The following is a 57,671-nucleotide window of genomic DNA, read 5'->3' as shown; positions in this document are numbered from 1 at the left end:
TTTTGGTCTTGCCTCGGGAAAACGAAGCCTCGACAAATGGCGTGAATATACAGCAAATGTATCTCATGCAACCAGTGAGATCAATATTGCTGTTGTAGGTAAATATTCTGAACTCATTGATGCGTATAAATCTATCCATGAAGCCCTTGACCATAGTGGTGCTCAACATGGTGCGCGCATCCATATTCACAGCATAAAAGCTGAAGATATTGAAGCTGACGGCGCAGAACACTTCCTTGCATCCATGGACGGAATTCTTATCCCCGGCGGTTTTGGCAAACGCGGTCATGAAGGAAAGATAGAGGCGATTCGCTTTGCCCGTGAACAGTCAGTTCCTTTTTTCGGCATCTGCCTTGGCATGCAGATGGCTGTGGTTGAGTTTGCCCGTAATGTCATGGGCCTTGCTGAAGCCAATAGTACAGAACTGAATGAGTCAACAAAAGATGCCGTAATCGCCCTCATGGAAGAACAGCATGCCATTGAGCAGATGGGTGGAACAATGCGTCTTGGCTCCTACCCCTGCCAATTGACACGGGGAAGCCTCGCTCATACCCTGTACGGAGAAGATACGGTTCATGAACGACACCGCCACCGCTTCGAATTTAGCAATAGCTATTATTATATGTTTGAAGAAAAAGGCATGGTGTTTTCTGGTCACTACAAGGAGAAAAACCTTGTTGAAATTGTAGAGCTCACCAACCACCCCTTTTTCATGGGTGTCCAATTTCATCCGGAATTTAAATCCCGCCCTGTGGCACCACACCCTCTATTCTCAGGGTTTGTACACGCGGCAAAAACTTTTCATTCGTCGAAATAAACTTATCGAGGTAGTTGATAATGGTAGAAAGTTCTATTAAAGAAGAGTGTGGTGTATTTGGCATATTCAATCATGAAGATGCGGCAAATTTTACGTATTACGGATTATATGCCCTACAGCACCGTGGACAGGAAGCATCCGGAATTTGCTCATCTGACGGAAAACTACTTAAACGCTATGCAAACTCTGGGCTGGTAAAAGACGTATTTAACGATACTGCCATTATCGACTCACTTGCCGGAACCGCAGCCATTGGCCATAATCGCTACTCCACGACAGGAGGGTCGGGCCTTGAAAACGCACAACCCATGCTGATTGACTTTAAGGCAGGGCAGATCGCCTGTGCGCATAATGGAAATCTGATTAATGCCCAGGAATTACGGACTGAAATGGAAAATGCGGGGTCAATTTTTACCTCGACAAACGACACCGATGTGGTAATGCACCTTATGGCAAACTCGCGCCATAAAACTCTCGACAGCATGATCCTCGACTCCCTTTCAAATGCACTTGGCGCCTATTCCATGCTTTTTTTAACCAAGGACGCCCTGTATGCAGCTCGTGACCACTACGGCATCCGGCCGCTCAGTCTTGGGAAAATAGACGGTGCCTATACGGTTGCCTCTGAAACATGCGCCTTTGATCTCCTCGGCGCCCAAGAGATTCGAGAAATACAACCTGGCGAGATGATCAAGATTACCCGTGATGGGGTCCGATCCTTTGAAATACCAAAGTTTAAACCCGTAAAAACATATGCTCACTGTATTTTTGAGCATATCTATTTTTCCCGTCCTGATTCTCGCATTTTTGGTCAATCCGTAGATGCAGTCCGCCGAGAAATGGGACGACAACTTGCTACGGAAAATCCTGTTGCCGATGCTGACTTTGTAATGAGTGTTCCCGACTCTGCAACAGTGGCAACTCTCGGGTATGCAGAAGAGGCGCAAATACCCTTCCAACATGGCCTTATCAGAAATCATTATGTAGGGCGAACCTTTATCCAGCCAAAGCAGAGCGGCCGTAATTTTGGTGTTCGGGTTAAATTCAATCCTGTTAAATCTCTTATAAAAGGGAAAAAAATTATTGTCGTGGATGACTCCATTGTCCGGGGTACAACCATGCGGAAGATTGTTAAACTCCTCAGAACAGCTGAACCACGTGAAGTGCATTTACGCATTGCTTCGCCACCGGTTCTACACCCCTGCTTTTACGGTATTGATATGCCCCGTAAAGACCAATTTTTGGCGAACAACAAAAATGTGAAAGAGATCGAGTCTTATTTTGATGTTGATTCTCTTGCCTATCTTTCTATAGAAGGGATGCTTGCGGCACTTCCTGAAGATCAGCGCTGTAACTACTGCAAAGCCTGTTTCGACGGTCTCTATCCAGTGACAAAAAATTAATATTCTACACCTTACAGGCTCGCGTATTTTATATTATAACCGATTTCGTTAGTCCTGCTGGCTCAAATTACCGCGGCTACAGTAATTTAACAGCAGAATAATGAAGACATAGAGGAGAAAAGATGTCAAGAAACCTAAAACCAAAAGCAAAAATCGTTCGTCGATTTCGCAGCAATATTTTTGAGAATGAAAAATACTCGCGCATTCTCGACAAAAAACCGGCACCTCCAGGGCCAAAGAAAAAACGTCGTCCCAATGTAAGTGAGTATGGGAAACAACTCGGAGAAAAACAGAAGATTCGGTATAGTTACGGCTTAAGTGAGCGCCAGTTCCGTAATACCTTTAAAAAGGCAAAACAACTCAAGGGTGTTACCGATGGCAACATGATTACGCTCTTAGAGTCACGCCTTGATAATGTGGTATATCGTCTTGGCATGGCCTCTACCCGCTCTCAGGCGCGTCAACTGGTAAATCATAACCACATCCGTGTAAATGGTAAAAAAATGGACATCCCCTCATACACTGTATGTGAAAATGATGTTATTACTGTGCGCGATCGTAACAAAAGTAAAAAGTTAGTACAGGATTACATTGCTGAAAATGCAGGAAAAACAATTCCTGAATGGCTTGAATTCTCTAAGGTTGACGGTACTGGAAAAATACTCCGTAAGCCACAAAGAGAAGACGTGGTTCTTCCCGGAGATATCCAGCTTGTTGTTGAGTTTTACTCAAAATAATACGATATGCAAAGAACTTACCAAAGGCCCATCCAACTGGATGGGCCTTTTTTTATGATAGGTTCAAATCACGACACTCTTATAATAATTATTTTTCTGAAATTTTACGCATATACCATTGATTCATAGATGCTTCCAAAGCTTCATTACTGGAATACTCAAAACCAAAAACCTCTTTCCAAAGTGTTGCATCCTCCATACATAAATAAAAGAATACACTCTCTTTCCACCCAGGGGAGAAACAATTATATGCGTATGAAAACAGCTCTTTTTTAATCTCTCGGGGATATGAAAATCGCCCAGCGATCTCTTCGAAGGGCATTTGCAAGACTCGACTGGGCAGAGCGCGTTGACGAAGTTTTTTCAGAACCGGCTTGATAAATGTTAAGGCTCCAAAGGAAATTGACACAACTTCCGTGGGAGAAAATCGTTCTTGGAGAATCCTACAAATCGTACCATATCCTTCTTTCCACCCGTGATATCTCATCATGGGGTGAAAATGAAAGCCCACACGTATCCCGGCCCGTGCCACTTTCTCAGCAGCATCCAAGCGATCCTGTAAAGATGCAGTATGATGTTCTTCTGCGGAAATAACATCCTGTGGATTTAGTGACCAGGTACAGATTACATTTCGTGGTATTTCATGCTCCAACAACCAATCAACACGATTGGATTTTGTTTTAAGCTCAAGAATGACCTGCTCGTGCGTATCTGCAAAATGCATCAGATCTGCAAGATGATTATTCGTATTGCCCCACATGAGTGAATCGGAAGACTGCCCCGTACCAATATGGTAGATTCGATCTTTTTCCAGAGAAAGCTCCTTAAGGCGCTCAGAAAGACGCGAATCAAAAACCACCTCGCCTCCTGAATAAAAAGACTGAATAGAGCAGTAGGAGCACCCATACCCACACCCCTGTACAGCATCAAGGGTTTTTAAATTACAGCACCTCGTCTTTTCCGACGCCACCGGGCACTCTCCTAAAATTTTCCTACGACGATCTTCACGACGCACCCGTGGAGAAATATCACTGGGCGCAAATCCTTCACCTGAATAAAAAGGGCCCTCGTTTTTTTTCGACTTCCAAAAGGTGTGTATGCACGAAACTGCAGCTCTGGCATTCTGCTTACGTGTCGCCTTATCATTCCACTCTAGCATATTCTTGAGGGGTGTTATAGTACACCCCCACATTTGTAAATCAACGCTCCATATCAAAAGCTGCCGCTTCTGCTGAAAAGTAAATTCATAGGTGTCGGTAACAAACAAGCAAAACTGCCGTACCTCAGTATTAAGACTCTTCCACAAGGGAAGATTTTGGATATCTTCTAACATATAACGCTCCTTCGTACAAGCAAAATATATTACGCCAGATCCTTTTATCTGATACACTCGTGGAAGGAGCACACCTGTGCCCATGGATATCTTGTAAAAAGAGTTGACTTCCCTCAGAGGAGATTGTATTTATAGAGTCAGAAATGCTCTGTCGAAGAGTTACAGGTATTTGCCCTATACCAAAACAAAGGAGTTTTCCATGAAGAAAGTAGTAGGCTTACTAACAGCGGGAGCTGTAGCGATTGCAGCTATTATTATGATTCTTAACGCATCTGATGAGAAAAAACTATCACAGGATCAAGAGAAAGTAGAACGAGGTGCGCGAGGCGTATCCTAAAAACGACAAGAGCACATAGAGAAAAGAGGAGGTAACTCCTCTTTTTTTTCATATTCTTTAGACGCGACTAACACCAAGTTATATATTACATCCGCAATACCCTTTGTAAGGGATTGTTTTTTTTCTGCACATCCTTTGATAATGAACATTTTTTTAGACCATATATATTTTGATCACTTTCTGTTCATTTTTCAAAAGCCTCTTTCCAAGGCAGGTGTGGCGGAAAAGCACTCTACAGAGATGTAACAATTGCGTATATTAACGGGGAATCTTATATGCGAGGTAGTATGAAACTAATCCAGTGGTGTTGTACCGTATTTCTGCTTGTGCCCATCGGTATAGCTGCCAATTCTGAAGAGATGCAGCGACGTGAGATCATGCGCGAAATTGAACAGTACCGATCCCGTATTGATAATATTGATATGGAGATTGCCGATACGGAATCTCGTATTAAAGATGATTCCGCCTCTTTTATCTCCTATACAGCACGCATAGACTCTGTGAGAAACCTTCGTAGCACCCGTATTGACTCTCTAACAGAGGAGATTCAGAAAGAGAAGGTACGGAAAGACTCTCTCACCGCCCACACGGGAAGTCTTGCTCGACGCATTCGGTCGTATCGATATCGGGAACAACAGTTTTCAAGCCACCTCATGGCGAGTATGGAACGGTATCACGACAGCCTTTCTCTGCTGCCACCAAGTATTGCAGAATCTCCCATGCGTGACCTTACCATGCTCAAACAAGATGTTGACGATGGTTCTGCTGCGCCCGGTGAAGCAGTTGATCGTCTTTGGCTTATCTTAAACCGATTTTCCACAGGCCGGTTCAGTATTGATAGCTGGAGTGCCCCTTCGGCATATGAAGGAATAGACGGCTCTGCCCACTACCTTCGTGTAGGATACGCCTTTCTTGCCTGTGTAGACGCAGCAGGAAAACGCGGGGCCTACTGGAGTCCACGGAAAATGTCTTGGGTATCTTTTGAGGATGCAGGCTATGCTGAGACGATTCTTCGTGCTATCCAAATGCGTGAAGATCGAGATATACCCGACATAATTCCTCTTCCCATCCCCTATATATCGACCCTTGAAGAAGGAGTTTCCCATGAGTAAAAGATCCCTGTTACTGCTCCTTTTTCTTCTTATACCGATATTTAGTGAAGATACCCCCTTAGAAGATCTCTATTCAGAGCTTGAGTATCTCCGCGAACGCTACCATGATCGACAAAGCACCTTTGAACACCTCACGCGAACACGGTGGAATCAAAAGGAGGAACACACTCGTCTGCGAAAACGAAATAGAGATCACTTGGAAGAGCTACAGACAGAGAGTGAGGAGCTGCTCCGCTCACTTACATCAAAACGGGAAAATCAAAAAGTAATTCGTAGTGAAATTTCTAGCCAAGAAGAAGAGATACAACGGCTTCAGCATACATGGAAAGAGATTGTACGAGCAGTGGAGGAAAAGGATCGTCAATATAGCGACTACATCTCTCAGGATTTTCCCTTGCACAAGGACTCTCTCTTTGTTGCTCACCGGGCGCTTCAGGACGAACTCTCTCCTCAACAAAATCCCGGAACCTATTATACCACCCTTCTTGATTTAAAAGTATCTCGCTTCATGGAGAGCCGCTTCAGCCAGTGGTTTCGAACAAGGGTTGTGCTTCCTGAAGAGGAAATTCAAGACATGCGGGTTCTTCGTATTGGCCATGCCGTGGCATACGGGATTGTAGACACAAGTCAATACTACCTCAATTTCCTTGGAGAAGATCGTGCCAACCCTTTTGAATGGCAGCGGGTTGCCGATCAAAGCCATGGTCAAATGATTGATCAGATTTTCTCCAGTCACGTATCTCCAGAGGAGGGGCAACTCCTTTCCCTCCCCCTTGACCCCGTCCAAACCACCCAAACCCGAGATATGCTTGGGCGTGAGGAGATGACAACATGGGAGTATCTACAAGATTTTATTGAGAAGGGCGGATTTATGATGGCCCCGCTTGGGGTGATGATGCTGTGGGCCCTTGTGTTGGTTGTCAATCGTTTGATTGTATATCACGTGCGTCATAAACGCAGTTATACCTTTATTAACAAGGCTGTGCAGTTTTTGGAGAAGGGCGATATAGAGGGAGCGAAAACCTTGGCTGAAAAAAATTCTGGGGTGTTAGCACGAATCTTACAAAACTCTATTGAACATTCTGAGCGGAATCGAGCTTCTGCAGAAAAGGCCGTGAAGGAAATTCTCCTTACCGAAATACCCATCTTGGAAAAACATCTCGACACCCTTGCCGTTATTGCTGCATCGGCCCCACTTATGGGGCTCTTAGGAACCGTGACAGGGATGATTCGTATGTTTACTGATATTACCCGCTTCGGTACCGGGGACCCACAACTGCTTGCCGGAGGTATATCAGAGGCGCTGGTAACCACCGAGACAGGCTTAATTATTGCAATTCCTGTACTCTTGCTACATAATTTTCTCCGCAATAGACGAAACCGAATACAATCTGATATTGAGATGTATGCAATGCGAATATTAAACCGTCTATGGCCAGCAGAATAGGTGTACTAATGCGTTTCATTGAATTGTTTTACGACTATTACGTCCATACTGCTGGAGTGGTGAGCCTCCTCATCTTTTTTGTATCACTGGTAATCTTTTTTCTTTCCTTTGATACCCTATTCTACTACATGCATGTTGAAAAAAACCTCCCCACACCTGAAAAAATTAAGGAATACCTCCAAAGAAAAGAGCATGGAAGCGATACACAACTACCACCATGGTTTACCCTCTCCTTTATGGATATGGACTCCTATGAAAGAGATGCTCGATCATCCCGTCAATTTTTTATTAATCGGTATCGTGAAGTATTATTACGGGAGGTCCCCCTGCTTGAAAAAAACCTTGATATTATCGCTGCATGGGTAACCGTAGCCCCCTTACTAGGCTTATTAGGAACCGTTGTGGGAATGGTGCAAACATTCTCACTTATAACAGAACATGGTATCGGCAACCCCCACATCCTTTCAGGGGGTATATCTATTGCCTTACTTACGACACAAACAGGTCTTTTAATAGCCTTTCCCGGCATGTTAATACACAACTATCTCAAAGGACGAAAAGAGCGTATTGTCCATACGCTCATTCATGCAGGAGAAGCAATTATAACCATGGGAGAAGAACATGTTTGATGATTACGGCTTTATCCAAAAAGAGTCCAAGGCTGCTCATGTCGATATGGGCCCACTTCTCGATATGGTGTTTATTCTTCTTATCTTCTTTGTTATAACAACCAATTTTACCCGTGAGACAGGTATAGATGTTGACAAGCCCCAAGCGGCAAGCTCCGTGGCGCAAGGTAACGAAACAATCCTTGTCGGTGTTTCCCGTGAGGGTAGCATTCATATTCACGGCAGGCAAGTAGACACACAAGAACTGGAGCGGCTCCTCCGAAGCGAACGGGCGCGCATCCCCTCAGCCACCGTTATTATTGTTGGTGATCGCGGTTCTCCCTTGGGGCGTTCCGTTGAAATTATGGACATTGTGAACACTGCAGGGTTTGACCGGGTTTCCCTTGCGGCTGATAGAAATTAACCATGAGATATACTCAATACCTTATGAAGATAGCACAGCTCATAGCAAAATCTGCCTTGGCCCTGCTCGTTACATTTCTTCTTTTCATGATTATTCCCATTGCGCAAGACATGTCTCAAGATCGTCCCCCCAAGGAAGAGGACTCAATACAGGTTGAACAGACAATAGTCTTTGAAGAACCGCAGGAAGAAACACCGCCGCAACCACAAGAGGAAAGCCCTGATATGAACCCCTTAGCAACCTCCATGAGTCGCCCGGCCCGGGATCTTGATATGGATTTCTCCCCCGATCTGGGCGTTGGCGATGGGGGGAGTATTATTGGAGGTGGTCAAGGGGTACGTACCAGTGTGATGGAAGAGGGAGATGCAGACACGCCTCCTGCTCCAATTCGCCGAGAACCCGTTGCCTATCCCCGCGCGGCCCGCAGGCAAGGCATAGAAGGAACAGTGGTAGTGACCTTTGTAGTAGATATCAGCGGCGCAGTGAGCAACATCCAATTTGAAGAACTTCCCCATCCCCTGTTTGAGTCTCCCGTACGTGAAACTCTCCAGCGGTGGCGGTTCCGTCCCGGTGTGTTTGAGGGGATGCCCGTGGCGGTACGAGTACGGCAAAGTATCAATTTTAGCTTGGAGTGATATGAAACTGTTACTGCTGATCCTCTTTTGTACAGCCCCGCTTACGGCAAAATCTCTTCTTGACCAAGCTGCAGAGAAATATCAAGCCGGGGCCTATACAGAGGCAATTACCCTGTATAAGGAAGCCGTACGTACGGGCCTTCGCCCTGCCCTTGCCTATTTTAATATGGGAAATGCATACTACAGCCGTGGAGATATACCTCAGGCAATCGCAGCATACCGCTTTTCCATCCTTGAAGCACCGGGGTTTCTTCGGCCCTATCATAATTTGGCAGTGCTGCTTTTTTCACAGGAAGCATATGCGGAAACAATTGCCCTTCTTGAACGAGCAATGCGCCTTGAAACAGAACCAAATACAGAAATGATGGCTCTTCTGGGAAGTGCCTATTACAAACTAAGCCATTACGAAAAAGCGATTCCTCTCTTTGTGCAACTTGCCGAAATGGGCGAAGCACATGCTGATATATATTATCTACTCTACACAATGTACGAAGAGCTCAAAGACCGTGAGCAGTCTCGCTTTTGGTTACAAAACTATCCTGAAGATCGGGAACGGGATTTCTACGATAAATACACCCTTCTGTCAGACCACGCCTTCGATACGGAACAGTACGACCAGGCCCTTCTCTATATCGACTATCTTATCGAATCGGGAGTGGCAAAGCAATGGAATCTGTATCGATATATTGAAATTCTCGGCATTTCAAACCGTCCTTATGTAGCCGTCATGAAGGCGCACGAATTTTTAGAAAGCACGCCCGACTTTCCGCAACTCGCCCTCCTAGCCGGTAATATCGCCTTTGAAGAAGGCCTGTACAACGAAGCTGAAACATTTTTCCAAAAAGCCTATGTAGCCGGAGCCCCACAGTCAATTCAAGGGTTAGAAAATATTTATGCCGCATACGGGCGCATGGGGGTCTCCCACGAACAGAAGCGGATACAAGAACTCCTCAAGACCCTCTCTCAGTAAGGTCTATCTCAAAACAACTGGAAAAACTCTGCTTCTATTTCCTGTACAAATATGTATATTACTTGAGGAGATATTACCTTTACAGATGATGGTACCTATGGCAAATACACAGAGCGATATAATCATATATGATACGACCCTCCGAGATGGAAACCAAGCCATCGGCTTGGGCCTCTCGTTGCAAGACAAACTTGAAATTTCTGAAAAACTGGATGCCTTGGGACTTCACTATATTGAAGGCGGATGGCCCAACCCCACGAATGAGATTGATACGAAGTTTTACCGTGAAGTAAAGAAACTCAATCTATCTGCTAAGATAGCCGCTTTCGGCAGCACCAAGCGACCTCATACCGCAGTTGATAAGGACCCCTTTCTCGCGGATATTATTCAAGCAGATGCCCCCGTAGCAACAATCTACGGGAAATCATGGGATCTCCATGTCCATGATGTTATCAGGTGTACAGAAGAAGAAAATCTCACCATGATTTATGAATCGGTGTCCCACTTAAAACGATATAAAGATGAAGTCATTTTTGATGCTGAACATTTTTTTGACGGGTATCTAAACAACCCCGACTACGCCATCAAATCTTTACAGGCTGCTCAGGAAGCAGGCGCGCACTGCCTGGTACTTTGTGACACAAACGGTGGAACCCTTCCGGGTGATTTTACCAGAATTGTGCAAGCTGTACAGCAGGAAGTTTCTGCCCCCCTTGGGGTACATGTTCACAACGATACAGGTTGTGCTGAGGCCAACTCAATTATCGGCGCAGAGCTTGGAGCAACCCATATTCAGGGAACAATTAACGGGCTGGGAGAACGGTGCGGAAATGCCAATCTCTGCACAATAATTCCAGCACTACAAATTAAAAAAGGGTATGACCTTATTTCCGATGAACAGATGAGAAGCCTGCGTGAAACCTCTATCTATGTAGGAGAAATCGCAAATGCGGGATACAACTTTCGTGCACCCTTTGTAGGTGAAGCGGCATTCTCCCATAAAGCCGGGGCCCATGTTGATGGGGTGCGAAAAAATCGGAAGGCCTTTGAGCACATGTCTCCAGAGCTCGTGGGAAACAAACGCCACTTTGTGATATCAGACCAGGCCGGTAGCGGCACAATTATCGAGAAACTTACGGGTATTCGTCCCGATATCGATAAAAAAGACCCCTTAGTAAAACGGCTCTTGAACACCATTAAAGAGATGGAACAACAGGGATATCACTTTGAAGCTGCTGATGGAACATTCCAACTCTTAGTTCATAAAGAGCTGGGCGATTTTCAAGACCCCTTTATTGTTAAGGGGTTTCGTGTCATTGAGGATGTTCGCTGTGACGGTCACCCCTTATCTGAAGCAACAATAAAAATTGTTGAAAACATTAAAGGCTGTGAGAAAACGGTGCACACCGCTGCAGAGGGAAATGGCCCGGTTGACGCCTTAAACCACGCCCTGCGAAAAGCAATAACAGAGATATACCCCGAATTAACGCATATGCATCTTGAAGATTACAAGGTTCGTGTCCTTGCCGGCAGTGCCGGAACAGCAGCAAAGGTCCGGGTGCTCATTGAGTCTACCGACGGGAATGATCGTTGGGGAACAATTGGTGTTTCAGGCAATATTATAGAAGCATCTTGGATTGCCTTGGTTGACAGTATTAAGTACAAACTACTCAAAGACCGAAATATTATTCGATCATAAGGAAGTATCCATGACAGACAAAAAAATATCCCCTGGAGTGAACTCGGATTTTCCTATAGTGAAACAGATTCATTCTACCGACTCTCCTTTCGACAGGGTGAGTGGAAAGCTCCTGAGCGGGTTACCAATCCCATGATCTCCCTTCATGTTGCCGCAACTGCCCTGCACTACGGCCAGGAAGCCTTTGAAGGATTAAAAGTTTTCACCCAAAAAGATGGATCAGTAAGCGCCTTTCGCCCTGATCAAAATGCACAACGACTCAACTCCTCTGCGCGACGGCTCTTAATGGAAGAAGTCCCTCAGGATCTTTTTCTTGAGGCCCTCACCCTGCTGGCGCGGGATAATAGTACGTACATACCTCCCTACGGAACAGGAGCAAGCTTCTACGTGCGTCCTCTCCTCATAGGAACAACTCCGCGGATCGGTGTGCAACCCGCCGATGAGTATGATCTGTACATGCTCGGTATGCCCGTTGGCCCATATTATAAGGACGGATTTTACCCCGTACAGGCATGTATCCAAGACGAATTTGATCGAGCAGCTCCACACGGCGTAGGCAATGTTAAAGCCGGCGGCAACTACGCCGCAGGAATGATGGGTGACCTCTATGGAAAAAAGCGGGGCTATCCCATATCACTCTATCTTGATTCTGCCAGCCATCAATACATCGATGAATTTGGAACCTCAAATTTTATCGGCATTACCGATGACGCCACGTACGTAACCCCCAAATCTCCCTCGATATTACCAAGCATCACCAATGTATCCCTGCAAACCCTTGCACAGGATATGGGAATGCGTGTAGAGAAACGTCCGGTTCATTTGGACGAACTCACCAGATTTCGTGAAGTTGGTGCGTGTGGGACCGCTGCAGTCATAACCCCAGTGTACTCCATAGTATATGGCGATACCACCTACACCTATGGTACACCGGATACGGCAGGAGAAACCTTAACAAAACTCTACGAAGAACTACAAGGTATCCAGTATGGTGATCGGGAAGATCCTCATCAGTGGATGTACCGCCTGTAACCGTTCTCAGAGCCCTCACGTAAAAATTCTGCCCCCAGGGGTAGAATTTTTACTATATTACCCCTAATTAATACCTGTCCCATTGTCTTTAGAGGAGGCTGCATGGCTACGAAAAGATTGTCCGGTGTATATACGGCACTTTTCACCCCCCTGAAAAATGATTGTGAAAAACGACTGTACAACTCCATAGATTATGAGAAAACAAAACTGATTATTGATGATCTTATCTCCAGTGGAGTCAGTGGCATTGTTCCGGTGGGTACAACGGGACAAAGTGCAACCTTAAGCCATAAACAGCACCTCGATTTTATCCGATTTGTGGTTGATTATATCGGTGATCGATGTGAAGTAATTGCAGGAGCCGGTTCAAACTGCACCCGAGAATCAGTGAGTATTATTAATAAAATAATGGATATCAAACGTATCCCCGTTCTCTGCGTAACCGGATATTATAATAATCCTCCTCGGTACGGTGTAAAGAAACATTTTGAAACCCTTGCGGAGGAAACAGGCGCAGAAATTGTCCTGTACAATGTTCCGGGACGGACAAATAGTTACATCACAGCGGATACGGTAATAGATCTGGCGCAAAACCCGCAATTTATCGGGTTGAAACAAGCCGTTGACTTTACCATTGGGGGAGATCATCGCGAGGACACCTTAAATATTATCAAGGCAACTGAGGACATGCCCTTTTCGGTTGTTTCGGGAGAAGACGACTCCCTTGCACAGCTCATAAGAGACGGAGGAACCGGGATTATATCAGCCACGGCAAATATCCCCGAAGCCCTAACCATGATGAACACAATTATTACTGAAGCTCGTCAGGGAAATCATGAAAAGGCCTTTGAGCTACAGTTTCAGTTAACTCCTTTGATACAAGCCTGTTTTAGTCGTAAAAACCCAATACCCTTGGGTACATTTTTCAATAGCCCGCTGTATCAACCCCTCTGTAGCGTTCTTGAAACAGAGGATGGTGAGATACTCCGGGAATCACTCCTTGAGCTCATAAACAGTCAAGCACCGTCCCTGAAGAAATACCATCCCTAAGCTCAGGGATGGCACATGGGATGTACTCGTAGACCATCATATCATTAAATATGGCGGGGGAGAGAGCTCCGCCGCCACGTGCTTTCTTGGCAAAAACCACGAGGGAATCCTTTGACCTATCTGTATGGGGCGCCTGGAAATAAAAAGCTCCCGTTCTCTCATGGGGGCTCCTGGATACCACGCCAAAGGAGTATCCCCGGCTTCCTGCAGCAGAGGCGGCTGTGCGAATCAGCAAATGGAGATCCTCTACGGTCTCTCCACCGCCGTGGGGGTCTATACGAAGAAGATATTCACCGGGAGGAATCTCCTTATTTGAAATACTTCCCATAACAAAAATCGTATCAAAGGCTTCGATCCCCACACGCCGTCCGTAAGGATCGCGTAATTCTGTAAGGAGATCACTCTTTGCAGCGGGACTCAGCAATCTCCCGGCACTTACGCGGGTTCCCCAAAGAGTACCGCTCCAATAAAGGGTACGGCGCAGTTCCTTTTTAGAAACATGATCACTCAGATTCTCCACAGTGAGATTATAGATGGTATCTCCCGGAGAAAATTTTGCCTGTACCTCCCCTTCTTCCAAAGAAAGAGCAAGCTCATAGCCATGAGAGGCTACTGCCTGGATAATCTGGGTAAATAATGCATCAAGATTCTGCCCTCTCTTTATGGAGATTGTATCTTCTCGGGATACATAGGAGTGATCAAAGAAACGGATACGAAGAAGGTCTCCTGATGACAGACGAAGAGATGTTCCGGACGATGTGTAGAGAGTAAGAAGAGACGTTTCTTTCTGAGCTGGTGCAAAAAAGGGGGTCGTTGCAAAGAAGGAGTATTCCTGCTCTTTCTCATCATCATGGCCAGAAGAAGGCTCTAATATGCCGCACCCAAGAAAAAACAGAGGAACGACGAAAAGAATGAAAAGATTTCTACTCCACATACTTTCCCCTTTAAGAAACCCGTCCTGTATATTATTTTACAGTAAAAACCAACAGGGATGTATATACATATGAAAATTGCCTTGTGTCAACTCAATCCCATTGTCGGAGATATTGAGGGAAACCTTAAAAAAGCCGAAGCAATCATCGAAAATATAAATTATCGCAGGGCCGATCTCTTTGTGTTTCCCGAACTCTTTATCACCGGCTATCCTCCACGGGATCTCCTTGATCATACGTGGTTTATTCAGCAAGCAGGATACGCCCTGGATCGGCTGTGTATGCTCTCAAAAAGCATTCCGGAAAAAGCACTTATCACCGGAGCGATACTCCCCAATACCGGTCCATACGGACGAGCACTCTATAATTCAGCAGTGTGTATCATGAACGGCAAGATACTCTTTGCTCAGCACAAGAGCCTCCTCCCCAGCTATGATGTTTTTGATGAGCATCGATACTTTGAACCCGCCTCGGAACACGGCACCTTTGTTTTTAAGGATACACGCATCGGTATCACCATTTGTGAAGATATGTGGGCACGAAACACCCACTCCTTTACCTATGAGCAAAACCCCGTACACGAGCTTAAAAAATGTGGCGCAGAGCTCATCATCAATATCTCAGCATCTCCCTATTACCGTAACAAATCGCAGCAGCGTCTTCGCGTAATACAAGATCACGCCCGTTCTGAAAAGATCCCCTTTATCTTGGTAAATACAGTAGGCGCAAATGATGAACTGATCTTTGATGGCGGTTCCACTGCAGTTAACGCCCATGGTGTCTGCATGAGCCGTCTTCCCTTTTTTGAAGAAGCCCTTGAAATAGTTGATATGAATGATACAGACACGGTACCAATCCACACAAGTCGTACAGATGATTACGAAGAGCTTCGCCAAGCTCTTGTACTGGGTATTCAAGACTACTTCTCTAAAAGCGGCTTTACGCATGCCTTCATTGGCCTATCTGGAGGAATTGACTCTGCAGTCACAGCAGCCCTTGCTGTGCAAGCCTTAGGAAAAGAAAATGTGCGGGGCATTACCATGCCCTCAAAATACTCATCCCCCGGATCGATAGATGACTCACGCAGCCTTGCCTCTAATCTCGGTATCTCCATGGAAGAAATCAGTATTGGCCAGATTCATACCGCCTTTGAAGAGGAACTCGCTCCTCACTTCTCCGAATTTCCACCAAATACAGCAGAAGAAAATGTACAATCACGGATTCGAGGGGCCCTTCTTATGGCCTTTGCAAATAAGTTTGGGGCCCTTGTACTGAATACGGGAAACAAAAGCGAAATGGCCGTGGGATACTGTACGCTCTATGGCGATATGAACGGTGCTCTTTCCATATTGGCAGACTTGTACAAAACAGAAGTCTTTGCCCTTGCACACCACCTTAACACCATGGGAGAATGTATCCCGGAAAACACCCTTAGCAAGCCCCCTTCAGCAGAATTACGAGAAGAACAACTTGATCAGGACACCCTTCCTCCCTACGATCTTCTTGACGAAGTGCTCTTTGCCTTGCTGGAAGAAGATCAGTCAAGCGAAGATCTTATCAGTAAAGGCATAGACCCTCAAATTGTGCACTGGATAATTCGTTCGTTACAAATAAATGAATATAAACGTCGCCAAGCTCCGCCAGTATTAAAGGTAACCCCAAAAGCCTTTGGCATGGGACGACGATTTCCCATTGTCAGCAAATACGAATGGTAATTGTCTCCGTCATACTTCTGGGGATACTCTTCAATCCCCTTTGGGCCGGCCCCATGGAGTCCACGCAGGACTCCCTCTTATACGATTATCTACTGCAGCAAGAGTACGAACGTGCACGAAATATGGTTGCAGAAAAATCCTTGGGTACGAGCGATTCTCTGTACTATTTGGTAAGCATTGAAAATGCACGCATTATTGATTATGAATCGTTCATCCCGGAGTCAACCTTTTTCCATGGGCTCTGCAAAAAAGCCCGCACACACCTTGCGCATATTCCCGACCCAACCCAGGACGAACGCTTCTATAAAGCTTCCATTCTCTCCATGCAGGGACTTCACTATCTCAAACAGGGGCGTTCCCTACGGGGATTACAGGCAAGCCGCAGGGGAATCAACCTCATGCGTGAACTGGAAAAAGAAGGATTTACCCCACACCCCCTTGTTGAAGCGCGTGCACTCTATGAATATTACAGCGCCACTTCTCTTCGATGGGTACCCTTCACGGGAAATCCCAAGGTCCCCCTTGAGACGTTACACTCCTTGGGACGATCATCGTCAATCCATCATTTGTTTACCTTGCAAAATCTCTTTTGGATTTATTACGATCGACAGGAGTATACCACTGCATACACCCTGATACAACGGGCCCTGGAAACATACCCCCACAACACACTCATGCTTCGTGCAGCGGCAAATGCTGCGTATCATATGGGAAATTATACGGTAGCCCTTGAAAAGGGCTATAGACTTATTACGAAGGCGACCCATCGTGAACCCCGAAACTTAGCTGATATACTCTCTGCTGCTGTTATTATCTCCCGCAGTTATATGGCACAGGAAAACACAACACAAGCGGCAGAAACAATTCGTCAAGCACTCTCACACTCTCCCTCTGAGTATGAAGCGCGCATTGAATGGGTGCAAAAACATCGAGAAACCTTGAGGAACCTTCGTGAAAACCTATAGAATACTCGAAAACCATCTCCACGCGATACAGAATACACCACTACAACCATATCAGAGCATCAGTACACTCTCCCCAGCTCTCAGACATCATTTTACCAGGAAATTCCGCCATGACGGGTAAAACACCAACCCTCGTAAAACTCCTTATCACCATAACTCTCCTTGCAATACTTCTCGGACAAACAAGTTCAGAAGATATTATTTCACCACTTCGAGGAATCTCTTTTCTCCAACTCCTGTCACTCATCATGCTTGTGTTTCTCATGCAGTTTCTCCATGTAGTCAAGTGGTATGGCATATTACGAAAAACGGCCTTACGACAGGTGTCCTTTGCCCGTCTTTTCTGTATTCACTTCTCGGCATTTTTCTTTCAATCCATACTTCCTTCTGCAGCAAGCGGGGATATTATTAAGGGAGCACGTCTTGCCCAAAATGAAACAGCCAAAATTGACGCAGCAACGTCGGTACTATTTGCCCGAGCCATGGGATTTGTAATTCTTGCAGCCCTGGGAGCACTCTCATTGATACTTTCTCCCGATCTTCACCGAGACCTCCCCCCCATGGCACAACGCATATTTGTGCTCATCTATCCACTGCTGGGAGTATCTATCCTCTTTCTATTTTTTCCTTTGCATAAGAAGCTCCTTCCCGCCACGTGGGTTCGCCCGCAAAAGATTATCGCCACCATGCAAAAAAGCCTTCGCCACTACCTTTGCTGCCCTGGTATTCTTACATTAACCATTGTTTTAGGGTGCAGTATTTTTCTTCTCCTGGTTGGCATTAGCTTTTACATCTTTGCTCTCATTGGTGCCCCCATGGGCTTTCTCGACTTGCTCATGGTGCTCCCCATAATTACAGTGCTTACCTTTATTCCCTTCACCATAAACGGTGCCGGTGTACGAGAGTATACGTTCCTGCTGTTTTTTCCGCACCTCACGGTGTCGCAAGTTATGGCTTTTGCGGCCTTGTTTTATAGTGCGACCCTCTTTGTTGCTCTTGGGGGAGGAGCACTCTATCTTGGAGAGATTCTCCTGCAACGTTCTCAAAGAAAGATCTAAACAACTGGTAGCCACAGAGCACCTGCAATGACACAGCACGGGAAATAACCGCTTGGGGTGAAACAAGCTCTGTGTGAATAACCTCTCCTTCCATAGTATTTCCCATGTTCCGCTTGTCTAAAGCACGGCACTCACGACGGGAAAGTTCTTGGGTGACACCAAAAACCATACGGCCTCATCACTTCCTCCCGGACTGGTAAAAAGAGGCTTATGGTGCAATAAAAAGAGATCTGTTGCACCGATGCACATCCCTGTCTCCTCCTCCAACTCACGACAGGCAACACCACGGGGATTGTCCACCTCATCATCAAGCATTCCTGCAGGAAATTCACAATGAACTTCCCCATCAGCAATACGACGCTGGTTCACCATGAGAAAGAAAGACCTTCCCTCTTCTTTACAAATAATATGTGGTACAATAACCACCGCATCGCCCCGTAGAAAAAGAATGCCCGGAAGAGTTTGTCCCTGTGGCGAGAGCACATGTGATTCAACATATGCAAAAAGAAGTGAGCCATCGTTTTTTCTGTGCGAGGCACGCACATCAGCACCAACAAAACGACAGAGTGAGCGATCTATCTTCTTCTTCCATCGTGCTGCTTTTGCATACTGTGTAAAAAAATTCATCTGATTTTTTCCTTTTTGCAAAATGAACATAGTCGTAGTTATATTACAAAGAACATCTACTCATGAGGAGTACAACATGAAGATAACCCTTCTCTGTAATATACTCTTTGCCTGCACGGTCACGGCACACCTGATCTCCTTTGATGAGATACCAGAATGCCGTGGAAATACCTATCTTGTGACAGGAGAATTCTCCCGTGCAGACTCCTTATTCCGCTCCATTGAATATGAAGACTCCACGTATTTTTATCTTAAGATGGGAGAGCTTCGCCGAAGAGAAGGGGATATTGCAAAGGCCATGCAGTACCTTGATAAGGTTATACTCACAGACAGCCCCTACAAACCCTTTGCATTTCGTCGCATGGGGGATATCTATGTCGATCAAGAGGAGTGGAAACGGGCAATTCTTTACTATCGCGAAGCAGCACATTATACTGACATAGAGTCCTATCGCTTTTTTCTCTTCAGCAAAATAGACTCTCTTGCCCAAGCCCATGAACATCATATTGGGCGCATTAATTGGATACTGCATTGGCGTCGCCTTGTTCATGGCGAAGATGTACCAATCCCTGAAAAAACCAATTGGCCTGTCGTAATCAGAGAGACTGGTATTACCGGGGAAAACTACCACTCCAACCGTACAAAAGCGGTGGCTGAATCTTCCTTACGGTCATATCTCCAAGCCCTAGACACAACCAGGGTACAGGGGGAAATTACCCCTGACACGGCATTTCATATCTCAAAAGACCTCATGGAACAGGGGCTTCATCGCTCCGCAAGCCGCTGGCTTCACTACGCCCTGCGTCGTGATGACTTTTCTCGCCGCGTCACAGACAAGGAGTACTTGCACCATCGTACTCTTCTAAACTATCACTTAGAAAACTGGAGTAACACCCTGCGCTGGGGCCGGGAATATTATGAAAACCATGGGAATAACTCAGAGATTCTCTACCGTATGGCCCGGTCATATCGCAGTTTGGGCAATCAAGATGCGGCCAATGAGTGGTACAACAAACATGTTTCCTATTACCCCACCAGTGCACGAAGCCATAGCATCATCTGGTACATGGCGTGGCAAAAAGAGAATCGCGGTGATTTTGACGCGGCACGAGAGGCCTTTGCAGAAATTCGCAACACCACACCCGATCGCCGCTTTGGAGATGATGCTGCGTTCCGAGTGGGACTGCTTCATTTTCGCACGGGTAACTACGAAAAAGCCATAGAAGAGTATCAAACCTTCTGTCGTCAATTCCGCTCATCTCCGCTCTACCCTGGAGGCTACTACTGGATCGGACGATCATATGCCGCCCTTGAAGACAGGGCAAATGCCGAAAAATATTATGAGCGTGCCATCTCTACTGATCCCACTCATTACTATGCATGGATTGCGCGTAAAGAACTGGAAACTGAGGAACTCTCCTTTGATACCACCGATCGATGGAAACAAAGGTTGAATCGACAAGGACAAGGTTCTACAGCCCCTGAGGAAAATGCACGTTTTGAGCATGCCTTACGCTTAGGATCACTTGGTTTTTCCGACGAGACCTATTTTATCATTGAACCCCTCACTCTTCAATCAGGAACAAATCATGGAACACTCCTAAGCCTTTCCGATCTTTACATGCTTATGGAAGAGTATCATGAATCATACAGAATTATGAGGAACCTGTACTATCGGGTTCCCCTCTCCATTCGCCGAGATGCGCCCCGTGGTCTTCTTGAACGGTATTATCCACAGGTGTACCCCTTTGAAATAAGCCTCGCCAGTGCTCAGTTTTCCGTATCTCCCTATCTGATCCCCGCTATTATGCGTCAAGAAAGCACCTTTCATGAAACCATTGGTTCCCCCGTGGGTGCCTTGGGGCTTATGCAGATCATGCCTGCCACGGGGCAACAAATTGCTCGGGAGTTAGGACGCCCTTTTTCTCGAAACATGTTGTTTAATCCTGTTATCAATATCGACTTCGGTACCTATTACATAGCAAAACGCCTTGAACAGTGGGATGGAAGCAAAGTGAAAGCCTTAGCATCGTATAACGGAGGTGCCCACAACGTACAACGATGGGTTCGACGCAATGAGGCAATTCTTGATGATGAATATCTCTTTGTCGAATTTATCGCCTTTTCAGAAACACGGGATTATGTCAAGAAAGTATTAGGTAATTATTGGACCTATAGAGCCCTCTATGGAGAAAGAGACCCATCGTAGCTTTTACAATGAATTCCTGATCCCGTAAGATAGATCTCCATTCCTGTTGCCTCACAGGAAAAAACACGGCGTTCATTCTTCATACGAACAATGAGATCGGGAACTATTTTTTTCCGAATATAGATAGCAAGATGACTCTCATTGCTCAGCATTTCCTGTCGTGTTTGTTCAATTGCTTGCTCAGCCCGATTTTTTTTAGCAAGAAGGTCGCGAAGTTGCATTAACTTCTTTCGAATCTCCCCTGCCATTTGTGGCTTTAATACAATCATACGACGAATCATCTCTGTATCATGCAAATTAACAGGACAACTGTTTTGAACACGTAAGAGAAGAGTATCCAAGCGTTTCACAAGCTTCTGTAGTTGACGCTCCCGTATTTCCAAAGAAGGGTTATATCCGCAAAAAAGTGTTGTATCAGCGTTATATGAACCAACAGAAGCAAGGTCCATCCCCTTCATGGCAATCAACCGCCCCCCCACCACACTGGTATTACTCCCCTTCATACTCTTGCCCATCACCGTAATATACGCGCGGGAGAAAAGAGCACTCTGCCATACAAAATTACGAACCTGAATACTCCCCTCAACCATCATGGCACTATCCTGTACAAAACCAACCTCACAATTACCCTGCACAGAAATATCGCTATTTTCTCCAAAAAGACCATTTCCGATGTAGAGATTTCCCTTACAGCGAACAATACCTCCGTTTTCTATATTGCCTTGAATAGAGACATTCCCTCCGCTCTCCACTGAGTAACCACTGCAGAGGTTTCCCTTTATGATCACATCTTTTTCGTACCGAATATTGCCACTTTCAATACCCGCATCTCCCGTAATGACAAGCTCCTCAACAACAGAGACAGAACGAGTATCAGTAATGAGAATCCCTGTCTTCTCAGCACGATATATGATACGCCCCTGATCCTCTTCGGCTGCAATATTATCCAGTATTCGAAAGGCCATATCCTTACCCTGATATGCCCGAATACGCGTGCCATCAACATCGATACCATCTTCACCCGCAGAAGAGAGCACTTTTTTCTGCAACTATTTCTCCCTGTTTTACCATAAGATACGAACAAAACGACTTCATATCTACCCGTTCATGTGACGGTAAAACCTCCTTGGAATGCTCCTCCTCCACGGTAAAGCGAATCCCCCCGTCACATCCATCTTTTTTTGCCTTCCCCCGATACACTAACACCGTTTTCACCTGTTCTCCACGAACAATAGACTGAAACGCTTCAGAGGAAATAAAGGGCGGTGAGTCTACCTCATACTCTGCAACAAAAGAATCTCGCTGTTCCTGTAGATATTCATACAACTTCTCTGCCCCCAACGTATTGGGAAGAATAACACAGTAGCGTTTCAGTTTCTCCTCACGATCTTCAAATGGGAGCAACAGGCTTATGCGACCCTGTTCTTCCGCTGCAAGATATCCCGGAGTAACCGCGAAGAAGCGAAGACGATCCCCCTCTTCATGCATTTCTAGAGACCCATCTGTTGCAAAAAGCCGTTGCGGTGGCTCCGGCCACAAAGGCCTTCCGTAAAGGTCTGATTCTTCGGTGTAGAGCAGCACAGAAAAAACTTCTTCTCCCACTTGATAAAAACGGGGAGTATGAGACACATGGGGCACCTCCTTATGCAGTATGGAGGTACGAATACTCATGCAATAATGGAACATCTTATCTGCAGAAACCCCCTCCGTAGTATGAGGAAAAGAGACCGCCCTATCCCTATTTTCTGTTTCTGCAATAGGGTATGCGGTAAAGGGTTTTCCCATGAGAACCTGGGAGATGTTCTCATCGATAATGCCATGGACAATGTGCAAATCTTGTAAACGACGATACACGTCATCCACCATGGCATCGCCTGGGAAATCAACAAGATACGACCGTGTTGCATCTTTTGACACTTCTATACGAATCTGTGTGCTCAGGTTCATCGGTCAAGACGACTCTATAATAGAATCCAACTGCTGCAAGACCCGAGGAAGATCTGCCAGAGTTTTTTGTTGATACAAGTAAATAATAACTAAGTTTGCAAAGGTTTCAATAATGGGATATAGTTCGGAAATATCTTTCTTGTCAATATCTTTCAGCATAAGATATCCGAGATTTTTCCGGTTCTTCCGCAAACGAGAGACTACCGTACAGTCACCTTGCACAGAAAACCCAGCCTTATTAAACTCCCCTTCAGTTACCACCTGATCAACCTGTGCGTCCGCAGGATATATAAAGGTAGCCTCCAAATATGGTGAGTTTATTTGTACTACCCGTGCCTTCCCAAAAAACACAAGATTTTCTGCAACTGCACGAAAAACCGTCTCCAAGGGTTCATCATTAATAATGAGGTTCATAATGCGTGTTCGTTCTTCAAGAAGCTTTGTTCGCATGGCAACCATGGATTCAAGATTACGATTAATTTTCTCCAGCTCACTCTTTTTCTCCTCCAAGGCAAGAAATAGACGTTTGCTCTCCTTTTTCTTATCGAATAACTCAAGGGCGTTTTTCATGGTCATTAATAGTTTTTGCCGATCCCAGGGTTTATCAATATATCGCCAAATATCACCCCGATTAACGGCTTCTATGATATCCTGCATCTCCGCATTACCAGAAAGAGCAATACGAACAATATCTGGATCAATTTCCCGTACCGCATCAAGTACGGCAATCCCGGACATCTGTGGCATTTTTATATCCGAAACCACCACATGTATGCCTCCTTCACGAACACACTCAAGGGCATCCTCTGGATCATCCATAAAGAGCGGCTCATACTGAGATAATCCAAAGAAGACCCGCTTTAAAGAATTCAGGATACTTTTTTCGTCATCAACAAAAAGAATCTTACCCATGATACCCCTCGCTTTCATCACAGAGAAAATGTTCCACTATGGTTATGAGTTTTTCCTTGGAAACAGAAAAGAGTGAACAAAGAGGTAGCTCAGATGAAAAAAACTCATCCAGGGTACCTGCATGTATATGAGATGAAAGCTGATCAGCCACGTGAATCAGCCCTATGGCAACCGGGTCAGTGACATTTCTGTTTTCCGGTTCATGGTGATACAGGGCCGTTTCTATGAGTTCTTGTGGAAGATTCCACCAGTCCATGGCAAAGGCACCGAGTTCTTCGTGACCAATTCCAAAAAATTGGCGTTCACACTCCCGAGAAGCGCCAAAACTGGTTTCACCGCCATAGCAATACTCATATTTCTCAAAATCGATATTCATCATAATAATCTTCCCTAAATCATGGAGTAATCCTGCCACAGAGTAGGTTTCGGGGGGCTTTTCTCCCATAAGCTGAGAGTAAAGATATGAAAAGAGGCAGTTTACCTGATTTGAATGCTCCCAAATATCTGTCATATCCGAAGACAAACAATCTTCCGCAGTATAGGTATCAAAGAGTTTTATAGAAAGAAGAACGGTTTCAAGGGCATCGAGCCCAAGGTATGATACCGCCTTACGCACCGATGAAATAGAAAGACCAAAAAATGCCGTATTTACCAAGGAGAGAAGCTTTGAAGACAGTACTGGATCTTTTTCCACCTCCGCTGAAATATCTTCCATATCACGATCTTCCATAATCATGGAATGTATCTTGATATAACTGCGGGGCAATTCCATCAAGTCAAAATTGTCCGCAAGCACCTCTATGGCAACAGAGTGTTGCATATCGTCATACAGCTTAAAGAGATAATACACTTTCTGCCGAAGAAGGGTATTGTCCCACGGTTTTGGAATGTATAATTTTGCAAGGTTATCAGTGACACACTCTATGGCCGTATTTTCATCTGTATAGGCTGTTAAAACAATGACAAGGAGAGAGGGATACAGCATTTTTGTATCCGCAATAAATCGTCGTCCATGCATATGATCAATGGTGATATCGATAATAAGCATATCGGGAGAGAAACGATCTAAAACCTCTTCAGCATCAGAGAGTGTTTGAGCCGACTCCAGCTCATACTCCTCAGAACGAAAACAACGTTGTAAGGAGTGAATAATATTAATTTCACTATCGACAATGAGAATATTTTTTTTCATGAATCCCCCATAGGAAGGGCAATAAAAAAAGTTGTACCCACTCCAACCTCCGATTCAAACCACATATCGCCACCATGTTTTTGGACGATAATATCGTAGGAAATACTCAAGCCAAGACCGCTCCCCCCACGTGCTGTTTTCGTAGTGTAAAAAAGGTCAAAGACCCGACGTTCATCAGACTCAGCAATACCGGTCCCCGTATCGGTAATGGCACACACCACCGAAGAAGACTCGGCAAAGGTGCGAATGGTAATACTCCCACTCTCCCCGCCCTTCTCCTCTATAGACTGTACGGCGTTAATAAGGAGATTCAGAAGAACCTGATTAACCTCACCAGCCACAAGAGGAACAGAGGGAACCTCCTGTAGATCAAGACGGATATCGGCAATATATTTAATTCGATTTCGTGCTATAACAAGGGTGCTACGAATAAGATCACGCACATCATGGAGCTCCATAATTCGCTCTTTATCATACCGTGCAAAGTGCTTCATATTTTTGACAATATTCTCAATCCGCTCAATCCCCTCTCTATTTTCTCGCAAAAGCGTATCGGCATCAGCACGGACAAAATCAAGTTCTCTGGCATCTTCTACGGGTAACCCATTGCCGTTTCGAAGCGTTGCGATAAGCGCTTCAACCCAATCGCGATATTCAAAGAGGGTTTCGTGATTGCTTTTTATGAAACCGAGGGGGTTATTTATTTCATGAGCGATACCTGCGGCTAATTCTCCCAAGGAAGCCATTTTTTCCTGTTGGACCAATCGTGCCTGCGTCCGGGAGATTTCTGCATAGGACCGTCGGAGTTCTTCATTTTTTTCCTGCAACTCCTTTGTATGGATATCTACTTGCCGACGCAATTCAAAGGACCGCACTCCTGCAGATATTTTCGCCTCTGCCACGGCAAATTGAAACGGTTTTTGGAGAAAATCATCGGCCCCCGCATGCAGTGATTGTACTAATTTCTCATCGCTATCAAAGGCGCCGGTCATCATAATAACATAGGTGTGATATTTTCGGTCTAACCGGGACAACTCTTGCAGAAACTCTCCTCCGGAAAGTTTCGGCATATTAAAATCAAGTAAAATGAGAACGTAATCATGCAAAGAAAGGGTTTGCAGAAACGCAAGGCCTTCACGGGATGACGTAAAGGAATCTACGGAAAAGCCTTTTTCCTGTAATATACGCTGAAGATTCTCACATATGAGCAGATCATCATCTACAATAAGAAAACGCATGCATGCCTCACACAAACAACCCTACTAATAAAAATTATACCGTATCAGCAGGGAAGAGACAAGCAAAAAAAAGGAAGTGACTCACTTCCTTTTTTTTTGGGGGGGGTGACAGACCGTAGTATTACAATTCCTTACGATGACGCATTCCTTCAACCTTCATGGGAAGGCCAAAGCACCGAATAAACCCACCGGCATCCTTTTGATCATACAATTCAACATCGTCAAAGGAAGCAAGTTCATCGACATATAGAGAATTCTTCGACCACGCACCGGCCGGAACAATATTTCCCTTGTAAAGCTTCAGACGGACCTTCCCAGTAACACTCTCCTGCGTAGAATCAACAAAGGCATCAATAGCTTCCCGAAGTGGGGTAAACCATTTTCCATCATACACGAGGTCGGCATAGGTTAAGGCAAGCTTTTGCTTTTCATGAAAAGTATCTCGATCTAAGGTCAATTCTTCGAGATTCTGGTGTGCTGCATAGAGGATTGTCCCACCGGGAGTCTCATAGACACCACGAGACTTAATTCCGACCAAACGGTTTTCAACAATATCAATTTGCCCAATAGCGTGTTTTGCTCCAAGGTTGTTCAATTTTTCCACAAGAGCAAGGGCAGAACTCATCCGTTCACCATCGATACCAACAGGAACACCTTTTTCAAAGTCAATCTCCACATATTCTGGTGTATCAGGGGCTTCCTCCAAAAGAGTAGACTTTGTATAAACAGTATCGAGGGGTTCATTTCCCGGATCTTCGAGCTCGCCTCCTTCGTGGCTGATATGCCAGATATTTGCATCCTCGGAATAGATTTTCTCCTTTGATACCGTAAGGGGAATATTATGCGCTTCCGCATACTCAATACACTCTTCACGAGACGTGAGGGTCCATCGGTCATCTTTCCATGGAGAAATAATCGTGAGATCGGGAGCTAAGGCCATGAAGGTAAGCTCAAAACGAACCTGATCATTCCCTTTTCCCGTGGCTCCATGGGCTACCATGGTTGCGCCTTCTTTGCGGGCAATCTCCACCATACGCTTTGCAATAAGAGGGCGACCATGACTTGTTCCAAGAAGATACTTGTTTTCATATACTGCTCCTGCTTTTAAAACAGGGTATATGTAGTCGGTAATATATTCTTCCTGCAAATCCTCAATATATGCCTTCACCGCACCGGTTTTCAGGGCCTTTTCTTCGAGCCCTTCAAGCTCATCCTTTTGTCCCAGGTTACCGCACACGGCAATAACCTCACAATCAAAGGTGTCAATCAGCCACTGAATCATTACAGATGTATCCAACCCACCGGAGTAGGCGAGAACACATTTTTGCTTTGCCATAGGTGTCTCCTTTTTATCTATTTCAATTATTGAGCTGTAGTTATAAAAAAAGCGACCCCGCAAGATCGCTTGAAGCATTTCTGCATAGTTGTTCTATTCTATGGCAGCTGGAGCCATGGCCATGGAATGCAATCCATTATCAACATACATGGTTGTTCCGGTTATTGCCCCTGCCAAGGGGGAAAGAAGAAATGTCGCAGCTGTCCCCACATGATCGGCCGTAAAATCTTGTGTTAAGGGGGCGTTGGCCATGCTGTATTTTACTGCCTTGTCAATAAACCCAATGGCACGGGCTGCCCGACTGCGCAAAGGACCTGCAGAAATGGTATTCACCCGAATATTCCATTTTCGGCCCGCCTCAAAGGCAAGGGTTCGTGTATCACTTTGCAAAGCTGCCTTTGCCGCACCCATACCGCCACCATACCCTGGAACCGTTCCATCTGCAGCAAGATAGGTGAGAGAAACCACAGATCCCCCCTCATTCATGACGGGGCCAAATTTCTGAACTAAGGAAACCAAGGAATATGCTGAAGTGGAAAAGGCAGTCAAATACCCTTCTCTACTTGTTTCAAGAAGATCCTTGTGCACCTCCGGTCCATTGGCTAGAGCATGTACAAGAATATCAATTTTTCCATACTTCTTTTTCACCGCCTTCGCCGTTTCTTCCAAGGCAAAAACAGCATGTTGCGCATACCGCTTACTTTCACGAACTTCTCGCGGAACATCTTTCATCGTATCATACACGGCATCAAGGGGAAACACGTCAGCAATTTCAAGGGTGCCACCATCATCCAAAGCCGTATCCAGTTTTCCCCGTTCAAGGATTTTCTTAAACATATCATATACAGGAGGCCACGTACCCACTAATACCGTTGCACCCGCCTGATTAAGTCGCTTCGCGATGGCCCAACCGAACCCTTTATCATCGCCTACACCCGCTATAAAAGCGGTCTTTCCAGTAAGATCTACTTCAAGCATGTAAACACCCTCAGAAAGAAATTATTTCTATTATATTCTCTTCGATAAATATACACCTTTGCACCATTAATATACAGAAGATTTTGTATATATATATTTTTAGGGCTTGAATCTGTACTTTTTAGAGGAGAGTAGAAACATGAGTGGTAGAAAAGTGATGACCCAAGAAGGGTTTGATGATCTTTTCAACGAACTGGATCATTTAAAAAAGGTTGAGCTCCCGGATATCATCTCTCGTGTTGCAGAAGCCCGCGCCGAAGGCGATTTAAAAGAAAATGCAGAATACCATGCCGCGCGGGAAAAACAGGGCCACATTCAAGATCGTATCCACTATTTAGAAACCACACTCTCCGGTGCACAGGTCCTTGAAAAAAAGGAGGACAGTGACTCTGTTGTATTTGGATCGCAGGTGACCATTGTAGAACCGGAAGATATGGATGACCCTGACATGGTGGAGGAATACACCTTGGTAGGCGCTGATGAATCAGATCCAACGGCAGGTAAAATTTCCGTTACATCTCCCATTGGAAAAGCACTCTTGGGGCACGCCGTGGATGATATTGTAACGGCCCATACACCAAACGGCCCCATTGAATTCAAAATACTCAAGGTACAGTAATTTATTTCAGTAAGGACTTATGAAACAGATAGCAAATATTCGTAACTTTTCAATTATTGCCCATATTGACCACGGAAAATCAACCTTAGCAGACCGCTTTCTTCAGCTCACCGGGACAATCTCGGAACGCGAGATGCAGGAGCAGCTTCTTGATGATATGGACTTGGAAAAAGAACGGGGGATAACCATAAAATCCCACCCCATCCAGATGGTATATACAGCACAGGATGGGCAGGAATATTATATGAACCTCATTGATACTCCCGGACATGTTGATTTTTCCTATGAGGTATCCCGCTCCCTTGCAGCATGTGACGGCGCAATACTTGTTATTGACGCTGCACAGGGGATTGAAGCACAAACGCTTTCCAATATTTACCTCGCCATGGATAATGATCTCACCATACTCCCCGTGCTAAACAAGGTTGATCTTCCTTCTGCACGGCCGGAAGAAGTGGGAATGCAGGTTGCTGAACTCTTGGGAGTTGAGCCGGAAGAGATACTCCACTGCAGCGCTAAAACCGGCGAAGGAGTTGTGGAGATCTTGGAACAAATTGTTCACGACATACCGGGCCCTTCCTACAGCGGCAAAACAACAACAGAAGCCTTGGTCTTTGATTCCGTGTTCGATTCATACCGCGGAGCAATCGCGTATGTCCGTATCTTTGAGGGTGAACTTTCCAAGGGTGATAAAATTAAGTTTCTTCATACCAATCGCGAATATGAGATTGTTGAGTTGGGGCGGCTCGGATTAAAACGAACCTCGCTCACCACCTTAACCACAGGGCAGGTGGGATATGTCATCTGTAACATAAAAGAGCTTGACGATATAAAAATTGGTGATACTATCACCACCATAGCGGATCCTTCCGACACTCCCATTACAGGGTATAAAGAGGTAAAACCCATGGTATTTAGCGGGCTCTACCCAGTGGACAAGGGAGAGTATGAAAATCTTCGACAAGCCTTGGACAAACTCAAACTCAATGACTCATCCCTTACCTTTGAGCCTGAATCCTCTCAAGCCCTGGGGTTTGGCTTTCGCACGGGCTTTCTCGGACTGCTACACATGGAAATTACTCAAGAGCGACTTCGAAGAGAATTCAATGTTGAAATTATCACCACCGTTCCCAATGTGGTCTACCACATTATTCTCAAAAGCGGTGAAGAACGATTTGTAGAACGTCCCGGTGATCTCCCGGCCCCCGGCGATATAGAGACCATTCTTGAACCAATTGCAAAAGTACAGATTATTACGCCCACAGACTATACCGGTGCTATTATGAAACTCTGTGAAGAAAAACGGGGAAATCTCGATCATATGGAGTATTTGGAGACAACCCGGGTTAATCTCCACTATCATATCCCCATGGCGGAACTCATGCTTGACTTTTTCGACAAACTCAAGAGCGTCTCCAGTGGCTATGCCTCCATGGATTATGAATTTGACGGGTATTCCGCCGATGCCTTGGTGCGCCTTGATATCCTCATAAACAAGGAGCCCGTAGATGCCTTTTCCACCATTGTGCATCGTGATGATGCCTACCACATTGGGCAGCAATTGACAGTAAAACTCAAAGAGCTCATTCCCCGCCAAATGTTTCAGGTGGCCATTCAAGCGGCTATCGGCTCGAAGGTAATCGCCCGTTCAACGGTGAAAGCCTATCGGAAAGATGTGACGGCAAAATGTTACGGCGGTGATATCAGCCGTAAGAAAAAGCTCTTGCAAAAACAAAAAGAGGGGAAGAAAAAAATGAAAAGCATTGGGAAAATAGAATTGCCGCAAAAGGCCTTTCTCGCAGTGCTTGATCGCAATAGTTAAGCCATGGACCGCACAACCTACATACAGAATAAGCGGCGGTTTCCCGTACAAGTCATACGAGATAGTACCGCCGCCTTTGATGCAGGAGCAACGGTGCATTTTCTTGCTCGGTATCGTAAAGAAATGTGTGCTCCCCTCACGGAAGAAGATCTTTTTACACTCTTAGATGACTGTCATGAGTATACCGCGTTTATAGCACGGAAAAATGCCATAGAAAAAGAACTGAAGAAGCGAGATCTATTACACAAGGATGTAATACATGCTCTCGCCGCTGCAACGTGCAGAAGCGAGTTGGAGCAGATCTATCTTCCATTTAAACAGAGTCGTACAACGAAAGCAGAGTCAGCGCGTCGCGCAGGGCTTACCCCTGTGGCAGATCATATTTCGACATCACGAAAAGGTTCACAGCAGCCAAACTGGTCCGAATGGGTTGATATGTCCCGTGCTCGTCGCTTCGGCTATACCACAAAACAAGAAGTTCTTGCGGGGGCAGCAGAAATTATTCAAGACCGGCTTCGCAAGAACCGACGCCTTCGTTCATGGCTCACCGCACGGATTCGTAAAAAAAGCAGCATACGGGCCTCTAAGAAAAAAGAGGCACCAGCAGGCTCCTCTACTGCCGATACCTACGACGGTTTTTCATCTCCCCTTCACCAGGTAAAACCGCACGCCCTCTTAGCCCTGATGCGGGGACAAAAAGAAAAACTCCTAACCCTTCGCATAGAGTACCCGCGCGCCCAGGCAGAGGCGTACATTGAAAAAAACATTCTCCGTCCCCAGGGAACCTACGCCTCCCTCATTCGCCGCTGTATTACCACGGCTCTTTCCAAGGACCTTCTTCCCGCCATAAAGAAAGAGGTCCTCAGAGAAGCAGAGGAACACGCCCACCGCCACTCCATCGATATTTTTTCGCAAAATCTCAAAAAGACCCTCCTTGCTCCCCCCGCAGGGGCAGTACCTGTTTTAGCCATGGATCCCGGCTATGCCCACGGCTGTAAATGCGCACTTCTTTCCGCTGTTGGAGAGCCCCTCAAACTTACCACAGTCTACCTCACCTCACCTTCCAAACGGGCACAGGCAAAAAAAGAACTGCATCGTATCATTACAGCGTATCATCCCAAGCTCATTGGTTTGGGAAATGGTTGTGCCTCTCGAGAAACGCGAAAATTTCTTCAACGTGAGCTTCTGCCGGAGCTTTCAGACACTCCATCCCTTGTTATGGTGCAGGAAGCGGGGGCATCGGTATATTCTGCCTCTGTGCGAGGAAGAAAAGACTTTCCTCAGTATGATATTACCCTGCGCAGCGCCATATCGTTGGGACGCCGTCTACAAGACCCCTTAAGCGAACTTATCAAGATTCCTCCACACGCTTTGGGACTAGGACAGTACCAGCACGATGTTCCTGTAAAGGCCCTTCAACAGAACCTCCATCGTACGGTGGAACAAGTGGTTCATCGTATCGGTGCAGATCTCAATACCGCCTCAGAAGATATCCTCGCTACACTCTCGGGCCTCAATCGCACCGTGGCACAGAATATTATTTCCCATCGTAGCCAAAAAGGCCCCTTCAGCAGTCGCCACGAACTCCGTTCCGTTCTAGGAATCGGGCCACAGCGATACACCCAAGCAGTTGGGTTTGTCCGCGTAAAAAACGGAGATTCACCCTTGGAAAACACAGGGATTCACCCGGAACAATACCCCCTTGTTGAAGAAATCTGCCGCCATCTTGCTTGCACCATAGAAGAACTGTGTAGCACTCCGGCTCTTCTCGAGGACATTCAGCCCCATACTTTTACGTTTGGAAAGGTTCACAAAGAAACCCTCGAAGATATTTTTTTTGAGTTACGTAACCCCGGCCTGGATCCCCGTCAAGAATTCTCTCTTCCGGAGTTTAACCAAAGGGTGTTCTCCATGGATGATCTCCATACGGGGATGGAGATTTCAGGAGTTGTCGTAAATGTCACAGACTTCGGCGCCTTTGTAGACCTTGGAATTGGAGAGAAAGGGCTCATTCATATTTCACATCTCAGCGACCATTTTGTGGAGCATCCCTTGAACGTCATAGCTCCCGGGGAGTTCGTTAGGGTACGCATTCTCTCTCTGGACACGCAGAGGAAACGTATCGGTCTTTCCCTTATCGACGAAACATCCCCTTCATTTTCTCAACAAAGTAACGCATGAGCGAATCCTTGATAACATAATCAGTACGATCAATCTCGCCCATCTCACGGTGGGTTTCAACATGCATAAAAAAGGTTTTATTTTCCGATAAAACCTGACTTGGATACACACTCATATGCCCAACAATGAGATAGCTTACAATACATGCAATTGAGCCGTAGGAACCAACATCAACTCCAAAGAGTTCAATGGCAATGAGTATTGCCGCAAGGGGGGTATTTGTCGTCGCCGCAAGAAAGGCACACATCCCCACTGCAGAATACAGTGCAAGATTTCCTCCCACGAGTTGTGCCCAAATGTTTCCTGCCGTGGCACCAATAAAGAAAATAGGGGTTAGAATACCGCCACTGCCCCCCGATCCGAGGGTTATTGAGGTGGTAATCATTTTTAGTAACGATGATTCCGGTGCAACGGCATTTCCTGCCAAGGCATGGTCGATTACATGAGTTCCCAAACCAACATAATCAAGAGAGCCCGTGAAAAACACAACCAGGACAAGAAACAGCCCGCCCCAGAAAGCCTTTGTATACCCTCCGAGGGGTATTTTTTCGATAGTCCGCTCAATCCCGTACAATACATAGATAAAGAAAATAGCAACAATTCCAATGATAATACCAAGAAAGAGCATATTGAAGACCAAGGCTATTTCATTGGTAATGTCAAAATCAATCTGGTATATAAGATGGGTAACACCCATGTTTTTTGTAACGAAAAAACTAAAATATGATGCAATAAGAGCCGGCATGAGTTCCCGATATGAAAACTTCCCCACATAAATTACTTCACCCGCAAAGATTGCCCCCGCAATCGGCGTCCCAAAAACAGCGGAAAAGCCGGCACTAATCCCGCATAGGACAAACCGTTTTCGGTTAATTGGCCCCATTCGAAAAATACGAGCTGCGGTTGAAGCTACCCCTGCTCCAATTTGGGCACAGGGCCCTTCCTTTCCAGCAGAACCTCCCGCAATAAGAGTAATGAGGGTTGCGAACAATTTCACCGGAATCACCCGAGTATCAATCTCTCCATCTTTTTTGTGCAACGATTCTATTACTTTTTCCGTACCATGCCCCCGGGCATCGGGAGCAAACCGCCGAACAAGGTACAGGCTCACCATAAACGCCGCAGGTATTGCTAGATAATAGAGTGGTATCATACTTGCTTGTGAAATACCATAGTCAAGGGTTTTCAAGAAAACCCCCGAGACCCCTCCGACAAGAACACCAGCGATAATTGCAAGGAAAAACCACTTAAGAGTGCTCAATATAATAAAGGTATTGGCAAAGAGAATCCGCAATATGGTCGATTGCACGAGTTTCATTATTGGCCCCCAGAAGAGTACAATGCAATATATATCCTTCAATATCTGAATTGCGTATTTTTATTACGCGAACAGTACCAAGGATTCTACATCAAAACCTCTCACAGAAGAGGAGTTCATTCTCTGTAAAAGCATCTCTGTTTTCTCTTTTTCCACAACATATATTCAACCGGTATAGACTACGATATTCTGAAGAGGCTTTCATGGCACAGCTTCCACAGCCCCGCCTAAAAATCAACCTTGATGCCCTACACCAGAACCTGCAAACCCTCTGCTCTACTGCAGGAGTAGAGACAAGCGAGTGTATTCCGGTGATTAAAAACAGTGCTTACGGCCTTGGCAGTGGAATCATTGCGCATCGGTTAGAACAATGGGGGGTTACAACCTTTGCCGTGGCAACTCTGGCAGAAGCGCTTTTTTTACGACACAAAAAAAGTACCGCTGCCATACTTGTGCTTGGTCGAGTTACCCCGGAAGATTTCTCCGTAGCAGAACAGGCAAACCTCACCATTTCAGTTATCGATGCCACGCATCTGCGGGAGCTGCAAAACTACAACGGCTCCATCGCCCTAAACATAGATACGGGAATGCATAGATGCGGACTTCCCTGGGAGGACATCCCCACACTTCTGAAAGAACTCTCTCCCCTTGCTGGAAAGATACGTTCCCTCTACACCCACCTTCATTCTGCAGACAGCACAACCGCTCACGAAGAAACACGGCTCCAGCAAAGCCGATTCTCCCACTGCTGCAAAATACTCTGGCAAGCCGGTATACAGCCCCCCGCAATCCACTGTGCAAATAGTGCGGGGTCCCTTTTCTGGAAACATGACTGCTGCACGCACATACGCCCCGGAATAGCTCTATTTGGGTGCCACCCAGACCCTCACATACCAACCCCGCGCCTTGCCGATGTGGCCTCTATCCAAAGTACGGTCTGTTCTATACGAACGTTGAAAAAAGGAGAGGGCGTGAGCTACGGACATACGTGGCATGCCCCGAAAGACACCCGTATCGCCACCATTGCCTTAGGTTACTCCGATGGGCTTCCTCGAACGCTCTCTACGGAAAACCTCCTCATTCAAATCGGAGACACCCTCTACCCTCAAGTAGGACGAATCACCATGGATTATCTCATGGTTGATATAGGAGACACTCCTGTTCATGTGGGAGACCTCGCCAACATAACCCATGAACAGGCATCTATTGACACCCTTGCCTGCGCAGCAGGAACCATCGGATACGAACTCCTCTGTCGTTTCGGTTATGCCATGACCAAAGAATATTATGAAGGAGGAAAAAAAATAGCAACACTTAAACGGAGTATATTTTAATGCCCCTCCTTACACAGGTACACCGTCCGGGGGTAATTACCGCAAGGAAGGGGAGAAACATTGTGGTACAACTATCCCCAGAAAGCCTCAAGAGTGTCTGCACTGCCACGGGGTGCTCGGGATGCACAAAAAACTTCACCCCTCTCAAAATAACCCTCCCTTCCCCCGGTAAAAACGCCGAGCCAGGCATGCATGTTCTTGTATACTTACCCGTACTGCACGAAGCCTTTGCTGCCTTTCTTGTTTTTATACTACCCCTCTGTGTCAGCGGAGCAACCTATGGAGCCCTGCTTTTTTTCTTGATACACCACCCGACCACCCCATTCCCATCTTGGGAAGTATCTTCGCCGTGCTGCTTTCCTTGTTGCTACTCAGCCAAGTAGATTTGCTTGTACGAAGAATTTCAACGCCAACCGTTGTACCATGTAAAGAGAACAAAATCTAAATTACCCTTGTCTTTATTACACAGTATATAGTATATTATCCTCACATATGAACGGAGCGTGGCGCAGCCTGGTAGCGTACCACAATGGGGTTGTGGGGGTCGGAGGTTCAAATCCTCTCGCTCCGACCATATGAAGCCTTCTTTTTTTGGAAGGCTTTTTTTATTTATACCTTTAGTTATTTCACATCATGCCGATTAAACAACCAAGGATGGATGCCATGGAGGGCTTGTGTTTCCAGGGATGGAAGACTTCCTTTTTATCAATTCAGGAGCGAAGAATCTCCTGTCACCAGGTTTATTGACAAAAAACGTAACTTCATGATTTAAAAAAAAATGTATATTGGAAGCTCTTCCTCCTACTTTTTTTATGCAAAAAAAAGATAAAAGTACCTTTTTCCACATAAAAATTTGCATTTTATAGGGTTGTTTCTTCTCACACGGAAGGATCTACCGAGTGAAACCACGGCTCTTCCTCTACGCTCTAGGGTGTATTCTTTTTCCCATTCTTGTGCATGCAACCTCCGTGTACAAAATGGAATATACTGGAATCTACTGCCATAGTACGGATTCACACATCCCCTATGATGGAGGAAGCCTGCCTATCACCAAGGCCGGGCTATACGACCTCACGGGGGTCATCCCCCTCGACACAGTGCTGAACGAAGCCTACCTATTTATCCCACAATTAGCATATCCCACAAAAATTTACATTGATACCACCTTAGTGTATCGCTGGGCCGATGTCACTGATTCTGATATAAAAGGGCGATATCAAGCTGATATGGCTGTGCTTAATAGCAGATCTGGCCCGCAAAACATACGCCTTCGGTTTAGAAGTGATGGGCTACGAAGCCCCCTTGAACCACTCCTCATAGGCTCATACGAAGAGATTAGAAGACGTAAAGCCCATAATGTATTCTTTAATTCTGACCTTATTCAAGCTTTTATTTTTCTTATCGCGGCAATCTCCATTTTCACCACCTATTATTACGTCATTATGCCGCACAAACGTCGATACATTCTCTACTTTTCATGCTCGGGCATCTTAATTTTCTTCACCTATGCAATTTTTTTATTTGATACGATGCCCATCAAAGAGTTGCTTTTGTTCCGTATATCTCGCATCTCCTTAACACTTTTTCCTGGAATTCTTTTTCTTGCAGTACTCGATTTCTCAGACTACTACCTTAAAAATCTCTATTCAAAAATCGTGTTACTCCCCGCTCTTCCTATTAGTATCTACACTGTATTTATCGCAACAAAAGCCCAGCTTGTTGAGTTTCACAGCAGTGTCCTACTCTACTACATACTCCCTGTCAATATACTTACCGTAACAATACTTATTTATGCAACGTACTACGATAGAAAAAAAGAAAACCTGCTTCTTATTGCAGGATTTGGCCTCTTTTTTATCGGAGGTATCTACGACATCTATCATATTGTGCAGGAAGTATTTCCTCCAGTTTGGTTGTCATCATACGGACATGCCTTACTCTTTTTCTCGTTTATAGGCTCTATTGGTATACACATACGAGAAGAACAGGAGCGGGGACAACGATATAGCTACGAGCTCAAAAACGCCTTGCAAAGCCTCTCACAAATACGAAAACAGCAACAGCAACTATTGAATCGACAAGACAGTTTTATCAAAACCCTTTCTCATGAAATTAAAACGCCCTTATCAGCAGTTGTTGGTTTGATAAAGTCCTTGGAATGCGCGGGTTCAACTCCAAGTGAACTATCTGAACTGAAAACCAGTACAAATCATCTCAGCCTTACCGTAAGCAACCTGTTTTATTATGAGCGAATTCAGCATAAAAAGCTACATAACACCCCCGTTCTTTTTTCACCCTATAAAAGGGTCCAAGAAATTATTGAGTATAATAGCAAAAAAGCAGAAGAACAGGGAAATGAAGTTTTCCTCACTGTTTCGAAAAATCTTCCTGAATATCTTGTGGGGGATGTTGAAAAGGTTTCCCTTATCACAGATAATCTTCTCTCCAATGCGATAAAATTTACCCATGAGGGAAAAATAAGCGTGAAGCTTTCCTACGTGCATGATGCCTTTAGCATCCGTGTTTCCGATACAGGTTGTGGCATCACTCCGTCCTATCGCAGTGAGCTTTTTTATGCCTTTAACCGGGAAGAAGAGGGGAATATCTCGCAAAGATATGACGGCCTCGGCATTGGGCTCTGTATTGTAAAACATCTGCTTAAATCCATGGATGGAACCTTGAGTTTTTCAAGTAGAAAGGGTATTGGAACTATTTTTAAAGTGAAAATCCCCCTCGAGGCAGGCAGTGAAACAACCGTTTCACCAACGCAGAAGAAACACCTTCTTGTTGCAGAAGACAACCAAATTAATCGACGAATGATTTGCCGACTTCTGGAGAAAATGCACTTTCAAACAACAGCCGTAGAGAATGGCTTGGAAGCCGTGGAAATCTATGCAAATTCTCCTGAAGAATTTGATCTCATACTCATGGATATCCAAATGCCCGTCATGGATGGTTTTTCTGCCACAGAACAGATTCATCGCGTAAATCCAAAGGCCCAAGTCATTGCCTATACAGCAAATGGAGAAAAAGAAGAGTGTCTTTCTGCAGGCATGGCAGGCTACATTACCAAAACCGCCACAACAGAAACAATCGTCAATACAATTAAAACGTATCTTCCTTAGTATTCACTCTCAGGACAGTACGTATTATATATTACTGAAAAAACAGGCGTTCCCTACAAATATGAAAAACAAACCCTTGATTATCGCGTCCTTTTCCCTTGTAGTGCTTCTCATAACATTTATCTTTCTTTATACCCCGCCCCTCGAACTCTATCCACAAAACCAAACGTACCTTGAGTATGGTACAGCAACGGCGCAACGAGAGCGCGATCCATACAGTGCAACCCTTGATACCATGACTGACCATCTCCATTTTTCCTACATTCGTGAGGGAACTCGGCAAATCAGTCCGTCCTTAATTTTTCACTCACATGACCTGGTACGTACCATTGATATCAGTCGCTATGACTATGTTGAAGTAACTGTTGACCCCGATAATACTGAAGACTTTGTTCTCAGCCTCTTCATGTATATTCCCGGCTTCAGTAATCCCGCCCTTACAGATACACATCGGCCCTACGCTATGCGATATCGTATTGATTCCGCTCAAGAGCAATACTCATTCCCCATTGAAGATTTTGCCACACCGGCACGCTGGTTTGGATATATGGATATCACAAAAGAAGGGATTCCTGAGACAGACTGGACCCAAATGACCCATATCATGTTTGACCCCTTTGAAGAGCAACGACAGGATCAAGAAACCCACGAAATATCCTTGAAACGACTTCGTTTGGTAAGCACCATCACACCGGCTGTACTGCTCTCTCTGGCTGTAACTCTTGCGTTCGCCCTCTGCTCATACCTGCTCTCTCTGTTTTTTCAAACCGGCATACGAACACGACGACGGACACAGAAAACAGAGCCACGCTACCAAAAAGTGTCATCGGGATATTCACGGGATGACTCGTCAACCTTAGTTACCTTTATCGGTGAAAACTATGGAAACCCGCTCATGTCTCTTGATTTTATTCGTAAACGACTCGGTCTTAACAGTTATCAAGTCAACGAAATCTTAAAAGACTCTTTCGATATGCAGTATAAGGAATACATAAACACCATACGTATTACAGAGGCAAAACGACTTCTGCGGGAATCTAACAAACAAATTTCAGATATTGCAGAACAGGTAGGCTATTGCTACTCAAACTCCTTTGCCAGAATTTTTCGTAAAATTGAAAACATGACCCCGAATCAGTATCGAAAACAAACAAAGGGGCAATAATCCTTGAACCTAGCCGTATACCGAATATATCCGGAACGAACAAATTTATTCTGAGGTTTCTATGAGCACAACCATGCTTTCAGTGAACAACATATCAAAAAAGTTCGGTAATCTTTATGCCGTTAATAATCTCTCTTTTGAAGTAAACAAGGGAGAAATTTTTGGGTTTTTAGGCCCCAATGGAGCAGGAAAAACAACCACCATGCGTATCCTCACCGGATACATGCCTGCCACGGCCGGATATTTTCGTGTGAACTCCTTAGATTCACGAAAAAATGACCTTGAAATAAAACAACATATGGGGTATCTCCCTGAGCACACCCCCCTCTATGGAGATCTTTTTGTAGACGAGTATCTGGAATACGCTGGGAAGATCCGGTCGCTTAACGGCAAAACACTGCATCGAGCATGTAAAAACATGATTGACCTCTGTGGCCTTGGCGATGTACGAAAAAAAACCGTGGGAAAGCTCTCTAAGGGATATCGTCAACGCGTTGGGCTTGCCCAGGCAATGCTTCATGATCCAGAACTTCTCATATTAGACGAACCGCTGTCCGGGCTCGATCCAAACCAAATTGTGGAAATACGAAACCTCATTCGTGAAGTGGGGAAAGAAAAAACCGTGCTGTATTGCTCTCATATTCTTTCTGAGGTTGATAAAACCTGCGACCGTCTGCTTATTATCAACAATGGCAAGACTGTTGCCCTTGATACTCCAGAGGCAATCGTATCTTCTTCTGAGCACTATTCACGCTATGATATACAGGGAAAATTTCCTTCTACCCTCACCGAAACCTTGGAAAAAAAGCCCTTTGTGGCTTCCGTTACGGAAATCACACCGGAAAAGCACCTTCGTATTATGTGCCGCGATACGGCCTTGCATGGTCCCGATATTATTAGCACAGCTACTGCTGCAGGCGGAACTATTGAGGAATGCCTTCGGCATAAAGAAAGCCTGGAAACAATCTTTACCACCCTCACCACCGAGGAAGGAGCCGCGCAATGAACCTACTTATGACCATTGTATACAAGGAATTCAAGTCCTACTTTCTCTCTCCCATTGCGTATGTATTCATCTCTGTCTACCTAATCTTAACAAATTTTCTTTTCTTTCAAACATTTTTTGTACAAAATCTCTCTTCCATGCGAGCATACTTTGAAATAATACCGTGGGTGTTCATACTCTTTCTTCCCGCAATTACCATGCGTACATGGGCGGAAGAACAAAAAAATAGGACCTTGGAACTCCTTCTGACCTGGCCCATTCCAGACGGAACAATTGTGTTAGGCAAGTTTCTTGCAGCCCTGCTCATACTCCTACTTACCTTACTCCTGTCATGTACCGTACCGATCACCATCATGTTGTTAGGAAATCCTGACGGAGGAGTTATAATTGGAAGTTACGCCGGAGCGGCACTCTTGGGAGCATCCTATATTGCCATTGGTATGTGGATCTCCTCCCTCACAGAAAATCAAATTATCGCCTTTATCGGCACAGCCATGTTTATCCTGGTCTTTCTTCTCATTGGAAATGAGGTTGTAACAACCTTTATTCCTTCCTCCTTGGTACCACTCTTTGACTATCTCAGTATAGCCACTCATTTTCAAAGTATTAGTCGGGGCGTAATCGATTCTCGTGATATCATCTATTACCTCTCCATTATCATCTTTTTTCTCTATCTCAACCGTAAGTCCCTTGAAAGGAGAAAGTGGTAGCCCTATGAAACGAAACGCCATAAAAACTCGTCTCTTTGCGATCCTCTCAATAGGTATTGTCTTTGGATATGTGGGTATCCTTAATTTTGCGGGAAATCGGTTCTTTTTCCGTGCTGATCTAACGGAAAACAATGTCTATACCCTCTCTACCCCTACGAAAGAGCGGCTTGGAGAAATCGACGATATTATTCGTATAGATGTGTTCTTCTCTGAAAATCTTCCTCCACGCTATCAACGTGTTCGTACCCGTGTTATGGATATGCTGTATGAATTTCAAAGATTTTCCCATGGACGCATTCGGGTGGAACAACACGACCCAACCACCAGCACGGACGATTTAAGCCTTGCCTTAGCCCTTAATGTTGAAGAGATACGTATTGAGGATGTTTCTGCCCGTCACTTAGCTAAGCTCCATGGCTACTCTGGACTTGCCATACGATACGGAGACCGCACAGAGACCCTTAACGACATTAGTTCTACTGTTCATTTAGAGCGGGATATCCTGCAAAGGATTATTAATGTTACCACGGAAAAACTGCCGCAGGTCGGTGTAGTAAAAACTGACACCATAACGCCCATTCCCGATGAAATGGTCCAGCGATACCAGCTACAGCAACCATCGGGGCTTACCAGTCAACGATATAGAAATCTCTATGATATCCTTCTTGAAACCTATCGCGTAAAACATCTTGATCTCTCCCGACAATCCATTCCCGATGATATTTCAACCATTGTTATTCCCGGTGGTGACGAAGCTACCTTGAGCAGTCCTGAGTTTCTGCGCGAGCTGGATGCCTTTTTTGCCCGTGGTGGAAATGCCATGATCCTGGCACCACGTCTCGACATTAATCTTGCAGCCATGGGACGGCAGCCCCATGTTACCTTTAAGGAGTATCCCTTTTATGCCTTGTTGGAATCCTATGGAGTGTCCGTGGGAGAGACGGTTATACTTGATCAGTACTGTGATAACATCTATGCAGATCAGGGAAGTGTCCCGTTTAAATACCCCTATTTTCCCGTGATTACCCAAGATGGTTTAAACAAAACTCACCCAATCACTTCTTCAATCAGCGGTGTAATACTCCAATGGGCATCTCCTGTATTTGCCCATGAGAATGCCGCCAAGGAAGACCTTCGTATCGATACTCTTCTTTTTAGCTCTGAAAAATCCTTTGGAAATACTCCACCCATTGGCTTGGCTCCAAACCAAGATTGGGATCGCATGTTCGACCAAGCAGAACGTGCGGGAGAAGCACCCTTTGGCCCGTTTCCCCTTGCCGTATCTGTTGAGGGAGTGCTCCCGAATCGTTTTGCCGATGAAACTGCTCCCCCACCCGAACAGGAAAATCGCCTCGTAGTGGTGGGAAGCGATAACTTTGTTACCCATGATGGCATGGGACTGAACAACCGGATATTCATACAAAACAGTGTGGATTGGGTCTCGCGCAGGGACGATTTTATTCATATCCGTTCCCAAAACATAACAGACCGACGAATAACCCGCGATGGTATACCCACAAACAGCGCCTTAGCGCGGAGAATTCGTACGGTAAACATTTTCCTTCTTCCTCTTATTGTGTGGCTTATCGGTATCGGAATCTTTCTGCATCGCCGGGAAATAGAGAGCAACTCTCTGCATAATAAGAAAAAAAGCGGAGGCACCCATGGTGAGTAACGAAAAAAAATACTCATCTCCGGACTGATACTTCTTTTACTGGGGGGAGTGGTGTTTTTCCTTGAACAGGAACGAAGCCGCCCCCACTACACCCCTTTCTTCAGTAGTGACTTTGCTCCATCTCAGATAGGGCGTATTGTTATATCGGAAAAAGACTCCCTTGTCGTGCTTAATCAAGTTGATCAAGAGTGGTTTATCACCATGGATACGACACACTCCTTTATCGGCTTTCCCGTAGAACAAGAGCAGATTGATACGCTCTTTACCCGCAGCCGTCGTATTCATAATAGAAATCATATCGCCGCTAGTAGTGAGGCACGCACCCGTCTTGGAGTTACCGAAGAAACCGGAAAAACCGTGCGTACCTACGATATGAAAGGAGCTCCACTGCATACATTCTATATCGGCCGTCCCGGAGAAGTATGGGCAAACAGCTATTTTCGCATGAGTGGAGAAGATGATATCTACTCTGTGGGCGAGAATATTCGCTTTGCCTATGGTGCGAACCTTGACCGATGGCGCGAAGATCGCCTCTTTACCTTTACCCCCGAAGAGATCACCCACGTAGGAGTTACACACCGGGATGAATCATATTTTCATATTACAAAACAGGATGACAGCCGATGGAAGCTGGATGTTTCAGATGATGACCCCATTACACGGGACAGTACCCTTGTACGGCGATTTTTGTTGTACCTGAGTGAGGCTGAAGCAGGTCAATGGAGCTACGAAGCAGAGCATCTTGAAGTAGGCACAACTCCTCCCCTGATGGATATTTCCATAGAACTTGCATCGGGAAAAGTACACCGTCTAACTGTGGTTGAACAGCTGCCCGACAGTCTCCGATACCGTGCATTGAGTAGCACCTTTGACAGTCCCTTTTATCTCTTCAATTCACGAATTCAATTCATGAATCGTGAAATGCGCCGTATTCGTAATCCGGAAAAAACTGAAGAACTTGATGCAGAATCTCCTATTAAAGACTTAAAGGAACGCTTGGGGTACTAAGGAAAAAATGTTTGACAACACCATCATATTATGCTATATTACCACCACTTACTCCTCAAGGTGTGTTGTATGAAAACTATTGTTCTCGGTATGGCCCTATTTCTTTTGTGGGCTTGTTTTCCCGAAAGTCCTGCACCGGAAATAGAACAACCCGTTTCTCAGGAAAAAACTGAGCCCCCCGTGGTTGATACAACACCGAAAGACACAACAGTGTGGAAACACTTACAGCTGGAACCGGGGGAAGGGGTATTCCAAGTATTAGGCCGTCTTAATGTTTCCCATGCAAAAAAGATGCGTCTGATTAATACGCTCCGCTTTGAAGCTGATCTTACATCCCTGCGCGCAGGGGAGCGGTTTTCTGCAAAATATCACCGTGATTACACCACCGCCATGCGTGCCTTTGTGTATCGTCCTAATCGCGTAACGGAACACCGTATTACCATTGATCCCCTAAGCGATAGTTTACACTACTCCTTTTCCCGTAAAGAGACGGACGTACAAGAACGCATGCTCATGGGGACCATCGGACCGGGATCGTCCTTAAATGCCTCCCTGCTTAAGGCAGGACTGAGCCAGAACATCACCTCCGTGGTGAACGGTATTCTGCTATGTAAAGTAGCCTTCCGTACGGATGCACGGGTGGGTGACACCTTTACGGTTCTCCTACACGAAGAGTTTTACCGCGACAGCCTTATCCCTGAGTTTACTCGCGTACTCTATACCGACTACCGTGGATCACGATCCGGAACACATCGGGCATATCGTTACAGCGAGGAAGATGAAACCTCTATTTATAACGGGCACTATACCCGTGAAGGAACAGCCTTAATTCACTCTGCTGTCCGCTACCCCCTTGATAGGCTCCACGTATCCTCCCCATATGGCTGGCGGACTCACCCGATTACAGGGAGGCGTTCCTTTCACAACGGCATAGACTATGCCATTGAACATGGTGCTCCCGTATATGCCGTAGCTCCGGGACGAGTGGTTGTCTCAGGCTATGACCGGTACTCAGGAAACAAAATTGCCATACGCCATGCGGATGGGTATACCTCATACTATCTCCATCTGAGTCAAAAAAATGTACGGGTCGGACAATCGGTACATTCCCGGCAGGTCATTGGGCGAGTTGGAAGTACGGGTATGTCCACAGGGCCACACCTTCATCTTGGATTCCGAAACCCCCAAGGCAACTGGGTCAATCCAAATTCAAAACGTATGATTGCCACCCAACGTCTTTCTGGAGAACGCTTGGAGAAACTTGAAAAACAAGCAGCACGTATTGATACTGTTAAAGAACAGATACAAAACAATGACGCTGTGGTATTTTTTGATCATGAAAAACAGATCGCGCAGCGCGAGAAAGAAGAGGAAGAGGAACTTTCTGATGAGGGATAACCCCACCTTATTCTTCCTTATAAAAGCTGCTCGATCATCCCGGCAATATCTTCGCAAATAACAAGGGAAATATCTCCCTTCGGAGCAGAGCACTCTCCGAGAGGTGGGCAAACCAAGCGTGAGAACCCGAGGGTTCCTGCTTCACGAATTCTCTTTTCCATATCTGCCACGGGGCGTAACTCACCACTCAGACCCAGCTCCCCCGTAAAGGATGTTCCCCGTCCAAGGGAAATGTTTCGAAAGGAGCTGACAATTGCTGCGGCAATTGCCAAATCTACAGCCGGTTCATGCACACGAAATCCGCCGGTGATGTTAATAAATATATCATACCCGCCAAGAGAGATATTCGCATATTTTTCCAATACAGCCACGATGAGGGCTAATTTTTTCTGATTAATGCCCGCAGCAACCCGTTGGGGAAGTCCAAAATGACTTTGTGTAACCAAGGCCTGCACTTCCACCATAAGCACACGCGATCCCTCAAGGAGGGGTACGACGGCAGTACCTGGCTTTTCCAGAGATGCACTATTCAGTAAAAATCGAGCTCCTTGAGAAAGCTCATGCAACCCCGAATGCTTCATATCAAGTAAGGCCACTTCACCGGCAGGGCCAAAGCGATTTTTTAAGCCGCGGAGAAATCGATAGGAATAATTACTGTCCCCTTCAAAATGAAGAACCGCATCAACCATATGCTCAAGTACGCGCGGCCCCGAGAGAGAGCCGTTTTTGGTAACATGCCCAATAATAAACACGGGGATATTCAACTGCTTTGCAAGCTTTGCTATGAGCGCTGTAGATTCCCGAACTTGACTGATAGATCCGGGTGATGAATCGATATATGAGGTGTGAAGCGTTTGGATCGAATCGATAACAACAAAGGCCGGGGTCATTCGCCCCATATGGTCACTTATTTTTTCCATGGCAGTTTCCGCAACCGCCTGTATATCAGCATCGATACAGCCGATACGCCGGGCACGTAGGGAAATCTGTTCCAAGGACTCCTCTCCTGAGACATACAACACCGATCCAACATGCTGTGAAAGATACGCTGCAATCTGCAACAACAGGGTTGATTTTCCAATTCCCGGACTGCCCCCGATAAGACATACTTCACCGGGAACAACCCCCCCTCCCAAAACCATATCGACCTCGGGGAAGCCTGTGGAAATACGAGATACGGCTCCCGCAGTATATTCAGATAACTTCCGGACAACCCCCGCTGACTCAGTATCAGGAAGAAACCCTGTATACCGATCCGTGTGCTTTGCCGAGACAGATTCACGAAATTCTTTAATAGTGTTATATGCTCCACAGGAAGTACAGCGCCCAACCCATTTAAGAAAGGTTTCTCCACACTCTGTACATACAAAGGAGCTTTTTTTCTTCGCCATACTTTTATGAGGTATGAATCTGGAAGGATTCTTCGTTGGTACGGGCGGCACAGGGCGTGCAAACTACTGCATCCACCTCTGCTGTTATCGGGCCATCTTGAAGGAGTCGGGTAAAATGGGCAAGGCGGCTTTCTTCGCCCTGAACCTCTCCGACAACACTGCCATCCTGGGAATTTTCCACCCACCCCGTGAGTCCCAAATCTCGGCCTATTTTCTCGGTAAAATAGCGGAATCCGACCCCCTGCACAGTACCGGTAACACGAAAACGATACCGCATAACCTTAGTCATAACTCCTCCGGTAGACTCCAAGCATGGTGATATCATCAAAGGGAACAGCATCCTTGGTAAACCCTGAAAGGTCCTCTTCAATAGCCTTAAGAGGCTCCTGAGAACCGGTTATTTCCATGGATTGTAAAAGGTCAATTACTCGTTTTAACGTAAAGAACTCTCCAGAGCTGTCCTGTGCCTCCGTTACACCATCGGTATAAGAAAAGAGAAACTCCCCCGGCTCAAGGGTTACTTCATTTATAGGGAAATCCATGTTTGGAGCAAGCCCCACTGCCGGTGCGGCAGTTTTTAGTTCTTCCCTCAGTCTCCCCTCTGCATCAAACAAAAGCGGTGCATTATGTCCAGCGTTGACATAGCGCAACCTCCCCGACTCAGTATCAAAAACACCGTAAAAAAGCGTTGCAAACATACATCGGCCGTGCGGCTGCTGATGCTCTTTAATTACATAATCATTTACAATACTCACCGTTTCAAGGGGTGATTTCCCTTCCCGTGAAGCCTGTAGACCAAATACACGTAGCAATGTCTTAACAATGGACATAAAGAGGGCAGCTCCCACATCCTTCCCGCTCACATCGGCAATGAGAATACTCACTGTCGTTTCATCAATATCAACAACATCATAAAAGTCTCCCGAAACTTCACGGGCAGGACGGAAAAACACATCAATTGAGTAGCCTTCCGGTTGAAATACAGAGGGGGGAAGAAAACTCATCTGAATACGCCGACCGATCTCCAGTTCTGTTTTTATCGAATCAAGGTGAGCCTTTTCTTTTTTTCGGAGCTCTTGCAGCTCGTCATTCTGAATACGGAGCGTATCTGCCTGCACCTGCACACGATCAATTAAGTATTTTGTATGCAAGGCAGTACTTAAATAATTCCCCAACACTTCAAAGATATCCACGTCATAGGTGCTTGAATCGACCAGAAAGTAAACCACCCCGAAAAGTTCATTATGGAAATACAGAGGCTCAGAAATAATAATGTGCGCATCTGATCCTGAAATAACCCCGGGCGGAAGCAGTTTTCCCGTAGAGAAGGGTTTCAGGGAGGTATCATTTATGGCCTGAACCTCGCCATCAACAACAGCTGCAACAAGACGGGATTCTTTCAGAGGGTTGTCTTGATCTTCATAAAAGGTAATAAAAAACGTATCCAGACCTAAGGCGGGAAAGGACTCTGCCACAAGGGTCAAAAGCGTATCAAGATCGAGGGTATTGGCTATTTGCTCGCCAATGGTATGAATATTTGAATACTCCCGCTGTGTTGCAATACGTCGATATCCCTGTGCCCGAAGAATCAGGTTACTCTGGATAATACGGGCCCGGTGCAAAAGAGCATCGGCATAGGAAAAGCTTTCTCGTTCCAAATTTGACAAGGAGAAATGCCAGAGAGACGAGAATATTTTTTTCCACCCTTGCAGATTACTTCCTGTAAGGATCGCCTCACGTCCAACTCTGTCAAATACTTGGAGAAAAGAAGTACTTGTCTTGGCATTAACATCACTGCAAAAAGCAGAGAGTACCTGGTCAAGCCCCGGGGTATCAGCCAAAAGCTCATCGTAGGAACCACTGATTTTACGCGTCACATACTTGAAGAGACGCTCTTCACGAATATTGCTTTGCGCAGAGACACTCTCAATTAAGGCTTTTTTTATGAAGGCCTTCTTAACCGTATGCTCAAAACAGCCACAGGACTGACGGACTACAAAGCACGCATCAAGAACAGTCTCCTGGGGAACATCAACATCTGCCATGCGATCCATAAGCAGTGAGCAAGCCCTTCGACCCAATTCATGAAAGGGCTGACGGATTGTTGTGAGAGGTGGGGTAATATATGAGCTTTCATCCTCATCGTCAAACCCAACCACCGCCACATCTTCCGGTACTTGAATCCCATTACGGCGAAGTTCTTCGATAGCACCATAGGCAGTCTCATCATCGGCACAGACAATAACATCATAGGGAATTTCTCCATTGCCTGCCTGTAGAAACCGGTCTACGGCATTTTTCCCCGACTCGCGAGTAAAGTCTCCCGGAGCCATATCGGTTTTCCGAATAGTAAGATTGTATTCCCGCAGACAGCTACACAGAAGGGAAAGGCGCTCATCTGCCTCAGGGTTTCCCACGGGACCCTTGATGAAAGAAAATCGAGTATATTTATGCCCCCCCGCAAGGTGTTCTACCAAATGTTTCATGCCGGCAGTGTTGTTTACTGAGACAGAAGGGATTTTCTCAGACAGCGGCAAAAGACTTACCACGGGGAGCTGGGAAAACCGCTCAAGAAACTCCTGGATATCTGTCTCGGAGATATAACTACAGAGAGTTCCTGAAATAAGAATACCGTCCAGTTGATTCTTCTCTGCAATGTCATAGAGGATATTGCGCTCTTTCTCCCACGGATCATCGGGGGACTTCATAAGAGCACCACCGGTAAAACAAATGACATTCACGTCGTGTTCTCGAGCCACTTCAATAATTCCCGGCCAAATACCGGATTGGTATGACCCAGAAATACTTTCAATAAGCAGACCTATTTGCGGTTTTGAATTGTTCAAAACATAGCTGTACTTTTTTACTGATCCCGCATCTTGATTCATGAACACTCACAATCTGCCATTAAAAAAGAAACCATTTCAAATATAATTGAATCACTTCTGCGCTTCATCGATTTTTTTATTTTCGTACCGCCGTAATACCCCTGCAGAATGTCTGAAAAAGAAAGCCCGGCTCGTGCCTGCCCAATAGCTCCCATCTGACACATTCCTATACCATGGCCAAACCCCTTGCCACGGGCAACGACCGTATTTTCATTGAGGGTGATTGAGAAATGGGCACTATGCAGTATTCCCCCCGTCTCAGGATGCCGAAATAAATGACGAATACGATCACCACCGTACTCCCACTCCCCAGTAGTGGAAGTAATGCGGCATGCAAGAATTCTTCCACACGATGCACGTTGCGTCACCGCTACCCCTGTAAGACTTCCCGAAAACGCCTCATACCCATCAATTTTCCTGCTTTGTTCATAGAGCATTTTTTCAAAGGCATCCCGCTCCCACCGTTCTTCCCAAGTATACCGGGGAGAATGGGCACACCAAGAAACACCGCTTCCATGAGTATCTGCCTGACTTGTGAGATAGGACCGAGCATTGGTACGCCATACATCTTCAATATTTGCGGTTTTTCCTCCGCAAGTTGAGTGGTAAAAGGCTTCCACAAGAGAATCGCCGGAGTACATAACAAGCCCTGCAGTGTGACGTACGGCATGATCACTTCCCCGGTACTCCGCAAAAACGCCGCCATACACCTGATCTTGTACTGTGGCAACGAGATCAAAGGCATCTTTTTTGCGCTCTTCCATCTTTCGATAGGTGTAGGTTCGCGCAGCCACGGCCTGGGCCTTCATGGCGTGAACCTCCCGCATACTGCGCTGTCCGATTTCTAAGGGAACAACCCCACGAAGATACTGTTCTACGGGAACATAATTTATCACGAGCATCCCCGCCGCATCTTCTTTGAGAATAAGTCCTCCCCGGTAGGTTGTTTCACCGATATCAACCACGGCAGCATCTTCAACCACCGTAAGGGTACAGGGTAAGGTCAACTCTGCCTGCCGACCATGACCTGAAACTGAGACCCGTCCCGCCGCAACAGAGGAAAAAGAAAGCGCTCCAGCAGGAAGGCGTATTTCACGATCACCGCTCCGCAATCGAGCCCGGCCATAGGAGATACTACGAAGCTCCTTCTGATCTCGTTTTACTGCAACACGAACCTTCCGTTGCGGTGCTTTGGGAGCAACAAGAGGAGCGTCTTTCGCCTGGGAATCTTTGACAGGGGGCTTCACCTCTGCCGCAACAGCTCCTGTGTCAGTAGCATGGATAGTATCCTGTGCTACCGGTTCGGTATGAATAGGCCGATGTGGCACCGAACAGGCAAGGATACCTCCGAGGAGTACACAAAGAGAAAAAAGACGTATCATCACGTGTTTTTCTGGTATGCCCGAGAAAGTTTCTTTAGTTTGTTTTTCAGCAAAGCCTTCTTTGCCGGTGTGGTTAGATCAACAAAGAGAATACCGCGAAGATGATCGATTTCGTGCTGAAGAGCCCGTGCAAAAAAGCCCTCTACCGACTCCAGAACAAGGGGATCGCCGTGAGGCGTAAATGCCGAAACCGTTATGGAAGTAGCCCGTTCTACCGGAGCAGTGATTCCGGGAATGCTTAAGCATCCTTCGGCGTCCCAGTCCTTCTCTTCTGATGCCCAGGTGATACGTGGATTTACCAAGACCACAGGATCTTGCTCTCCATCCCAAACATCAACAGCAATCATCTGAAGAGACACACCTACCTGCGGAGCCGCAAGACCAACACCGTCATACTCGTACATCAGCTCAACTAACTCCTCAGCAAACTCCTGCGTTTCCCCTGAAAAGGTCTCTACCATAGCCGCTTTTTCACGGAGTATTGCATCTCCGTAGTATCGTAATCTACGCATACCTTAGTTATCCAGCTTTTTATCAAGCTCTTCTTGAAGTGTACCCACGGAGGTTTTCAAAATTGTTATTTCAGTATTAGGTGCTGTTTGAATAATCACCTTTTCGTTGACAACCTTTTTTATTGTGCCGTAAATACCCCCGGCAGTAATAATTTTATCACCTTTTTTGAGATTATCCCGCATCTCCGTAGCTTTCTTCTGCTTTTTTTGTTCAGGACGAATCATAAAAAACCACATACCGAAAAAACAAGGCCGAACATAAGAAGCATATTTGTATTCTGCAGCCCCTCGGGGTCACGCATTTCTCCCTGAGCATAGAGGGACGTTGCCAAAACAAGAAGGGTGATACACAATTTCATTTTTACCATACCTTTCAAAGTAATTTCAGTACACTGCAAATAATATAATTGATGGTACACCTATCAATCTGAATTCTCCTGTCGCCCTTTTCTTTTCACCTCTGCCACGCTCACCACAAACAGAAGAAGCACCACGGCCGGAATAAACCAATCGCCCCAGCGGACATACAGCCCGCTTCGTGTCTCCACGGCAAGAGGGGCGACAAGGTACTCCCTGGTGCCCAAGGAGGTTGCCTGCTGAATTGCCCCCGTGGCATCTGTTACAAAGCTAATGCCGTTATTGGCTGCACGAATTAGGGGAAGCCCCGTTTCTATGGAACGAAGACGTGCAATATTTTTATGTTGATACGGCCCTACCCCCAAACCAAACCAGCGATCATTGGTGATATTTACCAAAATATGAGCACGATCTGTTTTTCTTCCAATAAAGGATGGATATATAGCCTCATAGCAGATGTACGGAAGAAAATGGAGTGTGTCAATCTCCCATATCACCTGTTCTGTTCCCGGCGTAAAATCGCCACCACCTAAATCACGGGGGTTAATAAGGGGAAACAACCATGCAAGAGGAGCTGACTCTCCATACGGAACTAATTTATGTTTATAGTAGGTGTAAAAATGAGATGTTTCAGGGGGGAAATAGAAGGCACCATTATAATAGGCATATCCCTCTTCTCCGGTGCGGCGATCAAGGGCCCCCGCTATGACGGGGATTCCATAGCGCTGTCGCCATTGATTTACCCGATGCTGTACACGCGTATCACTGCTTAAATACGTAAACAGGGCACTTTCAGGAAGAACAATCATCTCTGCACCATCGCGATACGCCGCCGAAACTAAACTGTCCATAACACGCAGGGAGCGCTCCAAGGAGACCCAGCCATCCCAGTGAACCTTATCAATATCGGGCTGAATAATACCGACATACAAAGTTCTATCTCCCGTCGTGGTACTCTCGACACGCCCATACCCCCATACAATTATACCGATACTACCACAAAGGACGGCAAAGAAATACCACAGAAGCCTTCTCTGGCGCGTCCGAAAAAATTGATAGAGAATTGCCAGGGGAAGCAGAGCAACAAAGGTCATCCCCCATACGCCCGTCAGTGATGAAAGTTGTGCAAAGGCATGAAAATGAACAAGGGCATGTGCGGGAAAATGCCAGGGAAACGAGAGCTGTCCCATGGTACGGCCATAATCAAGAACGACCCACACCACAGGTATAAACAGCCAAAACAAACCCGGTATATGACGTACAAAAAAACGTCCCACCACCCAAAAGAGAAGAGACCACAGCCCGAGAAACAGAGACATAAGCACGAGGCCAAGAAACATTATTCCCGGAATATCCACAACATCAACAGCAAGAATCCAGTATGTTCCCGTAGCGACGGAACTTACCCCCCACAACCACGAAGCACAGGCCCCTTTTTTTCCCCCATAGGACCAAACAGTGTGGAATAGCCCAAGAACCCCGGCAAGAGAAATGAACGGCAAGGGATAAAACAGAACTGTATACTCGCTATTTAAGGGGGGAGAAAAAAAACCATAGATTCCCCCGCACAGAACTATCCAAAACATCCATGCACCACGTTGCATCACACCCATACCAGCCTGCCTCGTAAAGTTGTTTTAGAATATACGTCCTTACTCAGAAAAAACAAAAAAGCTGCCCTTTTCAGGGCAGCTTTTACAACGAACTGCTGTTGCACCTATTGACGCAAACCGATCATTCTTCGTAACGCCGTGGTACGACCATTCTCATAGGTCACATGCGCCACGAGTAGGTAGCTTCCCGGGGCAACGGGCATGCCACGACTATTCCGCATATCCCAAGAGAGGTGGTGTGCCGAGGCAATGGCACTGCCCTCATCCTGTTCATCAAGGATATTGCCAAGATAGTCGTAGACGACGATTCGTACAGAGGCGGGCGCCCCCGTAAGAACCGCAAAGTCATATCCTGTTGCACTAATATACCCAGGGTTTTCCTGCGGATAAATCCCCACATCACCGCTGCTCTTACCAAGGGTATCCACGTGAATAATATCAACAGAGCGAGTCACCGTAATGGGAAATGAATATTGCCCATATTTTTGGGGGTCAACTCCGTCATATCCATGAACCACAACGGTATCTCTTCGATCAAGATCCGCTTCTGAGGGGGTACCAAAGAGGCGTAGCGCTCCTGCTCCAGCTGACTCGGAAGAAAGCCACGCTGGTTTTTCTGCAACAGAAAAGGAAATAGAATCGCCATCGGGGTCATCTGCAAAGAGAGTCACCTCGTAGGCCGTATCCACGTACGTAAGGAACGCCTCCTCAGTAAGCGGCTCAAATTGCGGAAGCCGGTTGGGCTGCACCGTGAGTGAAAACTCCTGAATAACTGGTTCTGACACATATCCATCATCAGCTGCCACACGCACAACACCGGCTGCGGTATCAGGCCTTTCAGGACGTCCAAACAAGACCTGTGACTCCTCATCAAAACCAACCCACGACGGCATCTTTTCAACTGTCAGCTCTACAGCATCACCATCGGGGTCACTCACAGAAAGAGCATACTCCCAATCAAACCATTGCCGAACAGTGGTTTCCGGGGCACTTTCAAAAACAGGTTCACGGTTCTCATGAATGGTAAGATCCATGGGTATTGAACGAACACCCTGATCAGGATCGGTATGATGTACAAAGAGGGTATCTACATAATCCCCATAGGGAAGATCACCGGCTTGAAGAACCACGGTGAGATACTCCGTATGGCCGGCTGCAACAGAAAAGGACTGATTTTCTGCCTCCAAGGGGCTCTGCCCATGGGGAAGATCTATTCCATACGCATCCATTGTTAAGATGGAGAGATCTCCCTGTGTTGCCGTGGTATACTCAGGAGTTACGGAAAAGCTCACACTGCTAACCTGAGAAAGGTCAAGGGGCGTTTCGTTGCCTGCATCTACCACCCACTCCGGCTGCGCAAAATCACTGCGTATGGAAAGAACCGTATCTTTGATTTCTCCTGTGGCAGGAAGAACTGCCCGATGAGAAGTTCCCGCACGGAAAAGGCCTTCCTGATCAAGGAGTAGGGAAACTTCATGATCGCTTTCATAGGAAAGAGAAATACTGTCAAGGGACGTAAGGGCTGTTCCCACGGAGGAAGAAAGGGACATCCAAGGCCAACTCTCATCATCTGGTTGCGATTGTATATCATAAGAAAGATGCACACGACCACTCTGAACAAGCCCCTCAGCTGTATCAACAGCAGAGCCAAAGTCATCCACAGCAATACTCCATGAGGCCGCATCAAAATAGGTTTCCGGTGCAGAGCTTTGTGAAATAGAAACATCCAGCACCCCCCGTCCGTCGTTAGTAAGAGGAATATCATACACCACTCTGTCGCCACTCCGCATGGTTGTGTCAAGGAAGACATCTGCCATACTTAATATGGGCTTTTGCACAAGGGCATACACTCCGGAGACATCCTCTGCGTTTCCAGCAGCATCGGTTATGCGGAAACGGCAATCATCGTGAGTCGTATCGGGAACATTCCAAGTGTACTCTCCCGTATTGGGGACGGATTCAGCCACGGTAGACCAAGATCCACCCACATGGCCCCATTCAAGATGCACATTTTCAATATCCCCTTCAGACTCCCATCGAACCGTATGCTCCTGTTCTGCATAAAGGGTATCATTCTCGCTGGGAGAAAGAAGCCTCAGTGAAACGGGATCGGAACCGTCTACGCCGGAAACAATGAGGGAAAAATCCTGCCCCCGCGGTAAGGTGCCCTTATGAGAGACCTCCAGAGACACGGAGGCACCAGCACGGCTCACCCCCGTATTCACCCGTTCCACATTATCAACACTGTTATCACCACGTTCTGCGGCACCGGTGAGGTTGTTTTGGTCTAAGCGCCACGGATAATGGGTCTCTCCATCCACCACGACCCGAAGATCAAGATCGTGTACCAAAGTTACTCCGACCGCATCGGGCCATACAATCGTTGCAACAATCTCCTCTTCACCATTACCACGGTACTCAAGGGCGAGGGATTCACCGTTTTGGAGGGTGAGTTCTTGAATAAGCCCGGCCTCTCCGCCGTCATTTGCTTTTATCAGCCGTGCAGCCCGAGCTGGATGAATAACTCCCCAGCCAAAGGTTGCGTTGGGCCCCTGGGTGCCAGCATCACCAGCCGTATGAATAGCAAGAGCCTTCAACGTAGCCGCCCGCATGAAGGTTCTATCATGGGTTTGATAGTAGTAGTCCTGGAGTAATCCCAGCATCCCCGCTGCGGCGGGGCCGGACATAGAGGTACCACTCATGGTTGTGTAGTCGTTGTCGCAGGTATGGCCCGTGGAATAGACTCCCGCCCCCTTAGCAACAATGTCCGGTTTTATACGTCCTCCAGAATTACGCACCGGCCCGCGACTACTGAAATTAGTGATACGTACATTTCCCGGATTCGACCATCCGCCCTGTATCTCGTTAATAGCACCAATGGTAATATTGTTCTTTGCATTTCCCGCATCAGAAACGGTGTAAAACCCATGTGCACCATCATTTCCAGCAGATTTTGAACCTAATTTGTAGGGATAGTTTAGGTGTAGATTATCCCAATTTTCACCGGAGTTATTAAAATCATAGAGATTAAACCTATTGGGATCTGAGTCATAGGGGAACCCATAGGAGTGCTGTGAAACGAGCATCCCATTATTCGCCGCCTCAGATGCCATTTGATTTATCGCTCGATTCCAATCATATGACGTAAGGCGTGCTTCATAGGCCATACCTTGGGACTCAGCAACAACACCCGCCGCCACCATGGTTCCCCCCACGTGTGTCCCATGAGCTGTCGGAGTGCCTTGATCACGTACGGTCACCCGGTCACCAAACTCCTGATGACGTGCTCGAACCGGCCCATCATCCCAAATACCAAGGGCGGGAAGGTTTGCTCCACTAACAGAAATACCAAGGTCTCCCCCGGGCCAAAGCTCGTGGGCATGGGAGGTTCGGGCTGCTCCTAAATTAAAGGTATAAAAATACAGGGGTTCTCCCTCCTGCACATCCACAATTT

The 57,671-nt window shown here is 46.1% G+C and carries 48 protein-coding genes and 1 tRNA gene (1 of these 49 running past the window's edge); 29 read left to right on the top strand and 20 right to left on the bottom strand.

What is annotated here, in order from left to right; all coding sequences use genetic code 11:
• From CALK_RS07655 to rpsD, 3 genes are all read left to right on the top strand, one after another.
• Positions 1 to 817: the 3' portion of a CTP synthase gene (locus CALK_RS07655; RefSeq protein WP_022637108.1), read on the top strand. 791 nt of this gene lie to the left of the window's left edge; 817 of the gene's 1,608 nt are visible here — the last part of the coding sequence; its start codon lies off the left edge, out of view; the stop codon is at positions 815 to 817.
• A 20-nt stretch (positions 818 to 837) separates the two neighbouring features.
• Complete coding sequence (purF, locus tag CALK_RS07650) at positions 838 to 2,220, top strand: amidophosphoribosyltransferase (RefSeq protein WP_022637107.1); 1,383 nt, start codon at positions 838 to 840, stop codon at positions 2,218 to 2,220.
• 122 nt (positions 2,221 to 2,342) lie between these two features.
• The gene (gene rpsD / locus CALK_RS07645; protein ID WP_022637106.1) at positions 2,343 to 2,957 is read left to right on the top strand and encodes a 30S ribosomal protein S4; all 615 of its coding nucleotides are present in this window, start codon (positions 2,343 to 2,345) and stop codon (positions 2,955 to 2,957) included.
• A gap of 88 nt (positions 2,958 to 3,045) precedes the next feature.
• Here rpsD and CALK_RS07640 read toward each other — a convergent pair whose 3' ends face one another.
• Positions 3,046 to 4,290, bottom strand: coding sequence for an SPL family radical SAM protein (locus tag CALK_RS07640; RefSeq protein WP_022637105.1), 1,245 nt, complete (start codon positions 4,288 to 4,290; stop codon positions 3,046 to 3,048).
• 199 nt (positions 4,291 to 4,489) lie between these two features.
• Here CALK_RS07640 and CALK_RS12890 point away from each other — a divergent pair, with 199 nt between their 5' ends.
• The 10 genes from CALK_RS12890 to dapA all read left to right on the top strand — a co-directional run bounded on the left by CALK_RS12890 (position 4,490) and on the right by dapA (position 13,604).
• On the top strand, positions 4,490 to 4,627 hold the full coding sequence (locus tag CALK_RS12890; protein WP_022637104.1) for a hypothetical protein: 138 nt from the start codon (positions 4,490 to 4,492) through the stop codon (positions 4,625 to 4,627).
• Positions 4,628 to 4,914: 287 nt separating this feature from the next.
• Positions 4,915 to 5,739 carry a DUF3450 family protein gene (locus tag CALK_RS07635; protein WP_162146718.1) on the top strand — a complete coding sequence of 275 codons (825 nt, stop codon included), beginning with the start codon at positions 4,915 to 4,917 and terminating at the stop codon, positions 5,737 to 5,739.
• On the top strand, positions 5,732 to 7,186 hold the full coding sequence (locus CALK_RS13195; protein WP_022637101.1) for a MotA/TolQ/ExbB proton channel family protein: 1,455 nt from the start codon (positions 5,732 to 5,734) through the stop codon (positions 7,184 to 7,186). The genes CALK_RS07635 and CALK_RS13195 overlap by 8 nt, the downstream gene beginning before the upstream one ends.
• 8 nt (positions 7,187 to 7,194) lie before the next feature.
• Complete coding sequence (locus tag CALK_RS12235) at positions 7,195 to 7,815, top strand: MotA/TolQ/ExbB proton channel family protein (protein ID WP_022637100.1); 621 nt, start codon at positions 7,195 to 7,197, stop codon at positions 7,813 to 7,815.
• Entirely contained in the window at positions 7,808 to 8,218 is a 411-nt protein-coding gene (locus CALK_RS07620; protein ID WP_022637099.1) for an ExbD/TolR family protein, read from the top strand. Before CALK_RS12235 ends, CALK_RS07620 begins: the two co-directional genes overlap by 8 nt.
• A 2-nt stretch (positions 8,219 to 8,220) precedes the next feature.
• A complete protein-coding gene (locus CALK_RS07615) occupies positions 8,221 to 8,853 on the top strand; it encodes an energy transducer TonB (RefSeq protein WP_022637098.1) in 633 nt (210 codons plus the stop codon).
• A gap of 1 nt (position 8,854) precedes the next feature.
• A complete protein-coding gene (locus tag CALK_RS07610; protein ID WP_022637097.1) occupies positions 8,855 to 9,823 on the top strand; it encodes a tetratricopeptide repeat protein in 969 nt (322 codons plus the stop codon).
• A 97-nt stretch (positions 9,824 to 9,920) separates the two neighbouring features.
• Positions 9,921 to 11,522 carry a citramalate synthase gene (gene cimA, locus CALK_RS07605; protein ID WP_034637347.1) on the top strand — a complete coding sequence of 534 codons (1,602 nt, stop codon included), beginning with the start codon at positions 9,921 to 9,923 and terminating at the stop codon, positions 11,520 to 11,522.
• 6 nt (positions 11,523 to 11,528) lie between these two features.
• Positions 11,529 to 12,554, top strand: a complete 1,026-nt coding sequence (locus tag CALK_RS07600; protein ID WP_034637345.1) for a branched-chain amino acid aminotransferase — start codon at positions 11,529 to 11,531, stop codon at positions 12,552 to 12,554.
• 102 nt (positions 12,555 to 12,656) lie between these two features.
• A complete protein-coding gene (dapA, locus tag CALK_RS07595) occupies positions 12,657 to 13,604 on the top strand; it encodes a 4-hydroxy-tetrahydrodipicolinate synthase (RefSeq protein WP_022637093.1) in 948 nt (315 codons plus the stop codon).
• Here dapA and CALK_RS07590 read toward each other — a convergent pair.
• Complete coding sequence (locus tag CALK_RS07590; protein ID WP_022637092.1) at positions 13,561 to 14,538, bottom strand: hypothetical protein; 978 nt, start codon at positions 14,536 to 14,538, stop codon at positions 13,561 to 13,563. The genes dapA and CALK_RS07590 overlap by 44 nt on opposite strands.
• A gap of 69 nt (positions 14,539 to 14,607) precedes the next feature.
• Here CALK_RS07590 and CALK_RS07585 point away from each other — a divergent pair, with 69 nt between their 5' ends.
• From CALK_RS07585 to CALK_RS07575, 3 genes are all read left to right on the top strand, one after another.
• On the top strand, positions 14,608 to 16,251 hold the full coding sequence (locus CALK_RS07585; RefSeq protein ID WP_022637091.1) for an NAD+ synthase: 1,644 nt from the start codon (positions 14,608 to 14,610) through the stop codon (positions 16,249 to 16,251).
• A complete protein-coding gene (locus tag CALK_RS07580; protein ID WP_022637090.1) occupies positions 16,245 to 17,216 on the top strand; it encodes a tetratricopeptide repeat protein in 972 nt (323 codons plus the stop codon). The genes CALK_RS07585 and CALK_RS07580 overlap by 7 nt, the downstream gene beginning before the upstream one ends.
• Before the next feature lie 110 nt (positions 17,217 to 17,326).
• On the top strand, positions 17,327 to 18,274 hold the full coding sequence (locus tag CALK_RS07575) for a lysylphosphatidylglycerol synthase transmembrane domain-containing protein (RefSeq protein ID WP_022637089.1): 948 nt from the start codon (positions 17,327 to 17,329) through the stop codon (positions 18,272 to 18,274).
• A 117-nt stretch (positions 18,275 to 18,391) separates the two neighbouring features.
• Here the strand turns inward: CALK_RS07575 and CALK_RS07570 are convergent, their stop codons facing one another.
• Positions 18,392 to 18,901, bottom strand: a complete 510-nt coding sequence (locus CALK_RS07570; RefSeq protein WP_022637088.1) for an NUDIX hydrolase — start codon at positions 18,899 to 18,901, stop codon at positions 18,392 to 18,394.
• 76 nt (positions 18,902 to 18,977) lie between these two features.
• On the opposite strand from CALK_RS07570, the gene CALK_RS07565 reads away from it, so the two are divergent.
• Positions 18,978 to 21,110 (top strand): transglycosylase SLT domain-containing protein, encoded by a 2,133-nt coding sequence (locus tag CALK_RS07565; RefSeq protein ID WP_022637087.1) that lies wholly within the window; start codon positions 18,978 to 18,980, stop codon positions 21,108 to 21,110.
• On the opposite strand, the gene CALK_RS07560 is transcribed toward CALK_RS07565, so the two are convergent.
• From CALK_RS07560 to CALK_RS07530, 7 genes are all read right to left on the bottom strand, one after another.
• Positions 21,086 to 22,159, bottom strand: coding sequence for a FapA family protein (locus tag CALK_RS07560; protein ID WP_022637086.1), 1,074 nt, complete (start codon positions 22,157 to 22,159; stop codon positions 21,086 to 21,088). The genes CALK_RS07565 and CALK_RS07560 overlap by 25 nt on opposite strands.
• Positions 22,128 to 23,057, bottom strand: a complete 930-nt coding sequence (locus tag CALK_RS07555) for a flagellar assembly protein A (protein WP_022637085.1) — start codon at positions 23,055 to 23,057, stop codon at positions 22,128 to 22,130. The genes CALK_RS07560 and CALK_RS07555 overlap by 32 nt, the downstream gene beginning before the upstream one ends.
• Before the next feature lie 3 nt (positions 23,058 to 23,060).
• On the bottom strand, positions 23,061 to 23,969 hold the full coding sequence (locus CALK_RS12230) for a response regulator (RefSeq protein ID WP_022637084.1): 909 nt from the start codon (positions 23,967 to 23,969) through the stop codon (positions 23,061 to 23,063).
• Complete coding sequence (locus CALK_RS07545) at positions 23,962 to 25,161, bottom strand: response regulator (protein ID WP_022637083.1); 1,200 nt, start codon at positions 25,159 to 25,161, stop codon at positions 23,962 to 23,964. Before CALK_RS07545 ends, CALK_RS12230 begins: the two co-directional genes overlap by 8 nt.
• Entirely contained in the window at positions 25,158 to 26,399 is a 1,242-nt protein-coding gene (locus CALK_RS07540; protein WP_022637082.1) for a response regulator, read from the bottom strand. Before CALK_RS07540 ends, CALK_RS07545 begins: the two co-directional genes overlap by 4 nt.
• Before the next feature lie 121 nt (positions 26,400 to 26,520).
• Complete coding sequence (locus CALK_RS07535; RefSeq protein ID WP_022637081.1) at positions 26,521 to 27,735, bottom strand: argininosuccinate synthase; 1,215 nt, start codon at positions 27,733 to 27,735, stop codon at positions 26,521 to 26,523.
• Between the two features lie 93 nt (positions 27,736 to 27,828).
• On the bottom strand, positions 27,829 to 28,713 hold the full coding sequence (locus CALK_RS07530; protein WP_022637080.1) for an enoyl-[acyl-carrier-protein] reductase: 885 nt from the start codon (positions 28,711 to 28,713) through the stop codon (positions 27,829 to 27,831).
• A gap of 139 nt (positions 28,714 to 28,852) precedes the next feature.
• Between CALK_RS07530 and greA the strand changes: the two genes are divergently transcribed.
• From greA to CALK_RS07515, 3 genes are read left to right on the top strand one after another with little or no spacing between them, the layout of a single operon-like run.
• Positions 28,853 to 29,332, top strand: coding sequence for a transcription elongation factor GreA (greA, locus tag CALK_RS07525; protein WP_022637079.1), 480 nt, complete (start codon positions 28,853 to 28,855; stop codon positions 29,330 to 29,332).
• Between the two features lie 19 nt (positions 29,333 to 29,351).
• Complete coding sequence (gene lepA, locus CALK_RS07520) at positions 29,352 to 31,154, top strand: translation elongation factor 4 (protein ID WP_022637078.1); 1,803 nt, start codon at positions 29,352 to 29,354, stop codon at positions 31,152 to 31,154.
• Positions 31,155 to 31,157: 3 nt separating this feature from the next.
• Positions 31,158 to 33,335, top strand: a complete 2,178-nt coding sequence (locus CALK_RS07515) for a helix-hairpin-helix domain-containing protein (RefSeq protein WP_022637077.1) — start codon at positions 31,158 to 31,160, stop codon at positions 33,333 to 33,335.
• Here CALK_RS07515 and CALK_RS07510 read toward each other — a convergent pair.
• Positions 33,289 to 34,653, bottom strand: a complete 1,365-nt coding sequence (locus CALK_RS07510) for a chloride channel protein (RefSeq protein ID WP_022637076.1) — start codon at positions 34,651 to 34,653, stop codon at positions 33,289 to 33,291. The two genes, CALK_RS07515 and CALK_RS07510, sit on opposite strands and share 47 nt — an antisense overlap.
• A 203-nt stretch (positions 34,654 to 34,856) precedes the next feature.
• Here CALK_RS07510 and alr point away from each other — a divergent pair, with 203 nt between their 5' ends.
• From alr to CALK_RS07460, 9 genes are all read left to right on the top strand, one after another.
• Entirely contained in the window at positions 34,857 to 35,987 is a 1,131-nt protein-coding gene (gene alr / locus CALK_RS07505; protein WP_022637075.1) for an alanine racemase, read from the top strand.
• 497 nt (positions 35,988 to 36,484) lie between these two features.
• A tRNA-Pro gene (locus CALK_RS07495) sits at positions 36,485 to 36,561 on the top strand.
• A gap of 325 nt (positions 36,562 to 36,886) precedes the next feature.
• Positions 36,887 to 39,112 (top strand): hybrid sensor histidine kinase/response regulator, encoded by a 2,226-nt coding sequence (locus CALK_RS07490; RefSeq protein ID WP_022637073.1) that lies wholly within the window; start codon positions 36,887 to 36,889, stop codon positions 39,110 to 39,112.
• A gap of 61 nt (positions 39,113 to 39,173) precedes the next feature.
• Positions 39,174 to 40,277 (top strand): helix-turn-helix domain-containing protein, encoded by a 1,104-nt coding sequence (locus CALK_RS07485; protein ID WP_022637072.1) that lies wholly within the window; start codon positions 39,174 to 39,176, stop codon positions 40,275 to 40,277.
• Positions 40,278 to 40,338: 61 nt separating this feature from the next.
• Positions 40,339 to 41,283, top strand: a complete 945-nt coding sequence (locus CALK_RS07480; RefSeq protein ID WP_022637071.1) for an ABC transporter ATP-binding protein — start codon at positions 40,339 to 40,341, stop codon at positions 41,281 to 41,283.
• The gene (locus tag CALK_RS07475) at positions 41,280 to 41,993 is read left to right on the top strand and encodes an ABC transporter permease subunit (RefSeq protein WP_022637070.1); all 714 of its coding nucleotides are present in this window, start codon (positions 41,280 to 41,282) and stop codon (positions 41,991 to 41,993) included. Before CALK_RS07480 ends, CALK_RS07475 begins: the two co-directional genes overlap by 4 nt.
• Before the next feature lie 4 nt (positions 41,994 to 41,997).
• On the top strand, positions 41,998 to 43,668 hold the full coding sequence (locus tag CALK_RS07470) for a GldG family protein (RefSeq protein ID WP_022637069.1): 1,671 nt from the start codon (positions 41,998 to 42,000) through the stop codon (positions 43,666 to 43,668).
• A 51-nt stretch (positions 43,669 to 43,719) separates the two neighbouring features.
• Entirely contained in the window at positions 43,720 to 44,676 is a 957-nt protein-coding gene (locus CALK_RS07465) for a DUF4340 domain-containing protein (protein ID WP_022637068.1), read from the top strand.
• A gap of 69 nt (positions 44,677 to 44,745) precedes the next feature.
• Positions 44,746 to 46,074, top strand: coding sequence for a M23 family metallopeptidase (locus CALK_RS07460; RefSeq protein ID WP_022637067.1), 1,329 nt, complete (start codon positions 44,746 to 44,748; stop codon positions 46,072 to 46,074).
• Between the two features lie 17 nt (positions 46,075 to 46,091).
• Here CALK_RS07460 and radA read toward each other — a convergent pair whose 3' ends face one another.
• The 9 genes from radA to CALK_RS12220 form a co-directional block, all read right to left on the bottom strand.
• Positions 46,092 to 47,465 carry a DNA repair protein RadA gene (gene radA, locus CALK_RS07455; RefSeq protein ID WP_022637066.1) on the bottom strand — a complete coding sequence of 458 codons (1,374 nt, stop codon included), beginning with the start codon at positions 47,463 to 47,465 and terminating at the stop codon, positions 46,092 to 46,094.
• Between the two features lie 4 nt (positions 47,466 to 47,469).
• Positions 47,470 to 47,754 (bottom strand): acylphosphatase, encoded by a 285-nt coding sequence (locus CALK_RS07450; RefSeq protein ID WP_022637065.1) that lies wholly within the window; start codon positions 47,752 to 47,754, stop codon positions 47,470 to 47,472.
• Complete coding sequence (locus CALK_RS07445) at positions 47,747 to 50,353, bottom strand: SpoIIE family protein phosphatase (protein ID WP_022637064.1); 2,607 nt, start codon at positions 50,351 to 50,353, stop codon at positions 47,747 to 47,749. Before CALK_RS07445 ends, CALK_RS07450 begins: the two co-directional genes overlap by 8 nt.
• Positions 50,350 to 51,735 (bottom strand): SpoIID/LytB domain-containing protein, encoded by a 1,386-nt coding sequence (locus tag CALK_RS07440; RefSeq protein ID WP_022637063.1) that lies wholly within the window; start codon positions 51,733 to 51,735, stop codon positions 50,350 to 50,352. The genes CALK_RS07445 and CALK_RS07440 overlap by 4 nt, the downstream gene beginning before the upstream one ends.
• Positions 51,735 to 52,247: a peptide deformylase gene (gene def, locus CALK_RS07435; protein ID WP_022637062.1), complete on the bottom strand. Its 513-nt coding sequence runs from the start codon at positions 52,245 to 52,247 to the stop codon at positions 51,735 to 51,737. The genes CALK_RS07440 and def overlap by 1 nt, the downstream gene beginning before the upstream one ends.
• A gap of 3 nt (positions 52,248 to 52,250) precedes the next feature.
• The gene (gene yajC, locus CALK_RS12225) at positions 52,251 to 52,472 is read right to left on the bottom strand and encodes a preprotein translocase subunit YajC (protein WP_022637061.1); all 222 of its coding nucleotides are present in this window, start codon (positions 52,470 to 52,472) and stop codon (positions 52,251 to 52,253) included.
• A complete protein-coding gene (locus tag CALK_RS12880) occupies positions 52,469 to 52,606 on the bottom strand; it encodes a hypothetical protein (RefSeq protein WP_022637060.1) in 138 nt (45 codons plus the stop codon). Before CALK_RS12880 ends, yajC begins: the two co-directional genes overlap by 4 nt.
• Positions 52,607 to 52,669: 63 nt before the next feature.
• Positions 52,670 to 54,217 carry an apolipoprotein N-acyltransferase gene (gene lnt / locus CALK_RS07425; RefSeq protein WP_022637059.1) on the bottom strand — a complete coding sequence of 516 codons (1,548 nt, stop codon included), beginning with the start codon at positions 54,215 to 54,217 and terminating at the stop codon, positions 52,670 to 52,672.
• A 104-nt stretch (positions 54,218 to 54,321) separates the two neighbouring features.
• Positions 54,322 to 57,671 (bottom strand): S8 family serine peptidase (locus tag CALK_RS12220; protein ID WP_162146717.1); only part of this gene is annotated, 3,350 nt, incomplete at its 5' end.

The organism is Chitinivibrio alkaliphilus ACht1 (genome assembly GCF_000474745.1).
Lineage (GTDB): Bacteria > Fibrobacterota > Chitinivibrionia > Chitinivibrionales > Chitinivibrionaceae > Chitinivibrio > Chitinivibrio alkaliphilus.
The sequence above is the reverse complement of the archived record's forward strand: the minus strand, read 5'-3'. Positions and strand labels throughout refer to the sequence as shown.

Excerpts from the sequence above, each read along its gene's own strand:
- CALK_RS07445 (WP_022637064.1), bottom strand. The coding sequence starts at position 50,353 with ATGAATCAAGATGCGGGATCAGTAAAAAAGTACAGCTATGTTTTGAAC.
- CALK_RS07515 (WP_022637077.1), top strand. The coding sequence starts at position 31,158 with ATGGACCGCACAACCTACATACAGAATAAGCGGCGGTTTCCCGTACAA.
- CALK_RS13195 (WP_022637101.1), top strand. The coding sequence starts at position 5,732 with ATGAGTAAAAGATCCCTGTTACTGCTCCTTTTTCTTCTTATACCGATA.
- CALK_RS07545 (WP_022637083.1), bottom strand. The coding sequence starts at position 25,161 with ATGAAAAAAAATATTCTCATTGTCGATAGTGAAATTAATATTATTCAC.
- CALK_RS07440 (WP_022637063.1), bottom strand. The coding sequence starts at position 51,735 with ATGATACGTCTTTTTTCTCTTTGTGTACTCCTCGGAGGTATCCTTGCC.
- purF (WP_022637107.1), top strand. The coding sequence starts at position 838 with ATGGTAGAAAGTTCTATTAAAGAAGAGTGTGGTGTATTTGGCATATTC.
- CALK_RS12880 (WP_022637060.1), bottom strand. The coding sequence starts at position 52,606 with ATGAAATTGTGTATCACCCTTCTTGTTTTGGCAACGTCCCTCTATGCT.
- CALK_RS07470 (WP_022637069.1), top strand. The coding sequence starts at position 41,998 with ATGAAACGAAACGCCATAAAAACTCGTCTCTTTGCGATCCTCTCAATA.
- CALK_RS07640 (WP_022637105.1), bottom strand. The coding sequence starts at position 4,290 with ATGTTAGAAGATATCCAAAATCTTCCCTTGTGGAAGAGTCTTAATACT.
- CALK_RS07530 (WP_022637080.1), bottom strand. The coding sequence starts at position 28,713 with ATGCTTGAAGTAGATCTTACTGGAAAGACCGCTTTTATAGCGGGTGTA.
- CALK_RS07535 (WP_022637081.1), bottom strand. The coding sequence starts at position 27,735 with ATGGCAAAGCAAAAATGTGTTCTCGCCTACTCCGGTGGGTTGGATACA.
- CALK_RS07585 (WP_022637091.1), top strand. The coding sequence starts at position 14,608 with ATGAAAATTGCCTTGTGTCAACTCAATCCCATTGTCGGAGATATTGAG.
- cimA (WP_034637347.1), top strand. The coding sequence starts at position 9,921 with ATGGCAAATACACAGAGCGATATAATCATATATGATACGACCCTCCGA.
- CALK_RS07575 (WP_022637089.1), top strand. The coding sequence starts at position 17,327 with ATGACGGGTAAAACACCAACCCTCGTAAAACTCCTTATCACCATAACT.
- rpsD (WP_022637106.1), top strand. The coding sequence starts at position 2,343 with ATGTCAAGAAACCTAAAACCAAAAGCAAAAATCGTTCGTCGATTTCGC.
- CALK_RS07570 (WP_022637088.1), bottom strand. The coding sequence starts at position 18,901 with ATGAATTTTTTTACACAGTATGCAAAAGCAGCACGATGGAAGAAGAAG.
- CALK_RS07510 (WP_022637076.1), bottom strand. The coding sequence starts at position 34,653 with ATGAAACTCGTGCAATCGACCATATTGCGGATTCTCTTTGCCAATACC.
- CALK_RS07565 (WP_022637087.1), top strand. The coding sequence starts at position 18,978 with ATGAAGATAACCCTTCTCTGTAATATACTCTTTGCCTGCACGGTCACG.
- CALK_RS07555 (WP_022637085.1), bottom strand. The coding sequence starts at position 23,057 with ATGAACCTGAGCACACAGATTCGTATAGAAGTGTCAAAAGATGCAACA.
- CALK_RS07615 (WP_022637098.1), top strand. The coding sequence starts at position 8,221 with ATGAGATATACTCAATACCTTATGAAGATAGCACAGCTCATAGCAAAA.
- def (WP_022637062.1), bottom strand. The coding sequence starts at position 52,247 with ATGCGTAGATTACGATACTACGGAGATGCAATACTCCGTGAAAAAGCG.
- CALK_RS07620 (WP_022637099.1), top strand. The coding sequence starts at position 7,808 with ATGTTTGATGATTACGGCTTTATCCAAAAAGAGTCCAAGGCTGCTCAT.
- alr (WP_022637075.1), top strand. The coding sequence starts at position 34,857 with ATGGCACAGCTTCCACAGCCCCGCCTAAAAATCAACCTTGATGCCCTA.
- lepA (WP_022637078.1), top strand. The coding sequence starts at position 29,352 with ATGAAACAGATAGCAAATATTCGTAACTTTTCAATTATTGCCCATATT.
- CALK_RS07485 (WP_022637072.1), top strand. The coding sequence starts at position 39,174 with ATGAAAAACAAACCCTTGATTATCGCGTCCTTTTCCCTTGTAGTGCTT.
- CALK_RS07475 (WP_022637070.1), top strand. The coding sequence starts at position 41,280 with ATGAACCTACTTATGACCATTGTATACAAGGAATTCAAGTCCTACTTT.
- CALK_RS12235 (WP_022637100.1), top strand. The coding sequence starts at position 7,195 with ATGCGTTTCATTGAATTGTTTTACGACTATTACGTCCATACTGCTGGA.
- CALK_RS12890 (WP_022637104.1), top strand. The coding sequence starts at position 4,490 with ATGAAGAAAGTAGTAGGCTTACTAACAGCGGGAGCTGTAGCGATTGCA.
- CALK_RS07590 (WP_022637092.1), bottom strand. The coding sequence starts at position 14,538 with ATGTGGAGTAGAAATCTTTTCATTCTTTTCGTCGTTCCTCTGTTTTTT.
- lnt (WP_022637059.1), bottom strand. The coding sequence starts at position 54,217 with ATGGGTGTGATGCAACGTGGTGCATGGATGTTTTGGATAGTTCTGTGC.
- radA (WP_022637066.1), bottom strand. The coding sequence starts at position 47,465 with ATGGCGAAGAAAAAAAGCTCCTTTGTATGTACAGAGTGTGGAGAAACC.
- CALK_RS07635 (WP_162146718.1), top strand. The coding sequence starts at position 4,915 with ATGAAACTAATCCAGTGGTGTTGTACCGTATTTCTGCTTGTGCCCATC.
- CALK_RS07580 (WP_022637090.1), top strand. The coding sequence starts at position 16,245 with ATGGTAATTGTCTCCGTCATACTTCTGGGGATACTCTTCAATCCCCTT.
- CALK_RS07610 (WP_022637097.1), top strand. The coding sequence starts at position 8,855 with ATGAAACTGTTACTGCTGATCCTCTTTTGTACAGCCCCGCTTACGGCA.
- greA (WP_022637079.1), top strand. The coding sequence starts at position 28,853 with ATGAGTGGTAGAAAAGTGATGACCCAAGAAGGGTTTGATGATCTTTTC.
- yajC (WP_022637061.1), bottom strand. The coding sequence starts at position 52,472 with ATGATTCGTCCTGAACAAAAAAAGCAGAAGAAAGCTACGGAGATGCGG.
- dapA (WP_022637093.1), top strand. The coding sequence starts at position 12,657 with ATGGCTACGAAAAGATTGTCCGGTGTATATACGGCACTTTTCACCCCC.
- CALK_RS07460 (WP_022637067.1), top strand. The coding sequence starts at position 44,746 with ATGAAAACTATTGTTCTCGGTATGGCCCTATTTCTTTTGTGGGCTTGT.
- CALK_RS07480 (WP_022637071.1), top strand. The coding sequence starts at position 40,339 with ATGAGCACAACCATGCTTTCAGTGAACAACATATCAAAAAAGTTCGGT.
- CALK_RS07540 (WP_022637082.1), bottom strand. The coding sequence starts at position 26,399 with ATGCGTTTTCTTATTGTAGATGATGATCTGCTCATATGTGAGAATCTT.
- CALK_RS07450 (WP_022637065.1), bottom strand. The coding sequence starts at position 47,754 with ATGACTAAGGTTATGCGGTATCGTTTTCGTGTTACCGGTACTGTGCAG.
- CALK_RS12230 (WP_022637084.1), bottom strand. The coding sequence starts at position 23,969 with ATGGGTAAGATTCTTTTTGTTGATGACGAAAAAAGTATCCTGAATTCT.